54 protein-coding genes and 1 other RNA gene (1 of these 55 cut by a window edge) are annotated in these 56,740 nt (G+C 57.8%); 45 read left to right on the top strand and 10 right to left on the bottom strand.

The window, feature by feature from the left end:
* Positions 1-236: 236 nt before the first annotated feature.
* The 12 genes from QPL94_RS12965 to QPL94_RS13020 all read left to right on the top strand — a co-directional run bounded on the left by QPL94_RS12965 (position 237) and on the right by QPL94_RS13020 (position 10,748).
* Positions 237-1,784, top strand: coding sequence for a 2-isopropylmalate synthase (locus tag QPL94_RS12965; protein WP_285357946.1), 1,548 nt, complete (start codon positions 237-239; stop codon positions 1,782-1,784).
* Positions 1,785-1,812: 28 nt separating this feature from the next.
* A complete protein-coding gene (locus QPL94_RS12970; protein ID WP_285357947.1) occupies positions 1,813-2,637 on the top strand; it encodes a hypothetical protein in 825 nt (274 codons plus the stop codon).
* A gap of 3 nt (positions 2,638-2,640) precedes the next feature.
* Entirely contained in the window at positions 2,641-3,147 is a 507-nt protein-coding gene (gene rimI, locus QPL94_RS12975) for a ribosomal protein S18-alanine N-acetyltransferase (RefSeq protein ID WP_285357948.1), read from the top strand.
* Positions 3,148-3,243: 96 nt separating this feature from the next.
* Positions 3,244-4,824, top strand: coding sequence for a peptide chain release factor 3 (gene prfC / locus QPL94_RS12980; RefSeq protein WP_285357949.1), 1,581 nt, complete (start codon positions 3,244-3,246; stop codon positions 4,822-4,824).
* Positions 4,825-4,840: 16 nt separating this feature from the next.
* Entirely contained in the window at positions 4,841-5,629 is a 789-nt protein-coding gene (locus tag QPL94_RS12985; RefSeq protein ID WP_285357950.1) for a TatD family hydrolase, read from the top strand.
* A gap of 245 nt (positions 5,630-5,874) precedes the next feature.
* The gene (gene rplM / locus QPL94_RS12990; protein ID WP_114613349.1) at positions 5,875-6,303 is read left to right on the top strand and encodes a 50S ribosomal protein L13; all 429 of its coding nucleotides are present in this window, start codon (positions 5,875-5,877) and stop codon (positions 6,301-6,303) included.
* Positions 6,304-6,315: 12 nt separating this feature from the next.
* On the top strand, positions 6,316-6,708 hold the full coding sequence (rpsI, locus tag QPL94_RS12995) for a 30S ribosomal protein S9 (RefSeq protein WP_137437368.1): 393 nt from the start codon (positions 6,316-6,318) through the stop codon (positions 6,706-6,708).
* A gap of 242 nt (positions 6,709-6,950) precedes the next feature.
* Entirely contained in the window at positions 6,951-7,547 is a 597-nt protein-coding gene (gene petA, locus QPL94_RS13000; protein WP_285357953.1) for a ubiquinol-cytochrome c reductase iron-sulfur subunit, read from the top strand.
* Positions 7,547-8,779, top strand: coding sequence for a cytochrome b (locus tag QPL94_RS13005; protein ID WP_285357955.1), 1,233 nt, complete (start codon positions 7,547-7,549; stop codon positions 8,777-8,779). Before petA ends, QPL94_RS13005 begins: the two co-directional genes overlap by 1 nt.
* Positions 8,779-9,534, top strand: a complete 756-nt coding sequence (locus QPL94_RS13010) for a cytochrome c1 (RefSeq protein WP_285357957.1) — start codon at positions 8,779-8,781, stop codon at positions 9,532-9,534. The genes QPL94_RS13005 and QPL94_RS13010 overlap by 1 nt, the downstream gene beginning before the upstream one ends.
* A 108-nt stretch (positions 9,535-9,642) precedes the next feature.
* Positions 9,643-10,272 (top strand): glutathione S-transferase N-terminal domain-containing protein, encoded by a 630-nt coding sequence (locus QPL94_RS13015; RefSeq protein ID WP_137437372.1) that lies wholly within the window; start codon positions 9,643-9,645, stop codon positions 10,270-10,272.
* Positions 10,273-10,328: 56 nt separating this feature from the next.
* Positions 10,329-10,748, top strand: a complete 420-nt coding sequence (locus QPL94_RS13020; RefSeq protein WP_285358705.1) for a ClpXP protease specificity-enhancing factor — start codon at positions 10,329-10,331, stop codon at positions 10,746-10,748.
* A 72-nt stretch (positions 10,749-10,820) separates the two neighbouring features.
* Here QPL94_RS13020 and QPL94_RS13025 read toward each other — a convergent pair whose 3' ends face one another.
* Genes QPL94_RS13025 through QPL94_RS13035 form a run of 3 tightly spaced genes read right to left on the bottom strand, consistent with a single transcriptional unit; the run spans position 10,821 to position 13,675 of the window.
* Positions 10,821-11,411, bottom strand: a complete 591-nt coding sequence (locus tag QPL94_RS13025; RefSeq protein WP_285357958.1) for an SIS domain-containing protein — start codon at positions 11,409-11,411, stop codon at positions 10,821-10,823.
* A gap of 2 nt (positions 11,412-11,413) precedes the next feature.
* On the bottom strand, positions 11,414-11,788 hold the full coding sequence (locus QPL94_RS13030) for a YraN family protein (protein ID WP_285357960.1): 375 nt from the start codon (positions 11,786-11,788) through the stop codon (positions 11,414-11,416).
* An 18-nt stretch (positions 11,789-11,806) separates the two neighbouring features.
* Positions 11,807-13,675, bottom strand: a complete 1,869-nt coding sequence (locus QPL94_RS13035) for a penicillin-binding protein activator (RefSeq protein ID WP_285357962.1) — start codon at positions 13,673-13,675, stop codon at positions 11,807-11,809.
* Between the two features lie 185 nt (positions 13,676-13,860).
* On the opposite strand from QPL94_RS13035, the gene rsmI reads away from it, so the two are divergent.
* From rsmI to lpxC, 18 genes are all read left to right on the top strand, one after another.
* The gene (gene rsmI / locus QPL94_RS13040; RefSeq protein WP_285357963.1) at positions 13,861-14,727 is read left to right on the top strand and encodes a 16S rRNA (cytidine(1402)-2'-O)-methyltransferase; all 867 of its coding nucleotides are present in this window, start codon (positions 13,861-13,863) and stop codon (positions 14,725-14,727) included.
* Positions 14,728-14,790: 63 nt separating this feature from the next.
* Positions 14,791-15,152: RNase P RNA component class A (gene rnpB, locus QPL94_RS13045), an RNA gene on the top strand.
* 305 nt (positions 15,153-15,457) lie between these two features.
* Positions 15,458-15,910 (top strand): division/cell wall cluster transcriptional repressor MraZ, encoded by a 453-nt coding sequence (mraZ, locus tag QPL94_RS13050; RefSeq protein WP_137437377.1) that lies wholly within the window; start codon positions 15,458-15,460, stop codon positions 15,908-15,910.
* Positions 15,907-16,875: a 16S rRNA (cytosine(1402)-N(4))-methyltransferase RsmH gene (gene rsmH / locus QPL94_RS13055; RefSeq protein WP_285357964.1), complete on the top strand. Its 969-nt coding sequence runs from the start codon at positions 15,907-15,909 to the stop codon at positions 16,873-16,875. Before mraZ ends, rsmH begins: the two co-directional genes overlap by 4 nt.
* Positions 16,876-16,900: 25 nt before the next feature.
* Positions 16,901-17,308 (top strand): cell division protein FtsL, encoded by a 408-nt coding sequence (gene ftsL / locus QPL94_RS13060; RefSeq protein ID WP_137437379.1) that lies wholly within the window; start codon positions 16,901-16,903, stop codon positions 17,306-17,308.
* A gap of 30 nt (positions 17,309-17,338) precedes the next feature.
* Positions 17,339-19,078 (top strand): peptidoglycan D,D-transpeptidase FtsI family protein, encoded by a 1,740-nt coding sequence (locus tag QPL94_RS13065; RefSeq protein WP_285357965.1) that lies wholly within the window; start codon positions 17,339-17,341, stop codon positions 19,076-19,078.
* 4 nt (positions 19,079-19,082) lie between these two features.
* On the top strand, positions 19,083-20,567 hold the full coding sequence (locus tag QPL94_RS13070; RefSeq protein ID WP_285357966.1) for a UDP-N-acetylmuramoyl-L-alanyl-D-glutamate--2,6-diaminopimelate ligase: 1,485 nt from the start codon (positions 19,083-19,085) through the stop codon (positions 20,565-20,567).
* Positions 20,564-21,955: a UDP-N-acetylmuramoyl-tripeptide--D-alanyl-D-alanine ligase gene (locus tag QPL94_RS13075; protein ID WP_285357967.1), complete on the top strand. Its 1,392-nt coding sequence runs from the start codon at positions 20,564-20,566 to the stop codon at positions 21,953-21,955. Before QPL94_RS13070 ends, QPL94_RS13075 begins: the two co-directional genes overlap by 4 nt.
* The gene (gene mraY, locus QPL94_RS13080; protein WP_285357968.1) at positions 21,940-23,025 is read left to right on the top strand and encodes a phospho-N-acetylmuramoyl-pentapeptide-transferase; all 1,086 of its coding nucleotides are present in this window, start codon (positions 21,940-21,942) and stop codon (positions 23,023-23,025) included. The genes QPL94_RS13075 and mraY overlap by 16 nt, the downstream gene beginning before the upstream one ends.
* Before the next feature lie 14 nt (positions 23,026-23,039).
* Entirely contained in the window at positions 23,040-24,380 is a 1,341-nt protein-coding gene (murD, locus tag QPL94_RS13085) for a UDP-N-acetylmuramoyl-L-alanine--D-glutamate ligase (RefSeq protein ID WP_285357969.1), read from the top strand.
* Positions 24,380-25,582 (top strand): putative lipid II flippase FtsW, encoded by a 1,203-nt coding sequence (gene ftsW, locus QPL94_RS13090; protein WP_285357970.1) that lies wholly within the window; start codon positions 24,380-24,382, stop codon positions 25,580-25,582. Before murD ends, ftsW begins: the two co-directional genes overlap by 1 nt.
* A complete protein-coding gene (gene murG / locus QPL94_RS13095) occupies positions 25,575-26,660 on the top strand; it encodes an undecaprenyldiphospho-muramoylpentapeptide beta-N-acetylglucosaminyltransferase (RefSeq protein WP_285357973.1) in 1,086 nt (361 codons plus the stop codon). The genes ftsW and murG overlap by 8 nt, the downstream gene beginning before the upstream one ends.
* Positions 26,653-28,098, top strand: coding sequence for a UDP-N-acetylmuramate--L-alanine ligase (gene murC / locus QPL94_RS13100; protein WP_285357974.1), 1,446 nt, complete (start codon positions 26,653-26,655; stop codon positions 28,096-28,098). Before murG ends, murC begins: the two co-directional genes overlap by 8 nt.
* Complete coding sequence (locus tag QPL94_RS13105; RefSeq protein ID WP_285357976.1) at positions 28,091-29,065, top strand: D-alanine--D-alanine ligase; 975 nt, start codon at positions 28,091-28,093, stop codon at positions 29,063-29,065. Before murC ends, QPL94_RS13105 begins: the two co-directional genes overlap by 8 nt.
* On the top strand, positions 29,058-29,897 hold the full coding sequence (locus tag QPL94_RS13110) for a cell division protein FtsQ/DivIB (protein ID WP_285357978.1): 840 nt from the start codon (positions 29,058-29,060) through the stop codon (positions 29,895-29,897). Before QPL94_RS13105 ends, QPL94_RS13110 begins: the two co-directional genes overlap by 8 nt.
* Positions 29,898-29,933: 36 nt before the next feature.
* Positions 29,934-31,169 carry a cell division protein FtsA gene (gene ftsA / locus QPL94_RS13115; protein ID WP_137437390.1) on the top strand — a complete coding sequence of 412 codons (1,236 nt, stop codon included), beginning with the start codon at positions 29,934-29,936 and terminating at the stop codon, positions 31,167-31,169.
* Positions 31,170-31,268: 99 nt separating this feature from the next.
* On the top strand, positions 31,269-32,426 hold the full coding sequence (ftsZ, locus tag QPL94_RS13120; protein WP_285357980.1) for a cell division protein FtsZ: 1,158 nt from the start codon (positions 31,269-31,271) through the stop codon (positions 32,424-32,426).
* 215 nt (positions 32,427-32,641) lie between these two features.
* Positions 32,642-33,556, top strand: a complete 915-nt coding sequence (lpxC, locus tag QPL94_RS13125) for a UDP-3-O-acyl-N-acetylglucosamine deacetylase (protein ID WP_250091080.1) — start codon at positions 32,642-32,644, stop codon at positions 33,554-33,556.
* 11 nt (positions 33,557-33,567) lie between these two features.
* Here lpxC and QPL94_RS13130 read toward each other — a convergent pair whose 3' ends face one another.
* On the bottom strand, positions 33,568-34,014 hold the full coding sequence (locus tag QPL94_RS13130; protein ID WP_285357983.1) for a DciA family protein: 447 nt from the start codon (positions 34,012-34,014) through the stop codon (positions 33,568-33,570).
* A 293-nt stretch (positions 34,015-34,307) separates the two neighbouring features.
* Here QPL94_RS13130 and QPL94_RS13135 point away from each other — a divergent pair, with 293 nt between their 5' ends.
* The 6 genes from QPL94_RS13135 to ribA all read left to right on the top strand — a co-directional run bounded on the left by QPL94_RS13135 (position 34,308) and on the right by ribA (position 41,753).
* On the top strand, positions 34,308-35,261 hold the full coding sequence (locus QPL94_RS13135; protein ID WP_285357985.1) for a M23 family metallopeptidase: 954 nt from the start codon (positions 34,308-34,310) through the stop codon (positions 35,259-35,261).
* 175 nt (positions 35,262-35,436) lie between these two features.
* Positions 35,437-38,184 (top strand): preprotein translocase subunit SecA, encoded by a 2,748-nt coding sequence (gene secA, locus QPL94_RS13140; RefSeq protein ID WP_285357987.1) that lies wholly within the window; start codon positions 35,437-35,439, stop codon positions 38,182-38,184.
* Between the two features lie 95 nt (positions 38,185-38,279).
* On the top strand, positions 38,280-39,497 hold the full coding sequence (gene argJ / locus QPL94_RS13145; RefSeq protein WP_285357988.1) for a bifunctional glutamate N-acetyltransferase/amino-acid acetyltransferase ArgJ: 1,218 nt from the start codon (positions 38,280-38,282) through the stop codon (positions 39,495-39,497).
* A gap of 2 nt (positions 39,498-39,499) precedes the next feature.
* Positions 39,500-40,462, top strand: a complete 963-nt coding sequence (locus QPL94_RS13150) for a Nudix family hydrolase (RefSeq protein ID WP_285357990.1) — start codon at positions 39,500-39,502, stop codon at positions 40,460-40,462.
* Positions 40,463-40,539: 77 nt separating this feature from the next.
* Positions 40,540-41,028, top strand: a complete 489-nt coding sequence (gene moaC, locus QPL94_RS13155) for a cyclic pyranopterin monophosphate synthase MoaC (RefSeq protein ID WP_285357991.1) — start codon at positions 40,540-40,542, stop codon at positions 41,026-41,028.
* Positions 41,029-41,138: 110 nt separating this feature from the next.
* Positions 41,139-41,753, top strand: coding sequence for a GTP cyclohydrolase II (ribA, locus tag QPL94_RS13160; protein WP_285357993.1), 615 nt, complete (start codon positions 41,139-41,141; stop codon positions 41,751-41,753).
* Between the two features lie 17 nt (positions 41,754-41,770).
* On the opposite strand, the gene dxs is transcribed toward ribA, so the two are convergent.
* The 4 genes from dxs to QPL94_RS13180 form a co-directional block, all read right to left on the bottom strand.
* Complete coding sequence (gene dxs / locus QPL94_RS13165; protein WP_285357994.1) at positions 41,771-43,705, bottom strand: 1-deoxy-D-xylulose-5-phosphate synthase; 1,935 nt, start codon at positions 43,703-43,705, stop codon at positions 41,771-41,773.
* A gap of 143 nt (positions 43,706-43,848) precedes the next feature.
* On the bottom strand, positions 43,849-44,748 hold the full coding sequence (locus QPL94_RS13170; protein WP_285357995.1) for a polyprenyl synthetase family protein: 900 nt from the start codon (positions 44,746-44,748) through the stop codon (positions 43,849-43,851).
* Positions 44,748-45,002, bottom strand: coding sequence for an exodeoxyribonuclease VII small subunit (locus QPL94_RS13175; RefSeq protein WP_137437402.1), 255 nt, complete (start codon positions 45,000-45,002; stop codon positions 44,748-44,750). Before QPL94_RS13175 ends, QPL94_RS13170 begins: the two co-directional genes overlap by 1 nt.
* A gap of 48 nt (positions 45,003-45,050) precedes the next feature.
* A complete protein-coding gene (locus QPL94_RS13180; RefSeq protein ID WP_285357997.1) occupies positions 45,051-45,836 on the bottom strand; it encodes an NRDE family protein in 786 nt (261 codons plus the stop codon).
* An 85-nt stretch (positions 45,837-45,921) separates the two neighbouring features.
* Here QPL94_RS13180 and QPL94_RS13185 point away from each other — a divergent pair, with 85 nt between their 5' ends.
* The 4 genes from QPL94_RS13185 to QPL94_RS13200 all read left to right on the top strand — a co-directional run bounded on the left by QPL94_RS13185 (position 45,922) and on the right by QPL94_RS13200 (position 49,143).
* Positions 45,922-46,716: a sulfite exporter TauE/SafE family protein gene (locus tag QPL94_RS13185; RefSeq protein ID WP_285358707.1), complete on the top strand. Its 795-nt coding sequence runs from the start codon at positions 45,922-45,924 to the stop codon at positions 46,714-46,716.
* A 15-nt stretch (positions 46,717-46,731) separates the two neighbouring features.
* Complete coding sequence (gene lgt, locus QPL94_RS13190) at positions 46,732-47,520, top strand: prolipoprotein diacylglyceryl transferase (RefSeq protein ID WP_285357999.1); 789 nt, start codon at positions 46,732-46,734, stop codon at positions 47,518-47,520.
* Positions 47,517-48,356, top strand: a complete 840-nt coding sequence (locus QPL94_RS13195; RefSeq protein ID WP_285358000.1) for a thymidylate synthase — start codon at positions 47,517-47,519, stop codon at positions 48,354-48,356. Before lgt ends, QPL94_RS13195 begins: the two co-directional genes overlap by 4 nt.
* Before the next feature lie 271 nt (positions 48,357-48,627).
* Complete coding sequence (locus QPL94_RS13200) at positions 48,628-49,143, top strand: dihydrofolate reductase (protein ID WP_285358002.1); 516 nt, start codon at positions 48,628-48,630, stop codon at positions 49,141-49,143.
* A 9-nt stretch (positions 49,144-49,152) separates the two neighbouring features.
* On the opposite strand, the gene QPL94_RS13205 is transcribed toward QPL94_RS13200, so the two are convergent.
* A complete protein-coding gene (locus QPL94_RS13205; RefSeq protein ID WP_285358004.1) occupies positions 49,153-50,664 on the bottom strand; it encodes a DEAD/DEAH box helicase in 1,512 nt (503 codons plus the stop codon).
* A gap of 197 nt (positions 50,665-50,861) precedes the next feature.
* Between QPL94_RS13205 and QPL94_RS13210 the strand changes: the two genes are divergently transcribed.
* A complete protein-coding gene (locus QPL94_RS13210) occupies positions 50,862-51,650 on the top strand; it encodes an acyl-CoA thioesterase (RefSeq protein WP_285358005.1) in 789 nt (262 codons plus the stop codon).
* Positions 51,651-51,695: 45 nt separating this feature from the next.
* Complete coding sequence (locus QPL94_RS13215) at positions 51,696-52,883, top strand: YbfB/YjiJ family MFS transporter (RefSeq protein WP_285358006.1); 1,188 nt, start codon at positions 51,696-51,698, stop codon at positions 52,881-52,883.
* A 32-nt stretch (positions 52,884-52,915) separates the two neighbouring features.
* Here the strand turns inward: QPL94_RS13215 and paaX are convergent, their stop codons facing one another.
* The gene (gene paaX, locus QPL94_RS13220) at positions 52,916-53,878 is read right to left on the bottom strand and encodes a phenylacetic acid degradation operon negative regulatory protein PaaX (RefSeq protein WP_285358007.1); all 963 of its coding nucleotides are present in this window, start codon (positions 53,876-53,878) and stop codon (positions 52,916-52,918) included.
* Between the two features lie 307 nt (positions 53,879-54,185).
* Here paaX and QPL94_RS13225 point away from each other — a divergent pair, with 307 nt between their 5' ends.
* From QPL94_RS13225 to QPL94_RS13235, 3 genes are all read left to right on the top strand, one after another.
* Positions 54,186-55,343 (top strand): ABC transporter substrate-binding protein, encoded by a 1,158-nt coding sequence (locus QPL94_RS13225; protein WP_285358008.1) that lies wholly within the window; start codon positions 54,186-54,188, stop codon positions 55,341-55,343.
* 79 nt (positions 55,344-55,422) lie between these two features.
* Complete coding sequence (locus QPL94_RS13230) at positions 55,423-56,298, top strand: branched-chain amino acid ABC transporter permease (RefSeq protein WP_150993466.1); 876 nt, start codon at positions 55,423-55,425, stop codon at positions 56,296-56,298.
* Positions 56,298-56,740, top strand: partial view of a branched-chain amino acid ABC transporter permease gene (locus QPL94_RS13235; RefSeq protein WP_285358011.1) — the beginning only. It continues 565 nt past the right edge of the window; only the first 443 of its 1,008 coding nucleotides appear in the window; its start codon is at positions 56,298-56,300; its stop codon lies off the right edge, out of view. The genes QPL94_RS13230 and QPL94_RS13235 overlap by 1 nt, the downstream gene beginning before the upstream one ends.

Consider the following 56,740-nt stretch of genomic DNA (forward strand, 5'->3'; position numbering starts at 1 on the left):
GTGAAACAGACCAGCGCCGATGGTAGTGTGGCTTCTGCCCATGTGAGAGTAGGTCATCGTCAGGCTCTTAATACCGAAAAACCCCCGCGGCTTCGCCGTCGGGGGTTTTTTATTGCCTGAATTAAAAGTGAAGTGCCGGCGGATAATTCGTTGTACCGGCATCATTAACCCCTCACTGGTGACTCAGTGATATACTGCCCCGAAACACTCGTTAAGTTGCTCCGACGGAGATCGCTATGTCCGCGACAGACCACCTCGTTATCTTTGATACCACTTTGCGCGATGGCGAACAGAGCCCGGGCGCCACTATGACGAAAGCGGAAAAGCTGCGCATAGCCAAAGTGCTCGAGAAACTCCGTGTTGACGTGATCGAAGCCGGCTTTGCCATCGCCAGCCAGGGTGACTTTGAAGCGGTGAAAGGTATTGCAGAGTCGATAAAGGGCTCTACCATTTGCAGTCTCGCACGGGCATTGGACAAGGATATCGATCGCGCGGCGGAAGCGGTGAGGCCAGCTGAGCGGGGCCGCATACATACGTTCATTGCTACCTCTCCCATTCATATGAAACACAAGCTGCAGATGCAGCCCGATGAGGTTGTTGAGCAGGCGGTCAGGTCGGTCAAGCGGGCGCGAAGTCATGTGGATGATGTTGAGTTTTCCTGTGAAGATGCTGGCCGCTCAGAGCTGGACTTTCTGTGCCGCATTATTGAAGCGGCCATTGATGCCGGAGCAACCACCATCAATATCCCTGACACGGTAGGGTATGCCATCCCCGAGCAATTCGGCGAGACGATCCGGCAGTTGCTTAACCGCGTTCCCAATGCGGATAAAGCGATTTTTTCCGTACACTGCCACAACGACCTCGGCCTTGCGGTTGCCAATTCCCTGGCTGCGGTAAGCAGTGGGGCCCGACAGGTAGAGTGCACCATTAACGGGTTGGGTGAGCGGGCTGGTAATGCTTCCCTGGAAGAGTTGGTGATGGCGGTTCGTACCCGGCAGGATCTATATACGATCGACACCCGCATTGATACGCAGCACATTGTTCCTGCATCCCGGCTAGTGTCTACCATCACCGGGTTTCCGGTGCAGCCTAACAAGGCGATTGTCGGTGCAAATGCCTTTGCCCATGAGTCAGGTATCCATCAGGATGGGGTTCTCAAGCATCGCGAAACCTACGAGATCATGCGTGCTCAGGACGTTGGTTGGCATACCAACAGTCTGGTGCTGGGCAAACACTCTGGCAGGAACGCTTTCCGTTCCCGTCTGCTGGAGCTGGGGATCCAGTTTGAGACAGAAACCGAGCTCAATGAAGCGTTCACCCGCTTCAAGGCCCTGGCAGACCTGAAACATGAGATTTTTGATGAAGATCTCCAGGCCATCGCCAGCCACACCCGCCAGGAAGAGGATGGCCGTTACGGTCTTGTGACAATGCAGGTCTGCTCCGAAACCGGTGTTGTGCCCAGGGCCACCTTGACGCTGTTGATGGATGGCAAAGAGCATAAAGTAGAGGCCGAGGGCAGTGGGCCGGTGGATGCGACGTTCAAGGCGATTGAATCCCTGGTGGATTCGGGCTGTAACCTTCAGCTCTATTCAGTCAACAATATAACCAGCGGAACCGACGCCCAGGGTGAAGTGACTGTGCGGCTTGAGCGCGGTGGACGCATTGTGAATGGCGTAGGAGCCGATACCGATATCATTATTGCTTCTGCGAAGGCTTACATTGAGGCTCTAAACCTGATCAGCAGCGGCGGTGTCCGACAGCACCCGCAGGGAGCTGACGTCTGAGCACTAAAGTCGGTAACGGATCAGCATTATGATGATGTCAGAGGCAGAGCGTCAGTATTATCTGGGGAAGGCTGGTATCCATCTCTGGTACGCCCGTGCTCCCTTGCCCGGCGCCGCGCCCAGCCCGGAATTCCGGTTTCCGGTGGGCGACGGTGCTCCGGCGCCCGAATCCGATCTGATGGTGCTTCGCTCTACGCAACCCTCAATGCCGCGTGCCCGCGATGAGGGTGCTGGTAAAGATCGACTGGCCGGATTGCAAGCCTTGATGGCGAACAGCGAGCCCGGGTCGCACAAGCAACCAGAACCCGTCAAACCGGAAGAGCCCGTTGTTGCCGCTACCGTCGAGTCGCCGTCTCCTTTAGTCGATGGGCCTTCTGTGGAGGTGGCGTCCGTTGCTGATACTGTTGCTGGACCTGAAACGCAGGGCCAGATTGAAGCGCATCTTGCCTATTGGGTATCAGAGCACCTGGTACTTGTCAGTAGTGTGGCTGACGACGCAAGTGAGCGACTTCAACACACGCTGGCTGAAAATATCCTCTTGTCGCTTGGGGAATCCACCGTGAAAAACTCGTGTCACATACGCTGGCCAGTATTTGGCAACCCGCGTGTGCCAGGAAATAGCGTGAATGATTTTCGCCACCTCCTTCTTTCAGTCAGCAAGGAGTTCGGTTCCCGCCGGCTGTTGCTGTTGGGGGTTATGGTAGATGACATGCCTTCAGACCGGTCTGAATGGCTGGCTTCCGCTCTTGGAGCTCCCGCAGTTGATTTTCCGCGCAGTCTGGCCGAACTGGCGGCAGTGCCTGCCTACAAGCGTGAGCTGTGGCAACAACTCAAAGCTGCTGTGGGAGCCTGAGTTGTGCCCCACGATGTCTACCGCAAGATTGAAGCTGGTACAATGACGATCAGGGTTCTGTGCGAGGACGACCTGCCTGACGTACTTGATATCGAATGTCAGGGCTATTCCTTTCCCTGGAGCGAGTCGGTTTTCCGTGGCTGTTTTCGTCCGGATTACCGGCTTTGGGCTCTGGAGATGTGTGACAGGCTCTCGGGTTACGCAGTGGTTGCCTATATGGCGGGTGAGGCGCACCTGCTGAATCTGTGTGTAGCTGCTGGCCAAAGAAGGTCAGGTGCTGGTCGGCACCTGTTGAGGCACCTGGTTGCGGAATCCGCGCAGGACGGCATGTCGCAGGTTCTCCTGGAAGTGCGGGACAGTAATGCCGGCGCATTGGACCTCTATGTCAGCGAAGGCTTCTCTGTCATTGGTCGCAGGCCAGGTTATTACCCCGGGGGGCAAGAGCGCGAAGACGCGTTGGTGATGGCTCTGCCTGTCGATGGTCGTTCTTCTGCCCCAGCCCCGCCCTAGCTCCTGCCCATACAGATACGCATTCGCGTGGGTGGGCTATTACCCTTATAATAGCGACCGTTTTTACAGTCTCTCCGATTCAGGTTTTTACCAATTATGACCAGCCTTGCCAGCGAAGTATCCCATCGCCGCACATTTGCGATTATCTCGCATCCGGATGCCGGTAAAACCACGATTACAGAAAAAGTGCTCCTGTTCGGCCAGGCCATACAGAAGGCTGGCACGGTAAAAGGCAAAAAATCCGGTCAGCATGCCAAGTCCGACTGGATGGAGATGGAAAAAGAACGCGGTATCTCGGTTACTACCTCGGTGATGCAGTTTCCTTATGGCGGTCGCCTGGTGAACCTGCTGGATACCCCGGGCCACGAAGACTTCTCCGAGGATACTTACCGGACGTTGACCGCTGTCGACTCCTGTCTGATGGTGATCGACAGTGCGAAAGGTGTCGAGGAGCGGACCATCAAGCTGATGGAGGTAACCCGGCTGCGGGACACCCCGATTCTTACCTTCATGAACAAGCTGGACCGTGAAACCAGGGACCCAGTGGAGTTGATGGACGAGGTTGAAGAGGTTCTGAAAATCGCCTGTGCACCCATCACCTGGCCCATCGGCATGGGCAAGAACTTCAAGGGTGTTTACCATCTCAGCCGGGATGAAGTGATTCTCTACCAGTCCGGACAGGGGCACACGATCCAGGAGAAACGGGTTATCAACGGTATTGGTAACCCGGAGCTGGACACCGTTCTTGGTGCCTATGCGCAGGAGCTGAGGGATGAGATCGAGCTGGTGAAGGGTGCATCCCATGAGTTTGATCTGGAGGCGTTCCTCGCCGGCGAGCTGACACCGGTTTTTTTCGGGACGGCCCTGGGCAACTTCGGTGTCGACCACATGCTTGATGGTCTGGTGGAATGGGCGCCGGAACCGCAGCCACGGGAAACGGATCAGCGTCTGGTTGAGCCCGCTGAGGATGTCTTTTCCGGCTTTGTTTTCAAGATCCAGGCCAATATGGACCCACAGCACCGTGATCGCGTGGCATTTCTGAGGATTGTTTCAGGGCGATACAGTCAGGGTATGAAGGCTCGCCACGTCCGCATTGGCAAGGAGGTCCGTTTTTCCGATGCGCTAACCTTCATGGCAGGGGACCGGGAGCACGCAGGCGAAGCCTTTGCAGGTGACATCATTGGCCTGCACAACCACGGCACGATTCAACTCGGGGACACGTTTACCTCGGGCGAAGATATGAAATTCACCGGCATCCCGAACTTTGCGCCGGAACTGTTCCGCCGGATTCGCCTGAAAGACCCGTTGAAATCCAAGCAGCTGCAGAAAGGCCTGATTCAGCTTGCCGAAGAGGGCGCTGTCCAGGTGTTTCGGCCGTTGCGTAATAACGATCTTATTGTGGGGGCAGTCGGTGTGCTCCAGTTCGATGTGGTGGTCAGCCGCCTCAAGAGCGAGTACAAGGTAGAGGCGGTATACGAGCCCATCAACGTGGCTACGGCCCGCTGGGTAACGTCGGCTGACGAACGCAAGCTTGACGAGTTTGAGCGCAAGGCCAACGACTTCCTGGCGCTGGATGGCAGTGATCGCCTGACTTACATCGCGCCGACGATGGTCAATTTACAACTGGCCCAGGAGCGGCATCCGGACATAAGCTTCCACAAAACACGGGAGCATTAACTCTTTGGGGTGATGGATGAGGCTCATAGACGCACATTGCCACTTTGATTTCCCGGACTTTGACGGGCGTCGCGAGGCCGTGCTTGAAGAGGCTCACAACAGCGGCTTGTCAGGTCTGATTATTCCCGGCGTACGCCGCCATGACTGGGGCAGGGTCAGCCGTATTGCCGCGGAGTACGAGGGATTGTACTACTGCCTCGGGATCCATCCCTGGTATGTCGGTGAGCATAGCGATGATGACCTCAGCGCCCTGCGCGATGCGCTTGTGCGTCGTCCGGGCCAATGCGTTGCACTGGGAGAGTGTGGGCTCGACCGCCTGCATGGTGATCTGAAAGGCCAGTATCCCTGGTTTGAGGCGCAGGTTGATATCGCCACACAGACACACTTTCCGCTTGTTGTGCATTCTGTGAAGACCCATGATGAGGTTCATGAAGTACTGCGTCGAAAGCGTTTCGCCGGCAGGGTGCTTGTGCATGGGTTTTCCGGCAGCTACCAGCAGGCATCAAAGCTGATTGATCTGGGCTGCTTTATCGGCGTTGGTGGTGTTATTACCCACCCCCGGGCCCGGAAAACCCGGGATACCATTGCCCGGTTGCCCGTCGACGCGCTGGTCCTGGAGACAGATGCGCCGGATATGTCGCCGGAGGGTGTGCCTGCGGGACGTAATTCTCCGGTTTACTTGTCAATGATCTTCGATGCGCTCGCGGAGTTGCGCGGTGGCGGTCGCGAGGATCTGGCGCACACCCTGCTTGCCAACGTGCAGCGCCTATACGGCTGGAACGAAAGCGAGACATCGGAGCGATAGTAGGGGCCGTTTATTTAACAGGATGGGAGCAGGGTACGTGAATAACGAAACAGCCCGCTTCGGGGTTGGCTTTCTTTTTTGGTTCGGATATACTTCGCGCCCTGGCTTTTCAAGGCGATGCCATCATCTCAGCCCCGAATGATGTCACTGCCGCATAACATACAGGTAAAGGACCTCCTCCGGATGCCATGCATTTACCGGTGGTGGTTTTTAACGTTTCTTATATAGCGTTCAAGGCGGAATCAATGAAGACTCTGAGTGCGAAACCAGAAACAGTAACACGTGACTGGTACGTTGTAGACGCAGCCGGCAAGACGCTGGGTCGTCTGTCAACTGAAATCGCCCGTCGTCTGCGGGGCAAGCATAAGCCTGAGTACACCCCTCATGTCGACACTGGTGATTACATTGTGGTTATCAATGCAGGCCAGGTACGGGTTACCGGCAAAAAGGCATCTGACAAGATGTACTACAGTCACACCGGCTTTCCGGGTGGAATCAAGTCCATCAACTTCGAGAAGCTGGTCGACAAGGCTCCTGAGCAAATCATTCAGAAGTCTGTCAAAGGCATGCTTCCCAATGGCCCGCTCGGGCGTGCCATGTTCAAGAAGCTGAAAATTTATGCCGGCGCTGAGCATCCTCATGCAGCCCAGCAGCCCAAAGAACTCGACATTTAACGGAAGGCGGATATGTCTGTAGCACAAAATTACGGTACTGGTCGCCGCAAGTCATCCACGGCTCGGGTTTTTATCAAGCCGGGAAGCGGTAACATCTCCATCAACGGTCGCACTATCGAGCAGTTCTTCGGTCGTGACACCTTGCGCATGATCGTTCGTCAGCCGCTGGTTGTCGCCGATTCTACCGATCGTTTTGATATCAATATCACCGTCAAGGGTGGTGGTAACAGTGGCCAGGCTGGCGCTATTCGCCACGGTCTGACCCGTGCCCTGATGGATTACGACGAAACACTGCGTCCTGCGCTGCGCAAAGCGGGTTACGTTACCCGTGATGCCCGTGAGGTTGAGCGGAAGAAAGTCGGTCTGCGCAAGGCGCGTAAGCGTCCTCAGTTCTCCAAGCGTTAAGTTTGCTGGAGCAGACCCGAAGAACCCGGTCCGTTGGCCGGGTTTTTTTATGGGTCGAGAAAAATCAATATCAATTTGATCCGGAACAGGTATTGGTCCGGCCTGAGGCCTTTCCGACTTGTAAGGGCAGGGTAATTTCATTACCATTTGAGCGCTTATATTTTTGGGTTGTGAGAAGTCCTTTTCGATGTGCAGTTTCCCTTCAAACGGGACTGCATGTCGCCTGATGGGAGAAAACCATAATGAATAATGGCGACGTGAGCCAAGGCAGGCGCCGGTTTCTGATCGGTGCCACGTCGGTGGTTGGTGGTGTCGGCGTCGTCGGTGCGGCCGTACCTTTCGTGGCATCCTGGAATCCCAGTGCCAAAGCGGAAGCGGCGGGTGCACCGGTCACCGTCAATGTCAGCAAGCTCGAGCCCGGTCAGCAGATGACTGTCGAATGGCGCGGGAAACCGGTGTGGGTCATTCGACGCACCGAGGAAATGAACGAAAATATCCTTGAGCTGAATGACGTGGTCAAGGATCCTCTTTCGGAAGACGCGGCACAACCAGCCTATATTGATGGCGAACTGCGCGCCATCAAGGACGAATATGCGGTTGTTGTCGGCATCTGCACACACCTTGGTTGCTCCCCCCAGTTCCGGCCTGAAGTGGCCCCCGCGGACCTTGGCGAAGACTGGCTGGGTGGCTTTTACTGCGCGTGTCACGGCTCGAAGTACGACCTTGCCGGTCGTGTCTATCCGAATCAGCCGGCACCACAGAATCTCGAGGTGCCTCCCTACCGCTATGACGACGAGAATACGATCACCGTCGGTCTTGATCCTGAGGGGGCAGCATAATGAATAAGCTAGTGAACTGGGTCGACGAGCGACTTCCGATCGTTGAAGCGTGGAACAAGCACCTGGGCAAATACTACGCGCCCAAAAACTTCAACATGTGGTACTTCTTTGGGTCCCTGGCCATGCTGGTGCTTGTCAATCAGCTGGTCACCGGTATCTGGCTGACCATGAGCTACAACCCCTCCGGTGAGGGAGCTTTTGCCTCCGTGGAATACATCATGCGTGATGTGGAATGGGGCTGGTTGCTCCGTTACCTGCATTCCACCGGCGCCTCCGCCTTCTTTGTGGTTGTATACCTCCACATGTTCCGTGGCCTGATGTATGGCTCCTATCAGAAGCCCCGTGAACTGATCTGGATTTTCGGAATGCTGATCTACCTGGTGCTGATGGCTGAGGCTTTCATGGGCTACCTGCTGCCATGGGGGCAGATGTCTTACTGGGGTGCGCAGGTTATCGTGAACCTCTTTGGTGCCATTCCGGTGATCGGTGATGACCTGTCACTGTGGATTCGCGGGGATTACCTGATTTCCGGTATTACCCTGAACCGCTTCTTTGCATTGCACGTTGTCGCATTGCCGATCGTTCTTCTCGGTCTGGTGGTGTTGCACATCCTTGCTTTGCACGAAGTGGGTTCCAATAACCCTGACGGTATCGACATCAAGAAGAACAAGGATGAAAACGGTGTGCCCAAAGACGGCATTCCATTCCACCCCTATTACACCGTTCATGATTTGATGGGTGTAGGCGTATTCTTCTTTATCTTCTTTATCGTGGTGTTCTTCTTCCCCGAGATGGGGGGGCTGTTCCTTGAGAAGCCCAACTTTGAGCCTGCAAACCCCCTCAAGACACCGGATCACATAGCGCCAGTGTGGTATTTCACGCCGTTCTACGCGATGCTGCGGGCGGTTACCGTTGACCTCTTCGGCCTGGATGCGAAGTTCTGGGGTGTCGTGGTTATGGGCGGCGCCATCGCCATACTGTTTGTCCTGCCCTGGCTGGACAAGAGCCCGGTGCGCTCCATGCGCTACAAAGGGTGGTTGAGCAAGATTGCCCTGGCGATCTTTGCCATCAGCTTCGTAATCCTGGGTTATCTCGGTATCGTTCCGGCGACAGCGGGTCGTACAACCGTTGCTCAGATTCTGACAGCGTTTTACTTCCTCTACTTTATTCTCATGCCGTTCTATACACGCATGGAGAAAACCAAGCCAGTTCCAGAGAGGGTGACAGGATAATGAGAAAGCTGATATTTGGTCTTTTCATAGCGATCCTGCCGGCTCTCGGGCTGGCAGCCGCTCCAGCCGTTGAACTGGATACGATGGAGCCGGACCACACCAATAAAACGTCGCTTCAACGCGGTGCGGCCCTGTTCACCAATTACTGCATGGGGTGTCACTCCATGGAGTACGCCCGCTACAAGCGGGTCTCGGAGGACCTGGGCATTCCTCAGGAGTTGTATGAGGAAAACCTGATCTTTACAGGCGCGAAAATCGGCGAGCTGATGAAAAATTCCATGAACAAGGATATGGCAGCTGACTGGTTTGGTGCCCCGCCACCGGACCTGACGCTGGAGTCCCGTCTTCGCGGTGAGGACTGGATCTATTCCTATCTGCGAGGCTTCTACAAGGATGATAGCCGTCCACTGGGCGTGAACAATGTTGTCTTCGACAACGTCGGTATGCCTCATGTCATGGCAGATCTGCAAGGCCTGTGTGCTGTTGCGCCGCAAATTGGCGAAGGCGCCAGCGTTGACCCTCTCAGTGGTGATGTCCGTAACGCGGATACCTGCCCGGAATGGGAAACCGAGGGTTCGATGTCGCCGGCGGAATTCAACAGCGCCATGTACGACCTGACCAACTTCATGTCCTACATGGGCGATCCGGTAAAGGTTGAGCGTGAAAGGCTTGGTATGTTCGTCCTGATCTTTGTGGCGATCTTCTTTATCTTTGCCTACCTGCTTAATCGCGAATACTGGAAGGACGTACACTGAGTTTTCAGGTATAATCCTTATCCCTGAGTTCCAGCGGGCAATTGCCGGCCCGCTGGATTTTTGCGTTTTTCAGGGTCAATTCGGTTAGTCAAATCGTGAGGTAGTTCTATGGGCGTTGTGACCAAGCGGTCATCAATGACGTTTTTCTCGGACCCGGCCAGTCATTACAGCCACAGAGTCCGCATTGTGCTGGCAGAAAAGGGCGTAACGGTTGACGTCGTAAATGTTGATCCGGACAACCCTCCCGGAGAGCTGGCCGATCTGAATCCTTACAATGCACTGCCGACACTGGTGGATCGTGACCTTGTGCTCTATGAGCCCAACATCATGATGGAGTACCTGGACGAGCGATTCCCGCATCCGCCGCTGCTTCCGGTATACCCCGTTGCACGGGCGAACAGCCGGCTGATGATTCATCGCATCCAGAAAGACTGGTGCGGGCTGGTGGATCAGATCCTTGCTCAGCCAAACGCCAAGGCATCTGATGTCGCTCGCAAAGAGCTTCGTGAGAGCCTGTTGGCCACAGCGCCACTGTTTGGTGAGATGCCGTTCTTCCTGTCGGAAGAGTTCACTATTGTGGATTGCTGTATTGCCCCGATTCTGTGGCGTTTGCCGTCATTGGGTATAGAGCTCAATGAAAAGCAGGCAAAACCGCTTCAAAAGTATATGGATAGCATTTTCAGTCGTGAAGGGTTCAAGGCGAGCCTGTCGGACCTGGAAGAAGATATTCGTAGTTGATTTGCAGAGCCTGAAACCGGTTCAGGAGAAAGGCAGTGCCTGATAGCAAGATAACCATGACATCGAGTCGTCCCTATCTCGTCAGGGCGTTCAATGAGTGGATTCTCGATAACGACTGTACCCCCTATATCGTGGTTGATGCAGGCGTTCAGGGAGTCCAGGTGCCTACCGAGCACGTCGCAAATGGGCAGATCGTGCTCAATATCAGTCCCGGAGCTGTCCGCGGGCTGGCAATTGGCAACGGCGCGTTGGAGTTCAGTGCTCGCTTCGGCGGTGTACCTATGCAGGTGTTTATTCCTCTGCAAGCGGTGATGGCGGTCTACGCCAAGGAAAATGGCGAGGGTATGGTGTTTGGCAGTGAGCCTGGCTCGCCGGATCCGGAAGGTCCCGAAGGCAAGGACGGGGACAGTGCTGGTGACGGTGGGCAGAGCGGAGATCGGCCCAGTGGTCGGCCAACCTTGAAGGTGGTGAAATAGCCGCACGTTGTCCTGCCAGCCAATCGGTACCAACCTGAAAAAGCCAGCTGTTAAAATCAGCTGGCTTTTTTGCTATCCGCCGAAGAGCTTTTCGTCAATCAGCCCGCACAGGGCATTGATAACCACCAACATGATCGGGGTTGCGGCAGTCGGCGAAAGGTTGTCGAGAGCAATCTCGTGATCTTCGGGGTGCAGCAGTGATGTAATGTCGGTTTTCTCCTTGGCACTCAGTACCACCACGTTCATCTCCCTGTCGTGAGCAGCCTGTATGGCCTGTATCAGGTTGGCCTTGTGGCCATCATCAACAAAAACCATTAACAGGTCATTGGCTTTGCCAATGGCCCGCACCTGTCGGGAAAAGGTGTCGTTGAAACGGTTGTCGCGGCAGATAGCAGAATAGGTTGTGGCGTCTGCTCCAAGATTGATGGCCGGTAGTGCCGGGCGGTCCTGCTCGAACCGGTTCAGCAAAGCGGTGCAGAAGTACTGGGCAAGAATGTTGGCGTTACCATTGGCGCAGGTAATAATCTTGCCGTCATTGAGCAGAGTGCCGACGAGAGCATCAGAAGCCCTCTCTATACCGGGCGCTGTGGAACTGGCGGCGTGAGCGGTGTGCTCCATGTGGTTTGCGAACCACTGATTTATCTGTTGTTCGGTATCCGTCATAGTCAGGCCTGAATCGCATTTTTGATCCATTGTATCCGGTATTTTTTGCTTTCGCCCGGCGCGATCGCAATAACGTCGATTCTGCTATAGGCGTTCCCCAGACCATGCCGGTGGAGGTAAAACGAGGCCGCCCTGATCAGCCGCTTCTGCTTCGTGGGGGTGATGGACTCTGCCGCGCCTGCCAGGCTGCCACCTCCCCGGAAGCGAACTTCGAAGAATACCAGGGTTCCATCATCAATACCGACCAGGTCGATTTCGCCGCCGCGGCTGAACACATTGCGTTCAAGAATATTGACGCCACGGCTCATGAGGTAGCGAGCGGCGACACCCTCGGCCTGATGCCCCGTCGCTTTTCGGGTTTTCTGAGCGCCATCCATGGCTGCACCCTGTCGTTGTTATTCCTGCACTGAGAGTTCGTCAGTTTCCTGAGTTTCGTTGGTCGCGGGCGCCTCCAGTGTCGGCAGTCGCTCTGGAGTTCCGTTACGGAACTGTGCCCACAGTTGTTTCCGGTGAATACTGCCCTCGGGAGTCATGGCCAGTTCGCCGGTCTGCCCGTCAATAGTTGCACCTTCAACGTGTTGTAGCAGGGGCAGGCGTTTGCTCAGGTTCCAGGCGTCTGCGCCCATGGCAAACAGGCGGCCAAGCTGGCCTCTGATATCCGGCATGGCTTCTTTCACAACACTGCGGAACGGGTTGTCCTCTTCCAGTATCCAGGGAGTGTCGGTAAACATAACGCCATTCAGATCACGGTCCCGGGATGGGTCCGGATTGCCCTCATACACCATGGAGGGGGCATATACCGGCAGGTTGCCACCAAAATAGAAGGCGAATAATGGCTTGAACTGACGTGCAACCGTGGGCTCGGCCACCATAACGATGCCGTCTGCATCCTGTCGGCGCCGGGGTTCGAACTCGACGTCGATGCCGGCAGTGCGTTCAACGTCGATGGCGCGATTACGGGAGACCGTGATCCCCAGCAAATCGGCAGTGACTGCCCGCAAGTTGTCTTCGCGATAATAGCGTTCTATGTCCAACGCCACGCCTTCATTCAACGCCAGACGCTGAAGCAGGGCGCTTTCCAGTCTGTCGCCCCACTCCCCGGCAGGGATAAGCACAAGAACCTGGTCGACACCCTCGGCGGTCATGCGGTCGGCGATCTGCCGCGCTTCGTCTTCTGCGGAGAGACCGAACTGATAAAGGCCGGAAGGTGCTTCGGTGTCTGAGGGCAAATAGTTCAGGCCAAGAACCGGAACCGGCAAAGACGCCATGCCGGCGAGTGTCGCCAGTGCGTCCTTTTCCAGTGGACCGACGATCAGGTCCTGGTTTTCATTGACCAGCTCGTTGTAGAGCTGGGTAAAGGAATCGTCATAGGTGTCCACGACCCGGACACTGATTTTTTCACGATCTACAGAGTCGTCCTCGTAATATGCGGCAAAAAAACCGTCCCGGATGGCGGCGCCGGCGCTGGCGAGAGGCCCGCTGAGCGGAACTGCCAGGGTGATTCTTTCCGGGCGGGACTCAGCCAGGCTGGCGATGAGTTGCAGCTCTGCCGGCGGGGTAGCGGCTGCGGGATGGTCGGGCCAGTTGTTTTGCCAGCTGCGAATCATCTTTCCCTGTTCGTCCAGGCTTGTCTCCGGCTCTCTGAGAATGCCGGCCAGTTCAAGCCAGCCCTGGGCCTCATAGCCTATAGCGCGCCCTTCCTCATCAGCCAGTTCGGTGTCTGAGGTCCGCTTCAGGTTCTGCCAGATGGCATCGTGGAGCGACTGGATGTCTGCATCAGCGTCCGCCTCTGCAAGCAGGATCAGGGTCACAGCGGCGGCCAGATTGTCGCCGGCCAGCTGATAGGTCTGTTCCTGCAGTTTTGCAGCGCGGTTAATCAGGTTCCGTTCATAGTTGAGAAAGTGGTCCGGTGCAATTTCCGTCGCGATGTCCTCTGCCCACCGGGCATCATTCAGGGCAGTTGCGCTAGCCATGGACAGGAGTATCTGCTGGTTTGCGGTTTCCTGATCAGCTGCGTCAAACTGATCGCTTTGCAGAAGTGTTCTCGCGTCCCGGTGCTGGTTCTGGTTCTGAAACCTGTCCGCTGCCCGCAGCAGATAGGACTGTGCGTCTTTGCGGTCTCCTACGCCAGCTGCGACTTCAAGGGCTTCGTCGGCGCCCGCGGCGACATGGGATTCGAGGTTCACGCTGGCACAACCCGCAAACAGCAGTCCCATTGCCACAAATAGGGCGGTGATTCTCAGGTTCAGGCGGTATCTGGTCATGGCTGGCTCACAGTACTCCGGGTTATTACGCTTGTGGCGCCGGGTAATCGGCGGCATCATGCCGGAAGCCCTGATCCCGCCGGGCTTCCTGTAAATGGTTTGCTTAATCAGGCCCGCAAGTTTAACAGCTCCCACGTGAATTCACATGACGTTGGCGTCATCCGCCGGAGCAAAGAGAGGTATTCGTGAACTCGGAGAATGACCAGCCAGAACACTCTGGCACACTTTACATCGTCGCCACTCCCATCGGTAATCTGGACGATATGTCTCCCAGGGCCGCATCGATTTTATCACGGGTCTCCGTAATTGCAGCGGAAGATACCCGGCATAGTGGCCGCTTGCTGCAGCACCTGGGAATTCGCAAGCCCATGATGGCGCTACATGACCATAACGAGCGGGACAAAGCCGGTCAGATTCTGGACAAGCTTGCGGCATCCCAGGACGTTGCGCTGATTTCCGATGCTGGCACACCGCTGATCTCTGATCCGGGATATGTGCTCGTACGGGAGGCGCGGGCACGTGGCTTTCGGGTCAGCCCGGTGCCCGGTGCCTGCGCCCTTGTTACAGCGCTAAGCGCAGCTGGCTTGCCGACCGACCGTTTCCTGTTTGAGGGTTTTCTGCCTGCCAAGCAGGGGGCGCGAAAAGCTGCGCTGGAGCGTCTTGCCAGGGAATCAGCAACCCTGGTGTTCTATGAATCCCCGCACAGGATTGTTGATACCGTCAGGGATATCGAGCAGGTAATGGGAGCCGAGCGGGAGCTGGTGCTGGCGCGGGAGCTTACGAAAGCATTCGAGACCTTCTATGCAGGTGCGGCCGGATCGGTGGGAGACGCTCTTGAAGCCGACCCCCATGGCAGTCGCGGCGAATTCGTGGTCATGGTTCACGGAGCCAGCGATGCCGAAGTTGCCGTTGGTTCGGTCGAGGTAGATCGTGTACTGGCTTTACTGCTCAAGGAGCTGCCGGTGAAAAAGGCGGCGAAGCTGGCGGCGGAATTGACCGGCAGTTCCAAGAACGAACTCTACCAGCGTGCACTGGAGCTGAAGGCGGAATGACGGAGACGTTATCGTTGTTCGTTTTCCCTTGCCTGCCATGGTGAGCTGGAGTAAGGTCTCTCCCGAGCTCGCCAGACAGTCGCCGCCGGTTTTACCGGGGGAGGAAAGTCCGGGCTCCACAGGGCAAGGTGCCAGGTAACGCCTGGGCGGCGCGAGCCGACGGAAAGTGCAACAGAAAGTATACCGCCTAAGTGGCCGTGACATGTTCGCGGCCACCGGTAAGGGTGAAATGGTGCGGTAAGAGCGCACCGCGTGACTGGCAACAGTTCACGGCGATGGTAAACCCCACCTGGAGCAAGACCAAATAGGAATCCTATGGCGCGGCCCGCGCTGGATTCGGGTAGGTCGCTTGAGGCCTGTGGCGACGCAGGCCCTAGATGAATGACTGTCCCAGACAGAACCCGGCTTACCGGCGAGCTCATTTTTCTTTTCCGCATTGTGTGACTTTTGTCATTCTCACCAGCAAACCTTTATAGCCAAAAAATCTTAGAGCTCACTTGCCGTCTTCACTTGTTTCTGCAGGTGATTGATTTTTAGGTTTTTCTTTTCCGTAATCTCCAGCCTGTTGCCAATCTTGTTCTGTAACCTCTTGTCATAAAAGGAACTTTCCCGGGTGTGGCGCTGTTCGCGGCGCTTGCATTGTGTATTGCGTGTTTCTATAGTGTGCACAAGTGGGAAAAAGTGGTTTCTAGTGGTTATTTGTGGTTTCAAAACCCCGGAATAGGTGCAAATGAGCAATTTTCTTGGCAGTCATGCCATCAATATGGATGCGAAGGGTCGCCTTGCGATCCCCGCCAGAGTGCGTGAAGAGCTCGCGCACGCCTGCGGTGGCCGCATCGTATTGACGGCCAATGCCGATGAAGAGCGCTGCCTGCTGGTGTATCCGGAGCCTCAGTGGGAGGCACTAAGGCCACAGATCGAAGCACTTCCCAACATGAACAAGGCCGCCCGCAGGTTGCAGCGTCTGTTGCTGGGGCATGCCACGCCACTGGAGCTGGATTCCGCCGGCCGCATTCTGGTTCCGCCCACACTGCGCAGTTATGCGCGTCTCGAGAAGAAACTGATGCTGATTGGCCAGGGCAAGAAACTGGAACTCTGGAGTGAAGAGCGCTGGTTCGCATGGCTTGACGAAGCGTCGGATGAGGACGAAATGCCACCACAAATGGAGGCATTGTCGCTATGACCGCCGACCGCAAGCAGGAGTCGGCCGGGCAGTACCGGCATCGCTCCGTGCTCCTTGACTCGGCGGTCGATTTGCTGGTTAACGACCCGGAAGGCGTCTATATCGACGGCACCTTCGGTCGCGGTGGCCACAGCCGTCTGATTCTCGGCCAGCTTGCGCCAGGCGGAAAGCTACTGGGCATCGACAAGGATCCGGAGGCCATTGAGGTGGCCCGGGAATTGGCGAATGAAGACTCGCGTTTTCTGTCGTATCACGGCTCCTTTGCCGAGTTGGGCGCAGCTGCGGATGCCCAGGGATGGATGAAGGTTAATGGCGTGCTGCTGGATCTTGGTGTTTCATCCCCGCAACTGGATGACGCTACCCGAGGATTCAGCTTCATGCGGGATGGTCCGCTGGATATGAGAATGGATCCGGGCCAGGCGCCGAGTGCGGCGCAGTGGTTGGCGGAAGCGGATGAAAAAGACATCGCATACGTGATCTGGCGATACGGTGAGGAAAGGTTCTCCCGCCGTATCGCCCGTCTCGTTGTGGAGCGCCGTAAAGAAGCGCCACTTGAGACCACGCATCAGTTGGCGTCACTGGTCAGCGAGGCGGTTCCGAAAAAGGAAAAGCACAAGCATCCGGCTACCCGGACTTTCCAGGCCATCCGTATTTTTATTAACCGGGAACTGGAAGACCTGGAGGCGGGGCTCAGTGCTGCCGTTGAAAAGCTGATGCCCGGCGGAAGGCTGGTGGTGATCAGCTTCCACTCGTTGGAAGACCGACTGGTCAAGCGCTTCATGCGTGACCTGGCTCGCGGCCCGAGACTGCCAAAAGGCGTGCCGGTAACTGCAGAGCAGGAAGCGTCGGCATTCCGGCTGGTCGGCAAGGCGAACAAGGCGGATTCGGAAGAAGTCAGTGACAACGTGCGGGCGAGAAGCGCAGTTATGCGCGTTCTCGAACGGATACCGGAACAACACAAGTAACAACACAGGTAAGGAGCGCGTAACCATGGGCGCGGTAGCCATTGAAAGGCCGACAAAAACAGCACGACTCAACAAACAGCGGGTCAGGGATGGTGTGGCTACGGCGGTCAGGCTGTCGCAACAGGTCTTCGCAGCGCTTCAACAGAAGCGTGTGCTGATATCCATGGGGCTGGTGATGCTTCTGGTGGTGTCATCGCTGGGTGTCGTGGTCAGTGCTCACGAAAACCGGGAACTGTTCAATACCCTGTCGCAGTTGCAGGAGCAGCGTGACAACTACCAGCGCGAGTGGAGCCAGTTGCTGCTTGAACAAAGCGCGCTGAGCGCACACGGACGGGTGGAGCAGTTGGCTTCCGAGCGTTTTGGCATGGTTGTGCCCGGCAAGCAGGACATTGTTCTGGTGCCATTGATGGCGCCCCTTGTCGGGGCGCGTTGAACGAAAATAACAAACCGTAAGGTGAAGACATTGTCCGATCAGGGAAAGACAGCATCATGGGGCCAGCGACTGGCTGCCGGGCTTGGAGCCTGGCGGTATGGCACCGTGTTGGGTGTGTTTCTTTTGGTGGTGGGTGCCCTGGCGTGGCGGCTGGTTGACCTGCACGTAGTGGACAACGATTTCCTGAGAAAGCAGGGCGATGTAAGGACCATACGGGTAGAGAGTATCGATGCCCACCGGGGAGTTGTGACGGATCGCCATGGTGAATCGCTGGCGGTCAGCACACCGGTTGAGACTATCTGGGCAAACCCGTCAGAGATAGACGCGGACGAGCCCGCGTTAACGAATGTCGCACGATTGCTCGGCCTTAATGAGGCCAGGCTTCGGGAGCGCCTGCGCAAATATGCGGAACGGGAGTTTGTTTATCTTCGCCGTAAACTGCAGCCGGAGACGGCAAGGCAGGTACTTGCCATGGGTATTCCGGGGTTGTACAGCCGTCAGGAATATCGTCGTTACTATCCGGCCGGAGAGGTCACCTCTCATGTTGTCGGCTTCACAAATATTGATGAAAGCGGTCAGGAAGGTATCGAGCTGGCCTACAACGAGTGGCTGAGTGGCGAAAGCGGCCGCAAGCGGGTCCTCAAGGACAATCGTGGTCGGGTTATCAAGGACCTGACGCTGATCCGTGATGCCAGGCCTGGGCGCAATCTTGAGCTCAGTATCGATTTGCGGTTGCAGTACCTCGCATACCGGGAGCTGAAGGCCGTCGTAGGTGCCCATAACGCCAGGGGCGGAACGCTGGTGATGCTGGATGTGGATACCGGTGAAGTTCTGGCCATGGTGAATCAGGGGTCTTATAACCCTAATGACCGCACCCAGCTCAGTCCGGACCGGTTGCGGAACAAGGCGATTACCGACCTGTTTGAGCCCGGGTCGACCATGAAGCCGGTTTCCATGGCAGCGGCGCTGGAGTCGGGAAAATTCAAGGCATCCAGCACCATTGACACAGCACCGGGATATCGGCGTTTTGGTCGTTTTACCATTCGCGATCACCGGAATTATGGCGTGATCAGCCTGACCGACGTGATTTCGAAATCGAGCAACGTCGGTATCAGCAAGATTGCTACCGAGTTGGGTGGCGACACCATAAGGGATTTGTATGCCCGTCTCGGGCTGGGGCAACCTACGGGAATCGGGTTCCCGGGGGAAGCGGTTGGCGTGTTGCCGGCGCCACCGAAATGGCGGCCTGTTGAAGAAGCAACCCTGTCTTACGGCTACGGGATGAGCGTTAATGCTCTGCAGTTGGCGCAGGCGTACATGGTGCTGGCCAACGGTGGGATTCGCTATCCGCTAAGCCTTCTGAAAGCTGACGAGCGGCCTGTCGGGGAACGAGTTCTTTCCGAGGAAGTCTCATTCCAGATCAGGGAAATGTTGCGGGAAGTCGTGGAAAACGGCACAGGGAAACGCGCGCAGCCGGGGTTTTATTCCGCCGGGGGCAAAACCGGAACTGTTCACCTGGTTGGCAAGGGCGGATATGAAGACAGCCAGTACAAGGCGATATTTGCCGGTATGGCTCCGATCGACAATCCGAGAATTGTCACGGTGGTGGCTGTTGATGCTCCCCAGTCCGGAGAATATTACGGTGGCGAAGTGGCTGCACCGGTATTCGCCCGGGTGATGGGTGATGCGTTACGGCTGCTGAACGTAAAGCCGGAACTGGAGCTGGGCGAGGCGGAAGAGCCGCGTCGGGCTTCCGGGGAGCGGGGTTAGGGTTATGTGTATTACATCACTCAGCACATTGTTGCAGGGAATCGCGCCGGTGCCATCGGTGTTTGATGTCACTATCCACGGCCTGAAGACCGACAGCCGGGAGGTCAGAGCCGGTGATGCGTTTATTGCCCTGGCTGGCGCCCGAACGCCCGCGGACCATTATATTGAACACGCAATCGGCGCCGGTGCCACCGTTGTCCTGCTCGAAGTGATGCAGGCAGACGAATGCCACGAGCATGAAGGTGCGCTAATTGTGCCGGTAACGGATTTACGGGCCCGGCTCGGGAAGATCGCAGACCGGTTCTTTGAACACCCGTCCCAGCGGTTGCGTCTGATAGGTGTGACCGGCACGAATGGCAAAACTTCCGTGAGTCATTATATCGCGACGCTGCTGCAGGAAACCGGCACCCCTTGCGGTGTTATAGGCACCGTTGGTTACGGCATGCCCGGTGCACTGCAGCAGGGCTCACACACGACTCCGGATGTTGTTCAGGTAAATCGCGTCCTGGCGAAGATTCTTGCACAGGGTGGGCGCGCTGCGGCAATGGAAGTGTCTTCCCATGCTCTTGATCAGGGACGCATCGACAATCTGACCATGACCGGGGCGGTTTTTACCAATCTCACCAGGGATCACCTCGACTATCACGGGTCAATGGAGGCCTATGGTGCTGCCAAGGCCCGTCTGTTTGAGCGTGAAGAACTCCACTTCGCGGTGGTGAATTTTGACGATCCGTTCGGAAGACAGCTTTATGAGCAGCTTGAGGGAAAATGCGATCGTGTCCGTTACAGCCTGCACGAATCCCAGACCGAACTCTGGTTGACCGAGTTCTCGCCATCCATCGACGGATTCACGGCCAGTGTTGATGGGCTCTGGGGCCGGTTCGAGATTTCCGCCCCGGTGCTGGGTAGCTTTAACGTCAGTAATATCCTGGCGGCGATGGCGGCGGTTCTCAGCCTGGGTGTGCCCGTTGAGCGGGTTCAGCGCGCTGTTGAACGGTTATCGCCGCCACCCGGACGGCTGGAGCCATTTGCCGGCGGTAATGGTGTCCGTGTGGTTGTGGACTATGCGCATACGCCGGATGCCCTGAACAGCGCGCTTGCGGCGTTGCGTCCTCATGTCGGTGGCCGGTTGTTCTGCGTTTTCGGCTGCGGTGGTGATCGCGATACTGGCAAGCGTCCGGAGATGGCGAGGGAAGCGGAAAAGGCCGCGGACGTAGTGATCGTGACCGATGACAATCCCCGTAGCGAGGATCCGGAAACCATTACGTCCGACATCGTGGCCGGGTTCAGCCATCCGGAGCAGGTAACCGTTATTCATGACCGCGCTGAGGCCATCCGGCAGGCCGTTCACTCGGCCCTGCCCGGTGATATTGTGCTGATTGCCGGCAAGGGCCATGAAGCCTGGCAGGAATTGGCGGGCCAGCGTATTCCGTTCAGCGATGCCGAACAGGTGAGGCACGCACTGTCACTGAACGGAGGTGTCGCATGATGCAGGCGTTTGCTCTGACCGAAGCCCTGAGCTGGCTTGGCGCCACATCGGCAGGGGCGAGCCTGGAAGGGCTGGTGTTCCGTGGGGTCTCCACCGACACGCGCAACATTGGCGCGGGTGACCTGTTTGTGGCATTGCGAGGCGAGAACTTTGACGGACATGACTATCTGGCGGCTGCCCAGAAGGCAGGTGCCGTGGCGGCGGTGGTGGACAAGGCCGATCCGGATCTGGCGCTTCCCCAGATACTGGTGCCAAACACTATAGACGCACTGGCACAACTGGCAGCGGGTAACCGTAACGTCAGCTCGGCACGGTTTGTGGCCATCACCGGTAGCAGTGGCAAAACCACGGTACGGGAAATGGTCGCTGCCATCCTCTCCCGTGTGGGCAACACCCTGGCAACCGAAGGCAATCTTAACAATCACATCGGTGTTCCCCTGACCTTGTTCCGGCTGGCTCCTGAACATGAGTACGGCGCAATCGAGCTGGGCGCCAGCGGTCTGAATGAAATTGCCCATACCGTGAACATTGTTCGTCCGGATGTATCGATCCTGACCAATGCCGGGCAGGCCCATCTTGAGGGTTTCGGTGGCTACGACAATATCGTGCTTGCCAAGGGTGAAATCATTGATGGTGTCGCACCCTCCGGCCTGGTCGTGCTCAACCGGGATGATCCGGCTTTTGAAAAATGGCAACGGCGAGCCGGCGAACGCCGGGTTGTTGCTGTCAGCAAGCAGGCCGGCGCCGGTGGAGACTACTTTTCCGACGGTGTCCGTGATGATGGAAGTTCGCTGGCTTTTCGGGCTTGTGGTCCCGGCGGCTGGGCCTGTGATGTAAGCCTGTCGTTACACGGCGAGCACAACATTACCAATGCACTGCTGGCAATCGCGGCCGCACGTGAACTGGGTGCCAGTGATGACGCGGTGCAGCAGGGGCTGGCGTCAGTCCAGGCGGTAAAGGGGCGCCTGCAGATTCTTGAGCTGTCGTCAGGATTAACGGTCATTGATGACAGCTATAACGCCAACCCTGCGTCGATAAAAGCGGCGCTTGGCGTGTTGGCAGCGCGTCCTGCCAGCCGCGTTGCGGTTCTGGGCGCCATGGCGGAGCTGGGCCCCGACAGCCTCGCGCTGCACCGGGAAGTCGGTGAGTTTGCCAGGACCATGGGCATCGAGCGCTTGCTGGTCGTGGGTGATGGCTGTGAAGGATACGTTGAAGGGTTCGGGGATGCCGCTGAGGTGTGTGCGACCCATGATGACGCTGTGCGTCGTCTGTTTGAGGGGCCTGCCGATTCACTGACGGTACTGGTCAAGGGTTCTCGCAGTTCTGCCATGGATCGCGTGGTGGAGGGAATAAAAGAAAAGGTGGGTAACGCATGCTGCTCTGGCTGACAGAGGCTCTTTCACAATATTTTTCCGCGCTGACGGTTTTCCAGTACCTCACGGTCCGGGGCATCTTCGGTGTGCTGACAGCGCTGCTGATTTCACTGCTGATCGGGCCGTTCATGATTCGCAAGCTGAGCCAGTACCAGATTGGCCAGGCCGTTCGTGACGATGGGCCGCAGACGCACCTGAGTAAAGCCGGTACCCCGACTATGGGGGGAGCGCTGATTCTGGTGGCTGTGGGTGTCAGTTCACTGCTATGGGCCGACCTGAGTAATCGGTATGTCTGGGTCGCGATTCTGGTAACCCTGTTCTTCGGGGCCATTGGCTGGGTCGATGATTATCGCAAAGTGGTAGAGCGCAACCCTCGCGGCCTGCCGGCCCGCTGGAAGTATTTCTGGCAATCAGTGATTGGTGCCACGGCGGCGATAGCACTGTTTATGAGCTCGTCATTGCCTCAGGAAACGTCGCTCTATGTGCCGTTCCTCAAAAACGTGTCGCTGACCCTGGGGCCGGTGCTGTTCATCCTGTTGAGTTATTTCGTGATTGTTGGCAGCAGTAACGCGGTGAACCTCACCGACGGCCTCGACGGTCTGGCCATTATGCCAACGGTTATGGTTGCAGCGGCCCTGGGCATCTTCGCTTATGTTTCTGGCCATGCGCAGTTCGCCGACTACCTGCTGATTCCGCACTTGCCGGGCACCGGCGAACTGATTGTTTTCTGTGGTGCATTGGTGGGCGCGGGGCTGGGTTTCCTGTGGTTCAACACCTATCCGGCGCAGGTATTCATGGGCGACGTGGGTGCCCTGGCTCTGGGCGCGGCCCTGGGTGTTGTGGCGGTCATTGTCAGGCAGGAGATTGTGCTTTTCATCATGGGCGGTGTGTTCGTGATGGAAACTGTCTCCGTGATTCTGCAGGTGGCGTCTTTCCGGCTGACCGGCCGGCGGATATTCCGCATGGCGCCATTGCACCACCACTTTGAACTGAAAGGCTGGCCCGAGCCACGCGTTATCGTGCGCTTCTGGGTCGTTACCGTTGTTCTTGTACTGGTTGGCCTCGCCAGCCTGAAACTGAGATAGGGAAGCAAAGCACCATGGGTGTCATCGTTTCAGATCGTCGTACGCTGGTCGTAGGGCTCGGTAAAACCGGGCTCTCCTGCGTACGCTATCTGATCGAAAAAGGCCGCGACGTTGCCGTGGCCGACAGCCGTGTGGCGCCTCCCGGTCTGGACGAACTGACAGCCGGTTGGCCAGAGCTGCCCGTGTACCTGGGTGATTTTGATCCGGAGGTTTTCGCCGGTTTCAACGAGCTGGTGGTGAGCCCGGGTATCAGCATCGCAGAACCTGCTATCCGCCATGCCGCGGAACAGGGTGCGACCATCCGTGGTGATATTGACCTGTTCGCAGAAGCAGCAGACGCACCGATTGTTGCCATTACCGGCTCCAATGGCAAAACCACGGTGACCACCCTGGTGGGAGAAATGGCCAGAGCAGCCGGTCGCCATGTGGAAGTAGGGGGTAACATTGGCACCCCGGCGCTGGACCTGCTTGGTCGCGGCGCGGATCTGTATGTACTGGAGCTATCAAGTTTTCAGCTTGAAACCACACGTGAGCTCAATGCTCTGGCCGCGACCGTGTTGAATGTCAGCGATGACCATATGGACCGCTATGCCACCAAAATGGAGTATTTCCAGGCCAAGCAGCGGATTTTTAATGGCTGCAAGAATGCGGTGGTAAATCTCGATGATGCCCTGAGCACGCCGATGGCGAGAGACAGTCTCCGGTTCCTGTGCTTCGGGTTTCACCGGGTCAATCCGGATACCTTCAGTACCCGGGATGACGATGAGGGAACCTGGATTACCTTCGGCTTCGAGAATCTGTTGTTGGCCGATGAGCTGGGCCTGATGGGCCGTCACAACATGAGTAACGTGATGGCTGCGCTGGCGCTGGGACATGCTGCCGGTCTGCCGATGGATGTGATGCTGGAGACTGCGCGGAATTTCAGAGGGCTGCCGCACCGCTGTGAGTTCGTCCGGCGGGTTACTGATGTGGATTACATCAATGACTCCAAGGGCACCAATGTGGGTGCCACCGTGGCTGCCATTGAAAGCCTGGCGCCGGCAGACGGGAAAGTCGTTCTTATCGCCGGTGGCGAAGGCAAGGGTGCCGATTTCTCGCCGCTGGCGGAACCGGTCGCGGCCCATTGCAGAGCTGTGGTTCTGATTGGCACGGACGCCGGGCTTATTGCGGCTGTCCTTGGTAGTCAGATCGGGATTGTTCATGCCGCCACTATGGAGGATGCAGTCCATAAGGCAGCAGATCTGGCAGAGCCGGGGGACAGGGTGCTGTTGTCACCGGCCTGTGCCAGTTTCGATATGTTCCGCGACTACAACGATCGTGGAGACAGTTTTCGTAACCAGGTGGAGGGGCTGTGATGCACGCAAATCTGTCTCTCCCCGGTCATCAAGGCCTGTTCCGTGACCTGCGCCCGTTGCCGTTGCTGATTATCAGTTCCGCGGCATTGCTGGTGATGGGCATTGTGATGATTTCATCCGCCTCCATGGATATGGCGGCGGAAACCATGGGTAACAGTTATCACTACGTGATCCGGCAGCTGATCTTTGCCGGCATCGGCTGTGTGTTCGCCCTGGTTGCGGTGAATGTACCGATCTCCTGGTGGGAGCGCAGTGGCTGGCTTTTGCTGGGTATCGGGCTGTTGTCACTGTTGTTGGTGTTGACGCCACTGGGCCGCACGGTAAACGGTTCCACCCGCTGGATTTCTTTCGGTCTCTTTAACGTGCAGGTGTCGGAGATCGCAAAGCTGTGTCTGATCGCCTACCTGGCGGGCTACGTGGTGCGCCGGCGGGAAGAGCTTCTGAATACCTGGGCAGGCTTTCTGAAGCCACTTGGTGTGCTTGGTATTGCCTCAGTGCTGCTGGTTATCGAGCCTGATTTCGGGGCCACGGTGGTACTTGTGGCGGCGGCTGCCGGCATGATTTTCCTGAGCGGGGTTCGCCTGAGCCGATTTATGCCATTGATTGGCGTGCTGGTGGTCATGGGGGCGGCACTGGTGTTTACCCAGCCCTACCGTTTGAAGCGGGTTGTCAGCTATCTCGATCCCTGGAAGGACCAGTTCGATACCGGCTACCAGCTTACCCAGTCGTTGATTGCTTTTGGTCGCGGCGAATGGGCCGGCACGGGGCTTGGCAATTCGGTGCAGAAGCTGTTTTACCTGCCCGAAGCCCATACCGACTTTATCTTCGCCATCATCGCCGAAGAGTTCGGATTGCTGGGGTCGCTCATTGTGCTTGGGCTTTTCACCGTTCTGGTGGTCACAGGATTCGTGATTGCCAGAAAGGCAGAGAAGGCCGGGATGCCGTTCGCCGCGTGTTTCTCCTACGGAATCACCCTGCTGATCGGTTTGCAGGCCAGCATCAATATGTCCGTCAGCACCGGACTGCTGCCCACCAAGGGGCTGACACTGCCTCTGGTGAGTTATGGCGGATCAAGCCTGATGATTACCGCCGTCTGTATTGGTGTGTTGGCACGGGTGGAAATGGAGCGGCTTGATCGTGAAAGAGTCGCCAGCGAGAAGTCCCGTAAACCGGCAGCCAGGGGAGGTGCGGTTTATGACTGACAAACGGCGCTTTCTGATGATGGCCGGGGGCACTGGCGGACATGTGTTTCCGGCCCTGGCAACAGCCAGGAACCTCCAGGAGAAGGGCCATGAGGTGTTCTGGCTCGGTTCCAGGGGCGGCATGGAAGAGCGATTGATTGGCGACACCGACATACCACTGTCGCTGATCCAGGTTTCAGGATTGCGGGGCAAGGGCCGGCTGGCGTTGTTGATGGCGCCATTCCGATTGATGCGGGCACTGGGGCAGGCTTTTACGGTTGTCCGTGGCATTCGCCCCCACTGTGTGATCGGGATGGGTGGATTCGTGACCGGCCCGGGTGGTGTTGCGGCCTGGCTGACCAAGGCGCCACTGGTGATCCACGAACAGAATGCCATTGCCGGCATGACTAACCGGATTCTGGTGCGCTTTGCCACCACGGTGCTGGAGGCCTTTCCCGGTAGTTTCGGCGCAGATGTGGTAACCCGGTGCACCGGCAATCCGGTGAGGCAGGATCTGGCTGCACTCCCGGAACCGGAACAGCGGATGTCGGGCCGCGCCGGTGCGCTCAGATTGCTGGTGGTGGGAGGCAGCCTGGGTGCCCAGGTCTTTAACCGCACGTTGCCCGCTGCGCTGGCGAAGATGCCTGAAGCTGAGCGCCCGACGGTGCGCCACCAGTGTGGTGAAAAGAATGTAGAGGAAGCCCGGGAAGCGTACAGCGAAAACGGTGTGGAAGCCTCTGTAGAGCCCTTTATCAAGGACATGGCCGAGGCCTATGGCTGGGCGGATATTGTGCTGTGCAGGGCCGGGGCGCTGACCGTTTCCGAGCTGTGCGTCGCAGGTATTGGAGCGGTTCTGGTGCCGTTTCCCCACGCCGTGGACGATCACCAGACAAAAAACGCGCAGCAAATGGTCAACGCCAAAGGTGCGATCCTGGTGCCACAGCCAAAGCTGTCGGCGGATCTGTTGGCGGAAACCCTGGCGGATCTCGGAAAGGATCGCAGCCGGATTATCGATATGGCGAAGGCGGCAAAGACGCTGGCCCGCCCTGATGCAACGGAGAGAGTCGTGAATTACTGTCTGGAGGCTGCCAATGGCTGAGCCCACTAATCCCCCGCTGGTCTATCAGGTGCCCGAGATGCGCCGTATCCGCAATATCCACTTTGTCGGGATTGGTGGCGCCGGCATGAGCGGTATTGCCGAAGTACTGAAAAACCAGGGCTACGAAGTCTCCGGTTCGGATATTCGTGAAGGTGCGGTGACCGACCGGCTGACCGCCATGGGTATTGAAGTCTTCATCGGACATCGTGAACAGAACAGTGCCTCAGCAGATGTCGTGGTGGTGTCTTCGGCGGTGGGTGGCGACAACCCGGAAGTGACCGCTGCCCGCAATCGCCGGGTGCCCATTGTGCCCCGTGCCGAAATGCTGGCGGAAATCATGCGCTATCGCCATGGCATTGCCGTCGCTGGCACTCACGGTAAAACCACGACCACCAGCCTGATTGCCTCCGTGCTGGCGGAAGCGGGGCTGGATCCCACCTTCGTGATTGGTGGCAAGCTCAACAGTGCCGGCACCAACGCGCAGCTTGGCGGGTCCCGCTATCTGGTGGCAGAGGCCGACGAAAGCGATGCGTCGTTCCTGCACCTGACACCGGTCATCTCTGTCGTCACCAATATCGAAGCCGATCACATGGACACCTATGGCGGCGATGTGGGACGGCTGAAGCAGACCTTTGTGGATTTCCTCCACAACCTGCCTTTCTACGGCGTCGCGGTGATGTGCGTGGACGACGCCTTTGTGCAGGAAATCATCCCCAGGATTTCCCGCGCCATCATTACCTACGGCATCGATAATCCGGAGGCCGATTATCGTGCTGAAAACATCCAGTCCGACGGACTCAGAACCCGCTTTGTTGTTCGTCGCCCCGGGGGCCGAAGTGATCTGGACGTGGAACTGAAAATGCCGGGTCGCCATAACGTGCTGAATGCCCTGGCGGCCATTGCTGTAGCCACGGATGAAGGCGTGGAAGATGCTGCCATCTGTAGGGGGCTGGCGGGTTTTGCGGGTGTTGGTCGCCGGTTCCAGGTTTATGGTGACTACAAGACGCGCAAGGGCACCATCACGCTGATTGATGACTACGGCCATCACCCAACGGAAGTCGAGGCGGTTATTCGTGCGGCCCATGATGCCTGGCCTGACCGCCGGCTGGTGATGCTGTACCAGCCCCACCGTTACACCCGGACCCGGGATCTTTACGAGGATTTCGTGCGGGTGTTGTCGGAAGTGGATGGCTTGCTGCTGATGGAGGTTTACTCCGCGGGTGAGCCCGCAATTAACGGGGCGGACGGCCGTGCGCTGTGCCGCAGTATTCGCCAGCGCGGCAGCGTGGAACCGGTTTTCGTGGAAGACAACAACGAGATTGAAACCCTGCTTGCCAACAACCTGCGGGACGGCGACCTGCTGATTACACAGGGGGCGGGGGATATTGGTGGTGTTGCGGCTCGTCTGGCGGCGGCAGGAGTGATTGCAGATGAGTGAAATGAGTCGCGTGGACACACAGGGCTATCAGGCCGATCCGGAACTGCTGAAAGCATTCGGGCGTGTCGCCGTCTTTATGGGTGGGGATTCCGCCGAGCGCGAGGTTTCTCTGAAAAGCGGCCAGGCCGTGCTGTCGGCTCTGCTGTCTGCCGGTGTTGACGCCTACCCGGTCGATGTTCGTGGCTGCCTGCTCAAGACCGTGGAAGATCCTCAGTTTGACCGGGTATTCATCGCGCTGCATGGCCGCGGAGGAGAAGACGGCACGATCCAGGCAATCCTGTCCCAGGCGGGTATTCCCTACACCGGCAGCGACCTTCTGGCCTCGGCGCTGGCCATGGACAAATTGCGCACCAAGTACGTTTTCGAGGGCTGCGGTTTACCAACCCCGAAGTTCCGCGCCATGGGCTCGGTGGATGAAGCGGACAGTATCCTGCAGGCACTGACTCTGCCCCTGAGTGTCAAGCCTTCCAGGGAAGGCTCCAGTATCGGTATCCGCAAGGTGGCCAGCCGCGAGGAACTGGTTGAAGCCTATGAACAGGCCGCGGTACTGGACCCGCTGGTGCTTGTTGAGGAATGGGTTGAAGGCCCGGAATTCACGGTAAGCCTGCTGCAGGATCAGCCGCTGCCGGCCATCGGTCTGAGCACCGATCATGTGTTCTATGACTATGACGCCAAGTACCTGGCCGACGATACCCGCTACCAGATTCCCTGCGGCCTTGATCCGGACAGTGAACTGGAACTTCAGCATCTGGCGCTGGAGGCGTTTCGGGTACTGGGCTGCCGTACCTGGGGACGGGTGGACATCATGCAGGACAGAAGTGGTGACTTCTGGCTGCTTGAGGTGAATACGGTGCCGGGGATGACCGACCACAGCCTGGTGCCGATGTCGGCGAAAGCTGCGGGAATCAGTTTTGAAGAACTGGTGGTGCGAATCCTTACAGACACGCTGGAGGCTGGCGATGCTTGAAAGGCTGCTGATCCGGAGTCGGGCGGTTCCGTCTGATCCACCCAGGCGCAAGGGAGCGACTTCCCTTGGGCCTGAGCGGGACCGGTTTGGTTTGCTGAAGGCTGTGTTGGCAGCGGCGCCCTGGGGGCAGGTGATGATGGGGGCGGCCATTGTTTTACTGGCTGCGATGGTGCCCTGGGGGACCAGCCAGGTGCTCAACGCCATGGACCGTCAGGTGATGGCTATTGATGTAACCGGCACCCTGGTGGGCGAGAACCGCACTTCGCTGGAGCGCAGCGCCGGTAAATGGATTGGGCGCAGTTTTTTTGCCACGGATCTCTCTGAGATCAAGGACAGCCTGGAGCAGCGGCCCTGGGTAGAGTCTGCGGCAGTCAAGCGGGTCTGGCCGGACCGGTTGCAGGTTGAGATTCGCGAGAAAAAGCCGCTGGCGTACTGGAACAGCGACCAGTTGGTGAGTCGGAATGGCGAGCTTTTCTCACCGGGAAATCCGGAAGTGGCGGGGAAACTGCCGCGGCTCGCCGGCCCGGACGAGCGGGTCAAGGAAGTGATCAGCATGGCGCGGGTTATGGCAGACACGCTCACGGGCCATAACCTCGGATTTGCGGGGTTAAGCCTGGAGCAGCGGGGTGCCTGGACCCTGACCATGGCCAATGGCATCGAAGTGGTTCTTGGCAGGGATCAGGTAGAGGAGCGCTTCGATCGGTTTATTACGGTTTATCAGGAACGGCTGGCATCACGTTCAGACGAAGTCAGCCGGGTGGATGCCCGCTACAGCAATGGGGTGGCGGTTCAGTGGAAGTCGGTAGAACCGGCATCCCGGTCAAAATCATAGCAACGCTAAATTCAGACCTACGGTTTGGTGGAATACATGTCATCGGTTGAAACGGAAAACATGATTGTCGGCCTCGATATCGGAACCTCGAAAGTGGTTGCGATTGTCGGCAAGCGCAAAATGGACGGGACCATTGAGGTCGTGGGTATCGGGTCCAACCCGTCCCGCGGGCTCAAGCGTGGGGTGGTGGTCAATATCGAAACCACAGTCCAGGCGATACAGCGAGCAGTGGAAGAAGCGGAGCTGATGGCGGGATGCCGGATTCATTCGGTGTATGCAGGTATTGCAGGCAGCCACATCAAGAGCCTGAATTCCCATGGCATTGTCGCCATCCGCGACCGGGAGGTAACCCAGGCAGATATTGACCGGGTGATCGACGCAGCGCAGGCGGTGGCCATTCCGGCAGACCAGAAAATTCTCCACATCCTGCCCCAGGAGTTCGTGATTGACAGCCAGGAAGGCATCAAGGAACCCATGGGCATGTCCGGTGTGCGCCTGGAAGCCAAAGTGCATCTGGTGACCTGTGCGGTAAACGCCGCCCAGAACATCGAAAAGTGCGTGAAGCGCTGCGGTCTGGAAGTGGATGACATCATCCTCGAGCAGTTGGCCTCCAGTCACGCCATCCTCACCGAGGATGAGAAAGAACTGGGTGTCTGCGTTGTGGATATCGGCGGGGGAACAACGGACATTGCGGTGTTTACCGGTGGTGCCATTCGCCATACGGCGGTGATCCCCATTGCCGGTGATCAGGTGACCAATGACATTGCCATGGCACTGCGCACACCCACGCAGAATGCCGAAGAAATCAAGATCAAATATGCCTGCGCCCTGACACAGCTGGCCGGTGCGGACGAAACCATCAAGGTGCCCAGTGTGGGCGACCGGGCGCCGCGGGATCTCTCCCGCCAGGCCCTGGCTGAGGTGGTGGAACCCCGCTATGAGGAGCTGTTCACCCTGGTGCAGTCAGAACTTCGCCGTTCGGGATTTGAAGACCTGATCCCGGCCGGCATCGTGATTACCGGCGGTTCCTCCACCATGGAAGGCGTGGTGGAACTGGCCGAGGAGATCTTCCACATGCCGGTAAGACTCGCCTGTCCGCAGAGGGTCTCCGGCATGACGGAGGTGGTCAACAACCCGATCTACGCCACTGGCGTGGGGTTGCTGATCCATGGCTTCCGCCAGATGGATCTGGGGCGGGCGCCGGCGCTTAAGGGTGAAGAAGCACCCACGCTGTTTGAGCGCATGAAAGCCTGGTTTACCGGTCATTTCTGACGGTCGCCAGTAGAAGACGTACACGAAGGTATCTCGAAAATCATAATCTCGAATAATCAGTCTGGAAAAGGCTGATAAACAGCACGAAGGAGTAGGGGAATGTTTGAACTCGTCGATAATGTCCAGCAGAACGCTGTCATTAAAGTAGTGGGAGTTGGCGGTGGTGGCGGCAATGCCGTTCGCCACATGCTCAACAGTGATATCGAAGGTGTGGAGTTCATCTGCGCCAATACCGACGCCCAGGCCCTGACGGACCTGGACGCACGTCAGATCATCCAGCTTGGTGGCAACATCACCAAGGGCCTGGGTGCCGGAGCAAATCCGGAAGTGGGGCGCCAGTCAGCCCTGGAAGACCGCGATCGCATCGCAGAGGCACTGAAAGGTGCTGATATGGTGTTCATTACCGCCGGCATGGGCGGCGGAACCGGTACCGGTGCTGCGCCCGTAGTGGCCGAAGTGGCCCGCGAACTGGGCATCCTGACCGTGGCGGTGGTCACCAAGCCATTCATGTTTGAAGGCGGCAAGCGCATGAGCGTGGCTGACGCCGGTCTCAAGGAACTGGAAGAAACCGTTGACTCGCTGATCACCATCCCCAACGAAAAGTTGCTGGCGGTGATGGGCAAGAAAACCAGCCTGCTGGACGCGTTTGCCTCAGCCAACGACGTGCTGCTGGGCGCAGTTCAGGGTATTGCGGACCTGATTACCCGCAATGGAATGATTAATGTGGACTTTGCCGACGTAAAGACTGTCATGTCAGAAATGGGCAATGCCATGATGGGTACCGCGCGTGCTACCGGCGAGAACCGGGCCCGCGAAGCCGCAGAAGCCGCAGTACGCAGCCCGCTGCTGGAAGATATCAACCTGCAGGGCGCCAAGGGTATCCTGGTCAACATCACCGCGGGTATGGACCTCAACCTGGGCGAGTTTTCCGAGGTTGGCGATATTGTTCGTGAGTTCGCATCGGATTCCGCCACCGTTGTAGTGGGTACGGTGATCGATCCGGACATGACCGACGAACTCAAGGTGACAGTGGTTGCAACTGGCCTGGGTGGGGATCGCGAAAAGCCTACCAAGGTAGTGGATAACACCCGCAGCCTTGATGGCACAACGGATTACAATCAGCTTGATCGTCCGGCCGTGTTGCGCCGCAGGGCAGTCGCCCATGGCAACGTCGCGATTGATCACAGCAAGGACAGCGAAGAGCAGGGGGTCGACTATCTCGATATTCCCGCATTCCTTCGTCGTCAGGCTGACTGATAGCCTGTTGCAGTTGCGTTCAGAAGTGGAACCATTTTCGCTGAATGGCGTGTGCTGTTTACCAATCCGGTCGTGGGCCGGTGGGCCAGTCCAGTAGTTACAGTAGTTACAAAGAGCTACGATTGGTTAAATGGTATTCAGTTTTACTTTCTGGTATTCTCCGGGCAGATTTTTGCCCAGACTATATCGCATTTATGTGACGGAAATATGTACCGATGATCAGACAACGGACACTCAAAAACACCATCCGCGCCACTGGTGTCGGGCTTCACTCAGGTGAAAAGGTTTACCTGACCCTGAAGCCGGCACCCGTGGACTCGGGCATCGTATTCCGCCGCACCGATCTCGACCCTGTGGTCGACATTCGTGCCTGTGCGGAAAACGTGGGTGAGACCATGCTTTCCACGACACTGCTGAAAGACGGTGTCCGGGTTGCAACAGTAGAGCATTTGTTGTCAGCCATGGCTGGTCTCGGGATTGATAACTGCTTCGTCGAACTCAGTGCGGCGGAAGTGCCCATCATGGACGGCTCGGCCGGTCCTTTTGTGTTTCTTCTGCAGTCTGCCGGCATTGCCGAGCAGGACGCGGCCAAGCGTTTTATCCGCATAAAACGTGAAGTGACGGTTGAAGAAGGTGACAAGAAAGCGACTCTGCTGCCCTTCGAAGGCTTCAAGGTCAGTTTCGGCATCGACTTCGATCACCCTGTGTTCAAGGGGCGCGCCCAGACCGCTACCGTTGACTTCTCCAGCACGTCTTTCGTGAAGGAAGTCAGCCGCGCACGGACTTTCGGGTTCATGCGTGACATCGAGAAGTTGCGGGCGATGAACCTGGCACTGGGCGGAAGCGTGGATAACGCCATCGTCGTTGATGACTACAAGATCCTCAACGAAGACGGGCTGCGTTACGACGATGAATTCGTCAAGCACAAGCTGCTGGATGCCATTGGTGATCTCTACCAGTTGGGTAACAGCCTGATTGGCGAGTTCCGTGGTATAAAATCCGGCCATGACCTGAACAACAAGTTGCTGCGCAAGCTCAGGGCTGAAGAGGATGCATGGGAAGTTGTGACCTTTGATGATGAGGCCGCTGCCCCGATTTCCTATATGAAACCTGTGCTGGCGGCGGGCTGAGGCAGGACGCCTTAATCCCGGACGTGGCTTGCGAGTTTTTCGAGAACCTCGCGTAATTGTTTGTCCTTCGTGTGCCCGGCTTCCTCTTTGAGGAGCCGGGCATTTTCGTTACTCAGAGGTGTCATTTTCACCTTTGGGCGCTCGTTGAACCGGGGTGGCGCAACCTTCACCTTCAATTTCCAGACAAAGCGGAACAGCTCCTGTTTGCGCAGCTCTTCCATGATCTCATGCTGTCGGAACCGGATCTGGCTGGCGGTAGTGGCCGTTGCAGCGGAAAGTATCAGTTCACCCTCTTTGCAGCTGACAAAGCGGGTGCCTTTGGCCAGGCTCTCCGGCAGTGCCGCGATAACCAGCTCTTCAGCCTGGGCATGATGCTGGGCCTTTGCCATCAGCCCCCGCAGGGTTGAGGCCCTGGAGAAACTGTCCGGGGTCAATTCGAGGTCCGTTTTCTTTTTCATGGCAATCAGTAGTTCTCGACGACAACGGTAACGATTGGTTACACTTTTGAAAGGTTAATAGGCAGGGCCTGTATTACACTCGTTTTACATCGCTTGAAGCGTGTATGTCCACGGGTGACGGTCATCGTATCAATTATAGTCGTTGCAATGGATAGCACGTGCGTATTCAGACACGGTTTATGCTGCCCAGGATTGAGTAGACGGAGAGGAGCTCCGCAATCTGGCAAAGGATGCCCCGGCAGGCCCAGTCAGAACACTCAGGATGCAACACTACAGGATCAGGTTGCGTCCCCATGAAACCAGAAGACGATATGAATATTATCCTTGTTGGCAAGCGCCATGGGAAATCCCGTGCGGTTTCGATAAACGCTCCGGTCGCAGCCGGCCTGGTCTTTATCGTAACCGCGCTGCTGGCCCTGGCAGGCTGGTCCGGTTATCAGGTGGCCCTTGGCCAGGTCGAGACGACCGAGCCCGCCGAGTCAGAGCTGGTGGCAGAGTGGCGCTCGAAACTGACTGAACAGAGAGACGAACTCGCGCAAATCGAGCAGAACGTACAGCAGCAGGTGGACGCCCTTACGCTTCGCCTGGGTGAAATGCAGGGTCGCCTGCTTCGTTTGGATGCGCTGGGGCAGCGTTTTGTGGAATCCGGCCTCGTGGCCAGTGACGAATTCGATTTTGATCAGCCCGCTGCAGTGGGCGGTCCCGAAGACAGTCTCGACGGTGACTCCTACACCGCCCCTGAACTCACCGGCATGATCGATCAGCTGGCACGGCGTATCGAAGACCGCGAGCAGCAACTGCGTATGCTGGACATGGTCACTTCCCGCCAGAAACTTGAAAAAGAGCTCTATGTACAAGGCCGCCCGATCACCTGGGGCTGGCTGTCGTCCAAGTATGGCTATCGCTCGGATCCCTTTAACGGAAAACGTACCTGGCATGCCGGAGTGGATCTGGCGGGCAAGGAAGGCAGCGATATCATCTCTGTTGCCGGCGGCGTGGTCACCTATGCCGATGAGCGCTACGGTTATGGCAATCTGGTGGAGGTTGACCACGGTGATGGCCTGGTGACCCGCTACGCTCACGCCAAGACGATCAAGGTCAAGGTGGGGGACGTTGTCCAGAAGGGTGAGGTGCTGGCGCTGATGGGCAGCACCGGGCGCTCTACCGGCCCTCACGTGCATTTTGAGGTCATCCGTAACGGCAAGTCCGAGAACCCGGAAACCTATATCAAGCGAGCCAGCCGCTAAGCGGCTTGCCAGGCGCCCAGAGTGGCGTCTGACGCCTTCCTGTTGCCTCGGCCCGGCATCCTTTTTTCAATCTTTTCAGCGTTGTGACAGGCTTCTGTGAGGCCTGACTTTTGTACTGCCGCGAAATAAGGTTAGAATGCCGGCTTCCTCCGTTTAATCAAAGAAGCAGTGGTCTATGTTCACAAAGCTTGCAACCAAGATGTTCGGCAGTAAGAACGCCAGAGAAATCAAGCGAATGCGCAAAACTGTCTCGCGCATTAACGAACTTGAAGAGCAGTATGGCAATTTGTCCGACACCGAGTTGCAGGGAAAGACTGCAGAATTCCGCCGCCGTTTTGATGAAGGCGAAAGTCTGGATGCGCTGCTTCCGGAAGCCTTTGCCACCACCCGGGAAGCCAGCCGGCGGGTAATGGGAATGCGCCATTACGACGTGCAGATGGTCGGTGGTATTACGCTGCACGAGGGCCGGATTTCCGAGATGAAAACCGGTGAGGGTAAAACCCTGGTGGCCACGCTGGCGGTTTACCTGAACGCACTGACCGGAAAAGGCGTTCACCTGGTGACGGTGAACGATTACCTGGCCCGCCGGGATGCCGAGTGGATGGGCAAGCTCTATCGTTTTCTGGGCCTTCAGGTGGGCGTTGTCGCCGCCGGTCAGCCCCAGGAAGAGAAGCGTGCTGCCTATCAGGCCGACATTACCTACGGCACCAACAACGAGTTCGGCTTTGATTACCTGCGGGACAACATGGCGTTCAGCACCGAAGACAAGGTGCAGCGCGGATTGCACTTCGCCATTGTCGACGAAGTGGACTCCATCCTTATCGACGAGGCCCGTACGCCCCTGATCATCTCCGGTGCTGCCGAAGACAGCTCGAAACTCTACCAGGCCATCAATGAACTGGTGCCCAGGCTCGAACAGGGCGAAGTCAGTGAAGAAGATGCCGAACCCAGCGGCGACTTCACCATTGATGAGAAGTCCCGTCAGGTAGAACTGACTGAAAGTGGTCATGAGCGAGTAGAGGAACTGTTGCTGGAGCGCGGCCTGTTGAAAGAAGGCGAGAGCCTTTATTCCGCCGCCAATCTCAGCCTGTTGCACCATATCCATTCAGCCCTCAGGGCGCACCACCTGTTCCAGAAAGATGTGGACTATATCGTTCAGGGTGACCAGGTGGTCATCGTGGATGAGCATACCGGCCGCACCATGCCCGGCCGCCGCTGGAGTGAAGGCCTGCACCAGGCGATCGAGGCCAAGGAAGGTGTCCGTATCCAGGCGGAGAGTCAGACCCTGGCTTCCACCACCTTCCAGAACTATTTCCGTCTTTACGACAAGCTGGCCGGCATGACCGGTACTGCCGACACCGAAGCCTTCGAGTTCCGCCAGATCTATGGCCTGGACGTGGTGGTTATTCCGCCCAACAAGCCGATTCAGCGGATCGACTACAACGACCTGATCTACCTGACCCAGGATGAAAAGTTCCACGCCATCATTGACGAGATCAAGGACGTAACGACCGAAGGGCGACCGATCCTTGTGGGTACCGCTTCCATTGAGGCATCCGAGCTGTTGTCCATGTTGCTCAAGAAGGCGCGGATTGATCACAAGATCCTGAACGCCAAGCAGCACGAAAGCGAAGCCCAGATCATCGCCCAGGCCGGCCGCCCCGGCGCTGTCACCATTGCCACCAACATGGCGGGCCGTGGTACCGACATCGTGCTGGGCGGTAACTGGGAATTCGAGGTCGCGGGTCTGGACAACCCCACCGAAGAAGAAGTTCCCCGTATCAAGGCCGAGTGGACCGAGCGACACAACCAGGTGCTGGAGGCCGGAGGCCTGCACATCATTGGTACCGAGCGGCACGAGTCCCGCCGTATCGACAACCAGCTCCGTGGTCGTGCCGGTCGTCAGGGTGACCCTGGCTCGTCGCGTTTCTTCCTGTCCCTGGAAGACAACCTGATGCGGATCTTCGCCCCGGACCGGGTGAAGAGCCTGATGCAGGCCATGGGCATGAAGAAAGGCGAGGCCATCGAACATCGCATGGTCACCAACGCCATCGAGAAGTCCCAGCGCAAGGTGGAAGGCCGCAACTTCGATATGCGCAAAACCCTGCTGGAATACGATGACGTTGCCAATGATCAGCGTACGGTGATCTACGACCAGCGTAACGAGGTAATGTCCTCGGAAGACATCTCTGACATGGTCAAGACCATCCGCGAGGACGTTGTCGACTCGTTGATCAGCGAATTCATTCCGCCGCAAAGCATGCCTGAGCAATGGGATGTGCCCGGCCTTGAAAGCCAGTTGCAGTCGGAACTGGCCATTAGCCTGCCGGTTCAGAAGTGGCTGGATGAAGACAGCAAGCTGTTCGAGGAAAATCTCAGGCAGCGGATTCTGGACGAAATTGTCGCAGCCTACGAGGCCAAGGAAGAAATTGCCGGTTCCGAGCCCATGCGTAAGTTCGAGAAGCAGGTGTTCCTGCAGGTGCTTGATACCCTGTGGAAGGAACACCTGTCGAACATGGATCATCTGCGCCGTGGTATCCATCTGCGTGGTTATGCCCAGAAGAATCCGAAGCAGGAGTACAAACGCGAGGCGTTTAACCTGTTTGAAACCATGCTGGAAACCATGAAGCGCGATGTGGTGCGGGTGCTTTCCCACGTTCGCGTGCAGAGCCGTGAAGAAATGGAAGAGGTGGAGCGTCGCCGCAAGGAAGAGCTGGAGCGTGAGCTTGCCCAGGCCCGTCTGCGCCACGATGAGACCAGTGCCACTGGCCAGAAGCAGGATGACACTGCCGGTGCTTCCGGTGCTCAACCCCAGGGCACGCCGGAGACCTTTGTGCGACAGGACAGGAAAGTGGGGCGCAACGAGCCTTGTCCGTGTGGGTCTGGCAAGAAATACAAGCAGTGTTGCGGAAAGGTCAGCTGATTTCCGGTACTGACCAGTAGAATAACGACCCGCACCCTGACCCTGTCAGGCTGCGGGTTTTTCGTTTGGTAGCTGTAGATAAAAGGAGAACGAAGATGGCAGTTGGTCCAGGAACCTTGCCGACATTTTTCCCGGTTTCCGGGGTGAAGCTGGGCATCGGTAGCGCCGGCATCAAAAAACCGGGTAAAAAGGACCTGGTGGTCATTGAGCTGGCCCCGGGTAGCCGTGTGGCGGGTATCTTTACCCGAAACCAGTTCTGCGCGGCTCCGGTTCACATTACCCGCCGCCACCTTGCCAGCGATGCACCCCGTTACCTGCTGATCAACACCGGCAATGCCAACGCGGGTACGGGTGAGCAGGGCATGAAAGATGCCCAGGCCTGCTGCCAGGCGCTGGCAGATCATGCTGGCGTAGCTACCGGGGCCATACTGCCGTTCTCCACGGGTGTCATTGGTGAGCCGCTGCCGGTGGATAAAATTGTCAACGCCCTGCCGCAAGCGCTGAACGATGTTTCCGAATCCCACTGGGCCGAAGCTGCCTCCGGCATCATGACCACCGATACCCGTCCCAAGGGTGCAACCCGCCAGATTGAGCTGAACGGCCACAGGGTTTCCATTTCCGGTATCAGCAAAGGCGCCGGCATGATTCGCCCCAACATGGCCACCATGCTCGGGTTTATTGCTACCGACGCAAAGATTGCACCGGATGTGTTGTCGTCACTGGCTTCGGAACTGGGGGAAAAGTCCTTCAACCGCATTACCATCGATGGTGACACTTCCACCAACGACGCCTGTATGCTGATCGCCAGTGGTCAATACGGCGGTCCGGAGATCACCTCCGACAGCCCATGCCTGCCTGAACTCAGAGCAGCGCTGCAGGACGTGTTCCTAGAATTGGCTCACGCCATTGTCCGGGACGGAGAGGGTGCCACCAAGTTTGTCACCATCGAAGTCAGCCGGGCCGGTTCCGTTGAGGAGGCTCTGGACGTCGCCTACACCGTTGCCCACTCACCCCTGGTCAAGACTGCTCTGTTCGCTTCCGACCCCAACTGGGGCCGGATCCTGGCGGCTGTGGGTCGTGCCGGGGTCGACGGACTGGACCTGAATGCCCTCGAAATCTGGCTGGGGGATGTCTGCCTGGTACGCAATGGCGGCCGCGCTGAGGATTACAGTGAGTCCCGTGGACAGGCGGTGATGAGTGGCGAGGAAATTACCATTCACATTGATCTGAAGCGTGGCGAAGTCATGGAGCGGGTGTGGACCTGCGACTTCTCCCACGACTATGTCACCATTAATGCCGAGTACCGCACCTGATCATGGCCGTTGTTCCGGAAATACACGTTGCGGTGGGAGTCATTTTCCGCAACGGCAAAGTGCTGATCGCCCGCCGCCCCGAGCATGTCCACCAGGGCGGCCTTCTGGAGTTTCCGGGGGGCAAGGTGGAAGAGGGCGAGACGGTTCAACAGGCACTGGTCAGGGAAATCCGGGAAGAAACCGGGTTGCGAATTGCCCCGGAGTCCCTTGAGCCGGTCATAGAGGTTCGCCACGACTACGGCGACAAGCGGGTGTTTCTCGATGTCTGGGAAACGTCTTCAGCCGAGGGAGATCCAGAGGGCCGCGAGGGTCAGGAAATACGCTGGCTTGATGTCCGCGAGCTGACCGATGTGGATTTCCCCGTTGCGAACCGGCCGATTATCCGTGCGCTGCGACTCCCCCGCCAATATGCCATTACCGGCACGGCAGAAAACGAGGATGTTCTTCTCAGGAGGCTACAGCAAAGCGCGGAAAGTGGTGGACCGGAATTTACGCTGCTCAGGGCCCCGGAGTTAAGCATCGAGGCGTACACCCGGCTGGCAGACCGGGCACTGGAAATCTGTCAGGCATCCGATTCCATGCTGATGCTGCACGGGTCCCCCTCCCTGATCGAACATCTTCCGCAGGCCCGGGGTGTGCATCTGCCGTGGCGTGAAGCCAGGCAGTTTGCCACCCGCCCCATCGCTGACAATTACCTGCTGGCGGTCTCCTGTCACAATGAAGGGGAAATTGCCCATGCGGTACAGTTACAGGCAGATTTCATTACCCTTGGCCCGGTAAATCCTACCCCCTCCCATCCTGGCGCGCCCGGTATGGGCTGGCGTCGTTTCCGGGCCTTGGTAGCGGCCTCGACAGTCCCGGTTTATGCGCTGGGCGGTCTGTCTTTGACAGATATTGACGAAGCTCGCCGTGCTGGTGCCCAGGGTATTGCCGGTATCAGTTTCTGGTGGTCAGACGTCGGATAATGATCAGGCCGCAGAGCCTGTGCCCTCTGGTATGATAGGCGAAACCAAAACCCACCCGATGATCCCCTGGAGCGATTGTGAGCAAACTGACGCATCTTGATGAAAAAGGCGCCGCACGTATGGTTGACGTGACGTCCAAGGCCGTCACCGAACGAGAGGCCAGAGCGGAAGCTCTGATCAGGATGGCGCCTGAAACCCTCGCCATGATCGTTGAGGGTCAGCACCCCAAGGGTGATGTGCTGGCAGTCGCGCGGGTGGCAGGCATCATGGCGGCCAAGAAAACCCACGACCTGATTCCTCTGTGCCATGCGCTGAACCTGACCTCAGTTAAAGTGGAGCTGACGCCGGGCAAGGATGGTGCGTCGGTGCATATTGCCACGCTGTGTAAACTCTCGGGGCAGACGGGGGTCGAAATGGAGGCCCTGACGGCTGCCAGTGTGGCCGCGCTGACGCTCTACGACATGTGCAAGGCGGTTGATCGCGGTATGGTGGTGGATAATGTCCGCCTGCTGGAGAAGAAGGGCGGTCGCAGCGGCCATTGGTCTGCTTCAGGCTCCGGTTCGTAAGTGCTGTATACGTCAGCATTACCGGAGGAATGACCGTGCAGAGACTACGCCAGGAAGGTGGCCACGTGATAGAATGCGCGGCCCGATTGACTGAACCACGAGGAAGCACTGTGGCCGTTCGTTACATCCAGACATGCCGGTTGCCTACCCCTTTCGGCGTTTTCGACATGCACGGTTTTGAGGAGCCGGACACCGGGAAGGAACATGTGGCCCTTACGCTGGGTGATCTTGGCAGTCCCGAGCCGATGCTGGCACGGACACACTCCGAATGCCTGACCGGCGATGCGCTCTACAGCATGCGTTGTGATTGCGGCTATCAGCTTGAGGAAGCGCTTCGCAGCATTGCCCGCGAAGGCCGTGGCATTCTGATGTACTTACGCCAGGAAGGCCGGGGTATCGGCCTGTTGAACAAGATTCGCGCCTATAATCTGCAGGATCAGGGGGCAGATACGGTTGAAGCCAACGAGCAACTCGGTTTCGCCGCTGACCTGCGGGATTACACCATGTGCCGGGACATGCTGGAGCATCTGGGCATCAGCAGTCTGAGGCTGATGACCAACAACCCCCGCAAAGTGGATGCACTGACGGACCTGGGTATTGAAATTGCGGAACGTGTGCCGCTGCACGTGGGGCGTAACCCCCACAACGAGCATTACCTGAACACCAAGCAGAGCAAACTCGGACACTGGTTCGAGACTCATCAGGACGACGATCCCACCGTCTGATTCTTCCCGCTGTCCCATTACTTCACCGCCTTGAGTGACTGGCTGTTTTCCATTCGCTCCCGGCGGCCTTCAATAGCACGTCTGATGCCTTCTGCATCCAGGCCGCAGGAAGACAGCAGTTCTCCGTGCTTGCCATGATCAATGAAGGTATCCGGAAGTCCGATCTGCAGCAGGGGCTGACTGATGCCGCGGCTGTTCAGGAACTCCGCCACCGCGCTGCCGGCACCGCCGGCGATCGCATTTTCCTCGACAGTCACCAGCAGGTCGTGTTGCTCTGCCAGAAACAGGATCAGTTCCTCATCCAGCGGCTTCACAAAGCGCATATCGGCCACCGTTGCGCCCAGTGCTTCGGCGGCTTCCAGTGCAGGCGTCAGCAAGGTGCCAAAGTTCAGGATGGCGATGCCCGTGCCTTCTCTTGCCAGCCGACCCTTGCCGATGGGCAGGGGAGCGAGCTCCCTGATAATCTCGGAACCCGGTCCGGTTCCCCGCGGGTAGCGGACCGCAGCGGGGCCATCAAACAGCATGCCCGTATGCAACAACTGACGGGTTTCGTTTTCGTCAGAGGGTGCCATCACGATCATATTGGGTATGCACCGCAGGTAACTGATATCGAAAGCACCGGCGTGGGTGGGGCCGTCTTCGCCCACCAGGCCAGCGCGGTCAATGGCAAACAGTACATCCAGGTTCTGTATCGCCACATCGTGGATCAACTGGTCGTAGGCCCGTTGCAGGAACGTGGAATAGATGGCAACCACCGGCTTGGCGCCATCACAGGCGAGACCTGCCGCCAAGGTAACCGAGTGCTGCTCGGCAATGGCAACGTCAAAATACCGGTCCGGAAAGCGCTGGGAGAACGCCAGCAGGTCAGAGCCCTCACACATGGCCGGGGTGATGCCGACGATGCGTTCGTCCGCCTCTGCGGCGTCACACAGCCACTGACCAAAGACATTGGCGTACTTGGGCTTCGATGGTTTGGGCACTACCGGCTCCGGTTTGCTGGCGGGCACCGGCTCGATCTTGTTGATGGCGTGGTAGCCAACGGGGTCGGCTTCGGCGGGCGCGAAGCCTTTGCCCTTGGTGGTTACAACATGCAGGAATTGCGGGCCGTCCAGCTCGCGGATATTTTCCAGGGTTTCCACCAGCAGGGGCAGGTCATGGCCGTCGATGGGGCCGATGTAGTTGAAGCCGAGTTCCTCGAACAGGGTGCCCGGGGCAATCATGCCCTTGAAGTGTTCCTCGGTCTTGCGGGCCAGCGCCATCAGGTGTGGTGCTGCCTGCAGTACCCGTTTGCTGCTGTCCCGCACCTGGTTGTAGGTGCGGCTGGCCAGCAACTTGGCGAAGTAGTTCGACAGCCCGCCCACATTATGGGAAATGGACATGTCGTTGTCGTTGAGGATAACCAGCATGTCGGCATGCAGGTGGCCGGCGTGATTCAGCGCCTCGAAGGCCATTCCTGCGGTCATGGCACCGTCACCGATCACGGCGATGCTCTTGCGTCCGGTACCCTGCAGGCGCGCGGCCACGGCCATGCCCAGGGCAGCACTGATCGAGGTGCTGGAATGCCCTACGCCGAAGGTGTCGTATTCGCTCTCGGCGCGTTTGGGAAAACCCGCCAGGCCGTCTTTGCGTCGAATGCTGTGCATGCGTTCGCGGCGACCGGTGAGGATCTTGTGAGGGTAGGCCTGATGCCCCACATCCCACACCAGACGGTCTTCTGGCGTGTTAAAGACATAGTGCAAGGCCACGGTCAGTTCCAGAACGCCCAGACCCGCACCGAAGTGTCCGCCAGTCTGACCTACCGACCATAGCAGAAACGCGCGCAATTCCCTTGCCAGCTGGGTGAGCTGGTCATCTGCCAGCTCCCGCAGCTGTGCTGGAGCATCTATCCTGTCCAGAAGCGGCGTGTTGGGCCGTTTTGACGGGATTTCCTTGAAAGTATATGTATCCTGCATCTGCTCGGGTCTTTTCCGGGTGGTTCAAAAATGTGGTTTCTATTATAGGGGATGAAGGGACCCGGTTTCATACTGATTGGGCCAGACGGGCTCCACCAGTCCTCCACCTTCAGTGCCAGTGTGCATGCCAGTGCCGTGGTGGTTCAATGGGTACGGGCCACCACGTAACCGGCCATGTCTCTGAGTATGTCGCCTTCCTTGCCGAACCCCTCAAGGCTGGACAGTGCCGAATCCAGCAGCTGGGACAAGTAGTCCCTGGCGCCGGCAGTGCCAAGCAGTGACGGGTAGGTAGGTTTGGAGCGGGCGAGGTCCGATCCCTGGGGTTTGCCGATGACGGTCGTATCACCTTCAATATCCAGAAGATCATCCTGCACCTGGAAGGCAAGCCCCAGGGTTTGTGAATAAATCGTAAGGGCTGCCAGTTGCTCCTCGCCAACATCGGGAGCAGTCAGTGCGCCTATCCGCACGCTGGCGGCAATCAGGGCTCCGGTCTTGTGGCGATGCATGGTCTCCAGCTGGTCGATGGTCAGGCTCTTGCCGACCGATTCCAGGTCTATAGCCTGGCCGCCCACCATGCCCAGGTGCCCGCTCGCGGAGGCCAGCTCCCTGATCATGGCCAGGCGGATCTGGTCATCCAGCCCAGGTGCTTCTGCCAGCCAGCCGAATGCCATGGCCTGCAGCGCATCACCCGCAAGAATGGCGGTCGCTTCGTCAAAGGCAATATGGGTTGTGGCCCGGCCCCGACGCAGTTCGTCGTCATCCATGGCGGGCAGGTCATCATGGATCAGCGAATAGGCATGGATCAGCTCCAGGGTGCACGCCGGAACAGTCGCGCTGCCCGGCGACTGCCCCACGGCTGCCGCTGCCGCCAGACACAGGGCCGGTCGAATTCGCTTGCCGCCCCCCAGTACACTGTATCGCATGGCCTGTTGAAGGCGTTCAGAACTGTTGCCCGACATGGCCAGCCGGCACTCCAGTTCTGCATCGATCCGGCTGCGGCAATGCTCCAGGAATGTCACCAGGCGGGTATTCGGTGTTGGCATCAGGCAGGTTCGTCCGGGGTAAAAGGTCTGGTTTCCAGTGTGCCATCGCTGTTTTCCACCAACTGCTCCACTCGCTGTTCCGCTGTCTTGAGTGCCTGCTGGCACTCGCGTGTGAGCTTTACGCCCCGTTCGAATGCCGTCAGTGACTGCTCCAGGGACAGTTCGCCCTGCTCCAGGTCACGGACCAGTTTTTCCAGCTCATCCAGGGACTTTTCAAAGTCGGCGATGGACGCCGTGCTTTTCTCACCGGCCATACGGGGCCTCCGGTTGCTTGGCGGAATTTGGCGGATTATATCAAAGCTTCAGGCCGGCCGCTGCCAGCAGAATGCTCTGGCGTCTTCCTTTTTGCCCTCAGGCCCCCAGACCTGTTCGGTGACGCGGATCTCACCGGAGGTGCTGACGGTGACAACCGTGGTGGCGCGGGTACCATAATCACTGCCAATGATAAACGGAGACGAAAGGAACCGCTCTGTCTCCCGGCCCACCCCGGTGTCCGGCAACTCCCGGTCAGGCGCGGGCGTGGTGTCTTGCAGGCGGGTGATCAGGTTCTGATGGAGCTCCTCGGTCGTCCCGGAGCTTGCACTCTCAAGCAGTTCTGTAACCGAGTTCCTGAGCCGGAGCAGTTTGGGCCAGGGTGTTTGCAGCAGATGATTGCTGAGACCATAAATGCCACGGTGAACGTGGCGGCCGGGGTGGGCGTCGCGATTGCTGAAATACCAGCCATGTTGCGTATTCAGGCTGACCAGGTTGAAGCCGGAATATTGGTTATTCTGTTGCCGAAGCCGGGGTTCCAGCGTCTCGCTGTCCTGGGCAAGGGCCATTAGTGGAAGTTCGCCCCGGGAGTGGGTGCCCGGTGCCTGCGTGCCTTCCCGTACATTGGTCACGGCACAGACCTGGCCATTGATGTCGACGGCAAGCCAGGTGCCACCGGAGAGCAGATCCCGACCCGCAAGGACCTCCCGCCCGGCGGTTTCACTGGCCCACCAGTCCATGGCCGCGGTAGGGCGGCGAAAGAACTCGTCGCGATTGGCCGCCACCACCAGTGGAAAGTCAGGATGCTGTCGCAGGGAAAAAACAATCAGGCACATGAAGGGGGCTCATCCATCGCGAGTGAACAAAGAGGCGTCGATGTGTATCATACCAGCCTGTTTTATTCTCTGCGTGTGGCTGAGTATGACCCTGATTGCGGTAATTGGTCTTTATCTGGCGCTGGGCGCCCTGGCGGGCACCATGGCGGGCCTGTTTGGCATTGGTGGTGGCCTGGTCATTGTGCCGGTACTGATCTTCAGTTTTGGCCTGCAGGGGGTCAGTAGTGAAATCGCCGCGCACCTGGCCGTGGGAACGTCGCTGGCAACCATCGTCTTCACTTCAATGAGCTCCATACGCTCGCATCACCTTCATCAAGCGGTTCGCTGGGAAATTTTTCGCCCAATGACTGCGGGTATCGTGGTAGGTGCGATACTCGGTGCCTGGACGGCATCCATGCTCAGTGGCGATGCGCTGGAACTGATCATCGGTGTGTTTGTCATTCTGGTGGCGTTGAAAATGCTCCTGGAGGTCAATCCGAAACCCGGTCGCGATGTACCCGGTTCGGTAGGGCTGGGTGGCGCAGGTGCAGGAATCGGTTGGGCATCTGCGATTTTCGGTATCGGTGGCGGCACACTGACGGTACCTTTCCTGAGCTGGTGCAATGTCCGAATGCAGCAGGCTGTGGGAACCTCCGCCGCCTGCGGCCTGCCCATTGCTGTGGCCGGTGCGCTGGCGAATATGGGTACCGGCTGGCAGAACCCGCATCTGCCGGACCTCAGTGTGGGCTTCATTTATTTGCCGGCGTTTCTGGGTATTGTACTGACCAGCGTATTGTTCGCCCGGGTCGGTGCCAACCTGGCACACCGCCTGGACGCCGCTCTGTTGAAAAAAATCTTCGCCATGGTACTGATCGTGGTGGGTATCCGTTTTCTGTTATGACCTGAGGGGTTATTGATGCTCCAGCATCCGCAAATTGATCCGGTGGCCATTGCCATTGGACCTATGAAAATACACTGGTATGGCCTGACCTACCTGGTTGGTTTTCTCGTTGGCTGGTGGCTGGGCCGCATTCGCGCCCGCAAACCCTGGTCGCCCATCACCGAAGTCCAGATGGGTGACATGCTTTTCTACATTGCCCTGGGTGTCATACTTGGTGGCCGCTTTGGTTATGTGATCTTCTACAACTTCGGTGCCTTCGCTGCCGACCCACTGATGTTGGTGAGGGTCTGGGAGGGAGGTATGTCCTTCCACGGAGGCCTGCTGGGCGTGATGGTCGCCATCTGGTGGTTCGGCCGTAAAGTGGACCGCACCTTCTGGCAAATCGCCGACTTCGTCGCGCCGCTGGTGCCGGTGGGCCTGGGCGCTGGCCGCATCGGCAACTTCATCAATGGCGAACTCTGGGGCAAGCCCACGGACCTTCCCTGGGGCATGGTCTTCCGCACCGCCCCGGATGCCCTGGCGCGACATCCGTCCCAGCTGTACCAGTTTGCTCTGGAAGGCGTCGTATTTTTTATTATCCTGTGGTGGTTCTCCTCCAAACCCAGGCCCCGCATGGCCGTGTCGGGCCTGTTCCTGGCATGCTATGGCATCTTCCGCTTCCTGGTGGAATTTGTTCGCCAGCCAGACCCTCAACTGGGTTATCTGGCTTTTGACTGGCTCACCATGGGGCAGGTGCTGTCATTCCCGATGATCCTCGCGGGTGTTGCACTGATTGTTTTTGCTTACCGGAGAAACGCTGAATGAAAGCCTATCTCGACCTGATGAAAGACGTGGTAGCCAACGGCATGGACCGCGGTGACCGCACCGGTGTTGGTACCCGTTCCGTGTTCGGCCGCCAGATCCGCTTCAACCTACAGGAAGGTTTTCCCCTGGTGACCACCAAAAAAATCCACCTGCGCAGCATCATCCAGGAGCTGTTGTGGTTCCTGCAGGGCTCCACCGACAACAACTGGCTGAAAGAGCGCAAAGTGTCCATCTGGAACGAATGGGCGCTGGAAAACGGTGATCTGGGGCCGATCTACGGCAAACAATGGCGCAGCTGGCAATGCCCGGACGGCAGCACCGTTGACCAGATCAGCGACGTGATCGACCAGATCCGCAACAAGCCCAATTCCCGCCGGCTGATCGTCTCCGCCTGGAACCCGGCCGAACTCCCTGACGAATCCATCGGCCCCCAGGACAATGTGCGTCAGGGCCGCATGGCGCTGGCCCCCTGCCACTGCCTGTTCCAGTTCTACGTCTCTGACGGCAGGCTCTCCTGCCAGCTCTACCAGCGCAGCGCAGACCTGTTCCTGGGCGTGCCGTTCAACATCGCGTCCTACGCACTGCTGACCCACATGATCGCCCAGCAGTGCGATCTGGATGTCGGAGAGTTCGTTCACACGTTTGGTGATTGCCATCTGTACCAGAACCACCTGACCGACGATATCGTCTTCGAGCAGTTAAAGCGTGAGCCACGAGCGTTGCCGAAGCTTGTGATTAAACGGAAGCCTTCGTCGATCTTTGAATACGAGCTTGAGGATTTCGAGTTTGACGGGTATGACCCTTACCCCGGGATCAAGGCGCCTATTGCGGTTTGACCCTCTGGCCTGGTTTCCGGCCCTTTGGTTTCGGGGGCTGCAGGTCAGCGGGTGGGGCTTTATCCCGAAGTAGTCATTGATCAGCCGACTGAATTGTCGAATCGCGAGAGGGCGGGAAGATGTGTCCAAAAATGTGCGGAGCCATGGATGGCGGAGCCCAAGCCGCGCATGGATGCCTTGAGGCGTTTTTTGGACACATCTTCCCGCCCTCTTGCAGCCCCCAAAGCCCGAGAGCCCCGGATCCGGAGCTCCCAAGCCAGAGGTCAAAGCGATGAGGAAAGCACTCATAGTGGCCATGTCCCAAAACCGGGTCATCGGCCGAAACAACAAGCTGCCGTGGTACTTGCCGGGTGACCTGAAGTACTTCAAGCAGGCCACCATGGGCAAGCCCATTATCATGGGGCGGAAAACCTGGGATTCCATAGGGCGGCCATTGCCCGGGCGGATGAACGTGGTGATTTCACGGAATCCGGAATGGGAAGTGCCCGCGGGAACAGTGGCGGCAACGTCACTGGACGAAGCGTTGGTGAAAGCTGAAGCTCAGGCCGAGATTGAAGGCGGGGACGAAGTGATGATTATCGGTGGCGGGCAGATTTACGCCGAAGCCTTGCCGATGGTGGATCGAATCTATATTACCCAGGTGCACGCTGACGTGGAGGGAGACGCATTCTTTCCGGAAGTGAACTGGGATGAGTGGGAAGAAATCGGACGGGAGGATTTCTCCGCGTCCGACAACAACCCTTACGACTACAGCTTCGTAGTCTATCAGCGACTGAAACAGTCCTGAGCGCCTGGATTAGCCCTGACGGGGCGGGCGCTTACCGGCGGGTTTGCCGCCCTTGCCCGGGGGCTTGCCCTTCGGGCCGGGTCCACCACGGCCCTTGGGGCCTTTCTTGAAGCCTGGCTTGTACCCGGGCTTGCCACCAGGACGGCCACCCTTGTGGTCCCGACGCGGCGGCGCATTGGCGGAAATTTCCGGCAAGGCCTCCGGCTGATCCAGCGGCAGTGAGCCGGGCTGGGACGCTTCCAGCCAGCAGGCCAGGGCACCGGCCACCATTGCCGTGTCCATTTCATTGCGCTCGGCAATTTCATCCAGCAGCGCCATCGCCTTGGCCAGTTTACCGTCCTCAGCAAAACCCAGCAGCTGCGTTTCGAACTGCTGTTCGCGCATCTTCTTCAGCTCTACGGGCGAAGGCAGTTGGTAGGATTCCATCGGCGAGTTGGTGGCACGCTCAAGCGTGCGCAGCCAGCTGCGCTCGCGGGGAGTCACCAGCAAAATCGCCTTGCCTTCCCGGCCGGCGCGGCCGGTACGGCCTACCCGGTGGATATAGGCTTCCGTATCGTAGGGCACGTCGTAGTTGATGACGTGGGTAATGCGGGGCACGTCCAGGCCGCGCGCAGCTACGTCAGTTGCCACGATGATATCTTTCTTGCCACGCCTGAGGTCATCCACCGTCTGCTCACGCTGGCGCTGGTTCAGGTCGCCATTCAGCGGTGCCACTGAATGTCCACGGGCTGACAGCTTTTCCGCCAGCAGCGTGGTTTCCGCTTTGGTACGCACGAAGATAATGGCGGCGTCCAGCGGCTCCACTTCAAGAATGCGTGTCAGCGCATCCAGCTTGCGTTCGGCATAAACCGGCAATACAAACTGGGAAATACGCTCAACCGTTCGGGTCTCGCTCTCGATTTTTACTTCCGTGGCATCGCGCAGATAGGTCTGGGCCACTTTCTTGATCTGCGGCGGCATGGTCGCTGAGAACAGTGCGCGCTGACAATTTTCCGGTGTCTTCGCCAGAATCGCTTCCACGTCATCGATGAAGCCCATGCGAAGCATCTCGTCGGCTTCGTCCAGCACCAGGGCCTTGAGGCTGTCGAGCTTCAGGGTGCCTTTGCGCAGGTGGTCCAGCATGCGGCCGGGGGTTCCCACGATTACCTGTGCGCCGCGGCGCAGGCCTTTGATCTGAGGAAAGAAATCCTGGCCACCGTATATCGGCAACACATGAAAGTTACGGAATTTGCTGGCGTAGGTGGTAAACGCCTCGGCCACCTGGATGGCCAGCTCCCGTGTGGGTGCCAGGACCAGAATCTGCGGCTCCATAAGGGAGGCGTCAATGCGGCTCAGCAGTGGCAGCGCAAAGGCCGCGGTCTTCCCGGTGCCGGTCTGGGCAACACCCAGAAGATGCTTGCCGGCCAACAGCGCAGGAATGGTCTGGGCCTGTATGGGAGAAGGTTTTTCATAACCGACGGCGGCAACAGCTTCAAGGACAGCTGGATCCAGGCCGAGTTCGGCAAAAGACAAGTCAGACATTAATGTACTCGGAATTCGAAGGGTAAAGCATTGCAATGCAATGCATGATGTGGCTCGGATTATAACTGGTTTCTTGAGTCTTTAACACGGCTAATGCCTGTGGGGCGGTAGGTAGTTGCCGGAGCCGGAGTTGCGTTGCTGGCGGATATTCGGCAATCTCCGGATTGAATCGGATAGGATGCTAATAAGGCAAGCTGATGAATTTCGAAAAGTTATTGGAAGTGGCCGCAAAGGGTGGCGAAGTGACCATCCCGTCATCGTGGGCCCAGGGCCGAGCCTCGTTTGGTGGTGTGAGTGCGGCGCTTGTGTTTGACCGGATGGCGAATGCTGTTGCGCCTGGCCGGCCAATGCGGTCCATGCAGGTGTCTTTTGTGGGCCCGGTAACGCCGGAGGAGCCTGCGACGGTCGAGGCCGAACTTCTGCGTGAAGGTAAGGCTGTCAGCCAGGTGTTGGGGCGCATTGTTCAGGGTGGCGAGCCCAGGCTGATGGTTCTTGCCAGTTTTGGTGGCGACAGGGAGTCTGAAGTGCAGGTGGGCGCCTTACCGGCGCCGGAAGCGAAACCGGTAGACCAATGTAACGGGTTGGATTATATCAAGGGTGTGACTCCGGAGTTTATCCAGCAGATCGAAATGCGCTGGGCTTTTGGTAATCTGCCGTTCAGTGGCAAGGGTGGCCGCGAGCTTGGTGGCTGGATGCAGTTCAGGAAGACTCCGGAAACCTTTTCAGACGCGCACATTATTGCCCTCGTTGATGCCTGGCCGCCTGCTGTTTTGCCCTACGTAAAAGGACGGGTGAAAACCAGTTCCCTGGCCTGGGCGCTGGATATCGTTCATCCCAGGCCGGTTCTGGAGCCAGGAGACTGGTTGCTGTACAAGGCGACGATTGACGAGGCAAGTTCCGGATATGGCCACACTCATGCAGGGATCTGGACTGCACGCGGAGAGCTGGTAGCTCTGAGCCGGCAAACGGTAACGGTATTTGGATAGCGACAATACCAACGTTCATCCCTGTCTTTGAGGTAAGGAATCCCCGTGAAACCCGTCGAAACGATGAAAGTGCTGGTGGCCAGCGTGATTGCGGTTGTGGTCATGGTGGGCATTGCCCGGTTCTCCTATACGCCGATGATTCCCGAGATGGTCGGCGCGCTTGGCCTGAGTACGTCCGTGGTGGGCATGCTGGCGACGGTGAATTACGCCGGCTACCTGACGGGTGCGTTGCTTATCACCCGGATCAGCGATCTAGGGCTCAAGGTAAGGCTGTACCAGCTCGGGCTTGTTGTGGCAGTGATTTCAACGGTTCTTATGGGGTACACCACCAATGTGTGGTTGTGGTTCATTTTGCGGTTCATTTCCGGACTCAGCACCTCAGCCGGCATGTTGTTGGGGGCCGGTCTGCTGATGAGCTGGCTGATCAGGAACAATCAGAAGTCCGAGCTGGGGGTTTTCTTTTCTGGCATCGGTCTCGGGATTGTTCTTACGGCGGTGGTGGCCGAGCTGATCAAGGATGCCTTTACCTGGGATACCCAGTGGGTGATTTACGGGTTGGTGGCGTTGGTGCTGGTGATTCCCGCCTGGCGCTGGATGCCGGACTACAGGGCCTGCGCCTTGCCGCAAACTGCAGGCAAAGCTGCAGGGAATGAGCGGAGCCGCTTCATCCGCATATTGCAGCTGGCCTATTTTTGCGCGGGGGTGGGCTATGTGGTGACAGCCACCTTCCTGGTGGCTATTGCGGAGTCAATGCCGCAGCTCAAGGGTCACGGCTGGCTGATCTGGCTGGTTGTCGGTCTTGCTGCCACGCCGGCCTGCTGGCTGTGGGATGTGTTCTCGCGTCGGTGGGGGCAGTGGCTGGCGTTGTATCTGGCGTACACGCTTAACGCCGTCAGTATCGTGATGCTGATTGTCAACGCCGACCTGATAGGCGTGATGCTCAGTGCCGTGATCTATGGCGCCAGTTTTATCGGGATTGTCAGCATGATGCTGGCGATGGTGGGGCGTGTTTTCCCCGAGAATCCATCCCGGCCGATGAGCCGGCTGACGTTCAGCTATGGCATAGCCCAGATGCTGGCGCCTGCTGTGGTAGGTTACCTGGCCGATGTAGAAGGTAACTACACCAACGGCCTCTGGCTTACCCTGATGGTGATGGCGCTCGGTGTGGTGATGCTGCACCTGGCGCGAAAAATGGAACAACGGGGGCAGGGCACCTCTGCGAGCTCCTGCTGATAACGGCCGAGGCTATCTGCATCGGGGTACGGTTATTCCATTTCGGGCAGGGCTTCGCTGAGGGCGCCTGAATCACGCAGGCCACCGAAGCGTTTGTAGAACTTCTCACCCGGCCCTGGCAAAGGGCCGGAAGCATTCTCCAGAGTCTCGTCCAGCCAATGCTCGGCGCGCACATAGATCTGGCGGTAAAGGTTGCGACAAAGCTGCTTGGCGCTGCGACCCTCCCAGTCCCCCGGTAACAATTCATCGGGCAGCAGGGGGTCACGAAGCAGTATCTTGCGATACTCGTGGATCAGCAGGATCCGCAGAAGCAGACATTCCTCCGGGTTAAGGGTGTCTTCAGACTGAAGCTCCCGCCACAAGGGGCGGAACTGTTTCAGAAAGCGCCTGTAACGACCCCCGAGTTCATCCAGATTCCAGCTTTCGCGAACCTGGAGGCGAAGTGCTCTGGGACTCTTCTGCTCCATGGGCATGGTCTGCATCACGATGGTGTCGTCCACGGCACCCCATTCCTGCAGCATGGGCATCAGTTCGTTGCGGGTAAACCTCGGGTGCTCCATCAGCCCCGGGGCCATACTGCCGAAGCTGAGCCACTTCAGTTCTTCCCTGACTTTCTGACGAAGTTCCGGAGCCAGCTGATTCAGGTAGACAAGGCACCAACTGCCGTTCCACTCCGCCGTATCGAGATTGTAAACGTGCTGAAAGGCCTGCTCGAACCGACGCAGGCCGGGGCCGGTGAGGCTGTAGTAACTGCAGCGCCCGACCTTTTCCGTTTGCAGCCATGATTCCTGAACCAGGCGATACACCGAGGTGCGTACCAGACGCTGACTGATGCCCATGGGTTCTACCAGTTTCATCAGGCTGCCAAGCCAGACATTGCCGCCGCGGGGGACGATGGCGTCGCCATAGATGGTAATGATGAGAGAGCCGGCGCGGAGTGGCCGTTTCTTCTGGAAGTTTTCGACGAGCAGTTCGAGCTGGTTTTTTGCAGTCATGGCACTGGGTTCGCAAATAAGAATCAATGAAACACGTTGCGCGTATTATGCGGGTCTTACGTGTCAGGTAAAGGCTTGTCTCTCTGATTGCCGTGCTGGCGGGTTGCGTCAGCGTCAGCTTTACTGAAAGAGCCTTGGCCGGACCCCCTGAAATCGGTTGACATGGAAGTTATGATACAATAACTTCGTTTGATATTCGTCAATGGTATCGAATTTTACCGGGAGCGAAGAAAACAGGATTGGTGTGATCAAGGATGAAGTAACAAAACATACTCAAGCCCCTGCACAATTCGGGAGAACAAAAACAATGCTTAAAACTATGATGCGTCGCGCAGGAAAATGCGCAGCCGTTGCTGCTGCCGGTCTCATGATGATGAGTGCCCAGGCAGCTGAACCTATCAAAATCGGGTCGTTCCTGTCTGTCACGGGTCCGGCATCCTTCCTGGGCGACCCCGAGCTGAAAACGCTCGAGATGTACGTCGAAAAAATCAATGAAGAAGGCGGTGTTCTGGGGCGTCAGCTGGAGCTGATTCACTATGACGACGTTGGCAACGCTTCTTCTGCCCGTAACTTCGCCAGCCGCCTGATCCGCTCGGACCAGGTTGATATCATCGTTGGTGGCAGCACCACCGGTGCTACCATGGCAGCGGTTCCGCTGATCGAGCAGGCACAGGTTCCGTTCATTTCTCTGGCTGGTGCCGTAGTGATTACTACCCCGGTGAAGAAGTGGGTGTTCAAGACACCTCAATCTGACCGCATGGCAGCAGAGCGTATCCTGAGTGACATGAAAGACCGTGGTATCACCAAAATCGGCCTGATTTCCGGTACCGGTGGTTTTGGCAGTTCCGGCCGCACCCAGACTCTGGAAGTGGCAGAGAAGATGGGCATGGAAGTGGTGGCCGATGTCACCTACAGCGGATCTGATACAGACATGACCGCCCAGTTGACCAATATCCGTAACACGAAGGGTGTTGAGGCGGTTCTGAACTTCGGTTTCGGTCAGGGCCCGGCCATCGTGACCCGGAACTACGCCCAGCTGGGTATGGAACTTCCGTTCTATCAGTCCCACGGTGTGGCGTCTGACAGCTTCCTCGAACTGGCTGGATCCTCTGCCGAAGGCCTCCGCCTGCCGGCATCTCCGCTGCTGGTTCCGGATTCCCTGCCGAACGATGACCCACAGAAAGAAGTGGTGCAGAACTATAAGGCAGAGTACGAAGCTCGCTGGGACTCCAAGGTTTCAACCTTTGGCGCCTACGCCTACGACGGCCTGATGCTGGCGGTTCGCGCTATTGAAGAAGCGGGCTCTACTGACCCTGAGGCTGTTCGTGACGCGCTGGAAAATATCCAGGGCTATGTTGGTGTGACCGGTGAATTCAATATGTCTCCGGAAGACCACAATGGCCTTGATGCAGATTCCTTCCGCATTCTGGAAGTCCAGAACGGCGAATGGAAACTGATTAACTGATATCCCTTTCACCTGTCTCGCGGTTGGCGGCTGTCCTTTCGGATAAGTCGCCAGCCGATGTTCGACCGGAACCACCGCTATGCTCGCAGAATTCTTACAATACCTGTTCACCGGGATTACTATCGGTGCGACCTACGCCCTGATAGCCCTCGGTTTTACCCTGATTTACAACGCCAGCCATGTCATCAACTTTGCCCAGGGCGAATTCCTGATGATCGGGGGCATGGCGACAGTTTCCCTCACGGCCATGGGCGTACCCATGGTGTTTGCAGTCGTGCTGGCAATCATTCTGGCCGGTGTGCTGGGGATTGCCCTTCAGCGCCTGGCCATTGCGCCCGCCAAACAGGCGGATGTGGTAACCCTGATCATCATTACCATTGGTGCATCCATCTTTATTCGCGGTATTGCCCAGGTGGTATGGGGCAAGGAATACCATGTGATGCAGAACTTCAGCACGGACCAGCCTATCCAGGTGTTTGGCGCGGTGCTGAACAGCCAGAGCCTGTGGGTGCTGGGTATTGGTGCGGTGATGGTCGTAGCCTTGGTGCTTTTCTTCACCAAGACGCTGATTGGCAAGGCGATTCTGGCAACCTCCATGAACAAGGAAGCAGCTCGCCTGGTGGGTATCCGCACCCAGATGGTGTTGATGCTGGCATTCATGGTGTCTGCGTTGTTGGGGTCGGTCGCCGGTATTGTCGTCGCACCAATTACCTTCACTTCCTATGACATCGGGATCATTCTCGGCCTGAAAGGTTTTGTCGCTGCAGCGATTGGCGGGCTTGGCAGCGGTGTCGGTGCGGTTGTCGGTGGCCTGGCCCTGGGCATTGTTGAAGCCATGGCGGCCGGTTATATCTCTTCCGATTACAAGGATGCAGTCGCGTTTTCCATGATTCTGTTGGTGCTCTTCTTCATGCCCCGCGGACTCTTCGGCGCCAAAGTTGTGGAGCGTGTCTGATGTTGAATCGATTTATGCAGTCCCGTCTCCGGGGCCTGATGGTTCTCACACTGATCCTGATTGTTGTGCCGGCTTTTCTGAGCAACCCCTTTCATTATGAGCTGGCTACCCAGATAGCCATTATTGCCGCTACGGTGGTCGGCCTGAACCTGCTGGTAGGCTTTGCGGGGCAGATCAGCCTTGGTCACGCCGGGTTCTTTGGTCTCGGCGCCTACTTCACAGGGATAGCTACGGGAACCTATGGCTGGCCGTCTGTGCCGGCGCTGCTGGCAGGTGCTGCCGTTGTTGGGATTATTGCCTGGGTTGTCGGGCGTCCGATCCTGCGTCTTAAAGGGCATTACCTCTCCATGGCAACCCTTGCAGTGGGTTTTATTATTGCCATTATCCTGAACAACGAACGGGCCATTACCGGCGGCCCCGACGGTATGCCGGTCCCGGCTTT

The organism is Marinobacter sp. SS13-12 (assembly GCF_030227115.1).
Classification (GTDB): domain Bacteria; phylum Pseudomonadota; class Gammaproteobacteria; order Pseudomonadales; family Oleiphilaceae; genus Marinobacter.

What these genes read in the sequence shown, in the direction of transcription:
- mraZ (WP_137437377.1), top strand. Translation starts at nt 15,458, where the DNA reads ATGAGCAATTTTCTTGGCAGTCATGCCATCAATATGGATGCGAAGGGT.
- QPL94_RS13075 (WP_285357967.1), top strand. Translation starts at nt 20,564, where the DNA reads ATGATGCAGGCGTTTGCTCTGACCGAAGCCCTGAGCTGGCTTGGCGCC.
- lgt (WP_285357999.1), top strand. Translation starts at nt 46,732, where the DNA reads ATGCTCCAGCATCCGCAAATTGATCCGGTGGCCATTGCCATTGGACCT.
- QPL94_RS12985 (WP_285357950.1), top strand. Translation starts at nt 4,841, where the DNA reads ATGAGGCTCATAGACGCACATTGCCACTTTGATTTCCCGGACTTTGAC.
- QPL94_RS13210 (WP_285358005.1), top strand. Translation starts at nt 50,862, where the DNA reads ATGAATTTCGAAAAGTTATTGGAAGTGGCCGCAAAGGGTGGCGAAGTG.
- ftsZ (WP_285357980.1), top strand. Translation starts at nt 31,269, where the DNA reads ATGTTTGAACTCGTCGATAATGTCCAGCAGAACGCTGTCATTAAAGTA.
- QPL94_RS13010 (WP_285357957.1), top strand. Translation starts at nt 8,779, where the DNA reads ATGAGAAAGCTGATATTTGGTCTTTTCATAGCGATCCTGCCGGCTCTC.
- ftsA (WP_137437390.1), top strand. Translation starts at nt 29,934, where the DNA reads ATGTCATCGGTTGAAACGGAAAACATGATTGTCGGCCTCGATATCGGA.
- murG (WP_285357973.1), top strand. Translation starts at nt 25,575, where the DNA reads ATGACTGACAAACGGCGCTTTCTGATGATGGCCGGGGGCACTGGCGGA.
- rplM (WP_114613349.1), top strand. Translation starts at nt 5,875, where the DNA reads ATGAAGACTCTGAGTGCGAAACCAGAAACAGTAACACGTGACTGGTAC.
- QPL94_RS13105 (WP_285357976.1), top strand. Translation starts at nt 28,091, where the DNA reads ATGAGTGAAATGAGTCGCGTGGACACACAGGGCTATCAGGCCGATCCG.
- rsmH (WP_285357964.1), top strand. Translation starts at nt 15,907, where the DNA reads ATGACCGCCGACCGCAAGCAGGAGTCGGCCGGGCAGTACCGGCATCGC.
- QPL94_RS13185 (WP_285358707.1), top strand. Translation starts at nt 45,922, where the DNA reads ATGACCCTGATTGCGGTAATTGGTCTTTATCTGGCGCTGGGCGCCCTG.
- paaX (WP_285358007.1), bottom strand. Translation starts at nt 53,878, where the DNA reads ATGACTGCAAAAAACCAGCTCGAACTGCTCGTCGAAAACTTCCAGAAG.
- QPL94_RS13225 (WP_285358008.1), top strand. Translation starts at nt 54,186, where the DNA reads ATGCTTAAAACTATGATGCGTCGCGCAGGAAAATGCGCAGCCGTTGCT.
- mraY (WP_285357968.1), top strand. Translation starts at nt 21,940, where the DNA reads ATGCTGCTCTGGCTGACAGAGGCTCTTTCACAATATTTTTCCGCGCTG.
- ftsW (WP_285357970.1), top strand. Translation starts at nt 24,380, where the DNA reads ATGCACGCAAATCTGTCTCTCCCCGGTCATCAAGGCCTGTTCCGTGAC.
- QPL94_RS13205 (WP_285358004.1), bottom strand. Translation starts at nt 50,664, where the DNA reads ATGTCTGACTTGTCTTTTGCCGAACTCGGCCTGGATCCAGCTGTCCTT.
- QPL94_RS13015 (WP_137437372.1), top strand. Translation starts at nt 9,643, where the DNA reads ATGGGCGTTGTGACCAAGCGGTCATCAATGACGTTTTTCTCGGACCCG.
- petA (WP_285357953.1), top strand. Translation starts at nt 6,951, where the DNA reads ATGAATAATGGCGACGTGAGCCAAGGCAGGCGCCGGTTTCTGATCGGT.
- QPL94_RS13035 (WP_285357962.1), bottom strand. Translation starts at nt 13,675, where the DNA reads ATGACCAGATACCGCCTGAACCTGAGAATCACCGCCCTATTTGTGGCA.
- QPL94_RS13110 (WP_285357978.1), top strand. Translation starts at nt 29,058, where the DNA reads ATGCTTGAAAGGCTGCTGATCCGGAGTCGGGCGGTTCCGTCTGATCCA.
- QPL94_RS13030 (WP_285357960.1), bottom strand. Translation starts at nt 11,788, where the DNA reads ATGGATGGCGCTCAGAAAACCCGAAAAGCGACGGGGCATCAGGCCGAG.
- QPL94_RS13130 (WP_285357983.1), bottom strand. Translation starts at nt 34,014, where the DNA reads ATGAAAAAGAAAACGGACCTCGAATTGACCCCGGACAGTTTCTCCAGG.
- lpxC (WP_250091080.1), top strand. Translation starts at nt 32,642, where the DNA reads ATGATCAGACAACGGACACTCAAAAACACCATCCGCGCCACTGGTGTC.
- QPL94_RS13195 (WP_285358000.1), top strand. Translation starts at nt 47,517, where the DNA reads ATGAAAGCCTATCTCGACCTGATGAAAGACGTGGTAGCCAACGGCATG.
- QPL94_RS13135 (WP_285357985.1), top strand. Translation starts at nt 34,308, where the DNA reads ATGAAACCAGAAGACGATATGAATATTATCCTTGTTGGCAAGCGCCAT.
- QPL94_RS13150 (WP_285357990.1), top strand. Translation starts at nt 39,500, where the DNA reads ATGGCCGTTGTTCCGGAAATACACGTTGCGGTGGGAGTCATTTTCCGC.
- QPL94_RS13025 (WP_285357958.1), bottom strand. Translation starts at nt 11,411, where the DNA reads ATGACGGATACCGAACAACAGATAAATCAGTGGTTCGCAAACCACATG.
- argJ (WP_285357988.1), top strand. Translation starts at nt 38,280, where the DNA reads ATGGCAGTTGGTCCAGGAACCTTGCCGACATTTTTCCCGGTTTCCGGG.
- dxs (WP_285357994.1), bottom strand. Translation starts at nt 43,705, where the DNA reads ATGCAGGATACATATACTTTCAAGGAAATCCCGTCAAAACGGCCCAAC.
- murC (WP_285357974.1), top strand. Translation starts at nt 26,653, where the DNA reads ATGGCTGAGCCCACTAATCCCCCGCTGGTCTATCAGGTGCCCGAGATG.
- QPL94_RS12970 (WP_285357947.1), top strand. Translation starts at nt 1,813, where the DNA reads ATGATGATGTCAGAGGCAGAGCGTCAGTATTATCTGGGGAAGGCTGGT.
- QPL94_RS13200 (WP_285358002.1), top strand. Translation starts at nt 48,628, where the DNA reads ATGAGGAAAGCACTCATAGTGGCCATGTCCCAAAACCGGGTCATCGGC.
- QPL94_RS13005 (WP_285357955.1), top strand. Translation starts at nt 7,547, where the DNA reads ATGAATAAGCTAGTGAACTGGGTCGACGAGCGACTTCCGATCGTTGAA.
- rpsI (WP_137437368.1), top strand. Translation starts at nt 6,316, where the DNA reads ATGTCTGTAGCACAAAATTACGGTACTGGTCGCCGCAAGTCATCCACG.
- QPL94_RS13170 (WP_285357995.1), bottom strand. Translation starts at nt 44,748, where the DNA reads ATGCCAACACCGAATACCCGCCTGGTGACATTCCTGGAGCATTGCCGC.
- QPL94_RS13020 (WP_285358705.1), top strand. Translation starts at nt 10,329, where the DNA reads ATGACATCGAGTCGTCCCTATCTCGTCAGGGCGTTCAATGAGTGGATT.
- murD (WP_285357969.1), top strand. Translation starts at nt 23,040, where the DNA reads ATGGGTGTCATCGTTTCAGATCGTCGTACGCTGGTCGTAGGGCTCGGT.
- QPL94_RS13230 (WP_150993466.1), top strand. Translation starts at nt 55,423, where the DNA reads ATGCTCGCAGAATTCTTACAATACCTGTTCACCGGGATTACTATCGGT.
- secA (WP_285357987.1), top strand. Translation starts at nt 35,437, where the DNA reads ATGTTCACAAAGCTTGCAACCAAGATGTTCGGCAGTAAGAACGCCAGA.
- QPL94_RS13070 (WP_285357966.1), top strand. Translation starts at nt 19,083, where the DNA reads ATGTGTATTACATCACTCAGCACATTGTTGCAGGGAATCGCGCCGGTG.
- ftsL (WP_137437379.1), top strand. Translation starts at nt 16,901, where the DNA reads ATGGGCGCGGTAGCCATTGAAAGGCCGACAAAAACAGCACGACTCAAC.
- QPL94_RS13180 (WP_285357997.1), bottom strand. Translation starts at nt 45,836, where the DNA reads ATGTGCCTGATTGTTTTTTCCCTGCGACAGCATCCTGACTTTCCACTG.
- QPL94_RS12965 (WP_285357946.1), top strand. Translation starts at nt 237, where the DNA reads ATGTCCGCGACAGACCACCTCGTTATCTTTGATACCACTTTGCGCGAT.
- prfC (WP_285357949.1), top strand. Translation starts at nt 3,244, where the DNA reads ATGACCAGCCTTGCCAGCGAAGTATCCCATCGCCGCACATTTGCGATT.
- QPL94_RS13175 (WP_137437402.1), bottom strand. Translation starts at nt 45,002, where the DNA reads ATGGCCGGTGAGAAAAGCACGGCGTCCATCGCCGACTTTGAAAAGTCC.